Below are 41,104 nucleotides of genomic sequence, written 5' to 3'. Positions count from 1 at the left end.
GCGCGCAGGGGCACGTGATGATAAGCACAGCCACGGCAACATTCAATGCGTGGCGGATATCACCATCGAGGGTCAGCCAGCCGACAAATGCCGCCAGCGCCAGAATGTGAACGGCGGGCGCATAGACTGTTGCGGCGCGATCGGCGATGGCGGTGAAACGATTGCGCGCACCCTCGGCCACCTCGACCAGGGCTGCAAGACGGCGCAGCGTCGTGTCGTCGCCGACTTGCGTTGCCCTAAGCGTTATGGGCCCGGATAGCGATACGTCACCTGCAATCAGCTCGTCACCTTCTGCTGTCGACAAAGGCAGGCTTTCGCCGGTGATGAACGACCGGTCTATCGTCCCGTCGGGACTGATCTGAATGCCATCGACGGGGATGCGCCCGCCCGCCGCAACCTGCACGATGTCCCCGACGCGCAGATCTGCCACTGCCACGGAAACCGGGCCTTCGCGGGTCAATTGCATGGTGGTCGGGACTTCCAGCGCATTCAGTTCCTGCGCGGCCGATCGCGCCTCGTGCCGCATCCGGTGTTCCAGATAGCGCCCGCACAGCAGGAAGAATGTCAGCGACAGGGCGGCATCGAAATAGGCAGCGGCACCGCCGCTGGCGACTTCGTATGTGGACATGCCCAGCGCCAGCACGATGGCGACTGAGATCGGAACATCCATGTTCAGGCGCCCGACACGCAACGCCTGTACAGCCTTGCTGAAAAAGGGTTGTGCCGCATAGGTCGCAGCCGGGATCGCAATCGCGGCGGACAACCAGTGAAACACGTCGCGGGTGATGTCACCCGCCCCGAACCATACCGCGAACGAGAACATCATCACGTTCATCAGTGCGAAACCCGCAACCGCGATGCGCAGCAGCAGCGCCTTGCCGATGCTGTCGGATTGACCCACGGCGAGGGCCGCAGAATCCATCTCATGCGCTTCAAAACCAAGATCTTCCAGCGCGCCGATCAGCGGTTCACTTGCAAGCCCGGCCGCAGCCTCGATCGTCGCCCGCCTGCGTCCCAGGTTGACCCGCGCCGCGCGCACGCCTTTCACCTGCGCCAAGCCGCGTTCCACCTTGGCAATGCATCCGGCACAATGGATGCCCGGCAAAGACAGGGTGATTGAATCCGTTGGAGTGGGCGTTGCGTCCAGCATCGTCAATCGTCCTGTCGCACCAGAAATTCCAAGCGCTGGCGAAAGCCCGTGCCGTCATCTGCCATCGCGCTCAGCCGCAGGTTCCAGTACCCCGGCGCAACCTCGACCGGTGCGGCAAAGCCGCGCCCGTCGAAAGTGAACCGGGGCAAGATATCTGCACCGACATGCGTCGCCCGACCCAGAATCGCCTCTAACTCGGCAGGCTCGACCGGGCCCTCCGGCCCGGTGATGTCAAGGCGCAGGACACCGCGCGCATAGTTGACCGAGGTGGTCCAGCCCAGCGCCTCCTGCGCGTCGCGGGCGTCCTGAAACTGTTGGCTGGCGACGTAGGCGTTTCCGGTCTCCAGCCCGGGAAACGTCCCTACAGCCTGGAATGCCATGAACAGGTTGACGCCGATAATGACGCTGAACGCCACGATCATCCAGATCAGGACCATACGCCCGGTGATTTCCTGTTCCATCTGGCTCAGCCTCCGCGTCCGTTGAATGTGTTGTCCTGATACGCACGTTCGCCGGTATCGGCGTTTTCGACCCACAGGCGCACGTCGCTGCGATCCGCGCGCGCCGCCGCGCTGCTTGCCGGGGCCGTCAGATAGACGCGTGCGGCCAGTGTCTGATCCGCCGGAACCGTCAGCCGGGTCGCCTCGGCGCCCTCAACGCTCAGCTGGATCAAACCCGCATCGCTTAGGGACAAGTCGAAACTCTGCGCGGTGCCCTGCTTGTTGCGCAGCCGGATGTCGTAAACATTCCGGACAGAGCCATCGGAGAGCACGACGAAGGTCGGATTGCGCACGGCGGCGACGGTCATCTCGATCTCAGGGCGGATGAACAGCGCAAACAGCAGCCCCACGCCGACCGCCGCCCAAAGGCCGGTATAGATCATCGTACGCAACCGCAGTACATGTTGCCAGATCGGACGCGGAGCCGCGCCACCGCGTTCCAGCGGCTCGTCACTCAACGCGAGGTAGTCGATTAGACCGCGCGGCTTGCCGATCCTGTCCATCACGTCGTCACAGGCGTCGATGCACAGCGCGCAGGTAATGCACTCCATCTGTTGTCCGTCGCGGATGTCGATGCCCATGGGGCAGACGTTCACGCAGGCCATGCAGTCGATGCAGTCGCCGGTGGTGTTGTCATGTTTCTTGCCACGGGGTTCGCCGCGCCAGTCGCGATAGGCAACGGTCAGCGTATCGTCATCCATCATCGCGGCCTGAATGCGCGGCCAGGGGCACATATAGATGCAGACCTGTTCGCGCATGAAGCCGCCAAACACGAAGGTCGTCGCGGTCAGCACGGCGATGGTGGCGTAGGCAATCGGGTGCGCGGTGAATTGGACAAGATCGCGCGCCAGCGTTGGCGCATCGGTGAAATAGAACACCCAGGCCCCGCCCGTCGCCACGGCAATCGCCAGCCAGACAAGCCATTTGCTCACCCGAAGCCGCCATTTCTTCGCGTCCCATTTGGCTTTCCACAACCGTACGCGGGCGTTGCGGTCGCCCTCGATCCAACGCTCAACCAGGATGAACAGATCGGTCCAGACGGTCTGCGGGCAGGCATATCCGCACCAGACCCGGCCCAGCGCGCTGGTGAACAGAAACAGCCCCAGACCCGCCATGATCAGCAACCCGGCGACGAAATAGAATTCGTGCGGCCAGATCTCGATCCAGAAGAAATAGAAACGGCGGTTCGCCAGATCGACCAGAACCGCCTGATCAGGCAGGTTCGGGCCGCGATCCCAGCGGATCCAGGGCGTCAGATAATAGATCGCCAGCGTCACCCCCAAGATCCACCATTTCAAACGGCGGAATGGGCCGCTGACACGGCGCGGGAATATCGGCTCCTGCGGAGCGTATAGGGGCTGATCTGACGCGGGCATGCGTCTGCCTCCAAAAATGACCTGTTCGCAAGGGTCAGGTTATGGCGTGTCTGGTCCGGCGTTCTTGATCCAGATCAAAGAGGGGGCCTCTTGGAGGTGAGGCCCCCTCCCGCGGTGCAACGCAGCAGAGGTGTTGCGAACAGGCCCCTGCCTTGCACCACACCGGGCAGCGGGTGCCCGGATGGGTGTTTCATTCGCCGCCGCCAAGCTGATGAACATAGGTGGTCACGGCCTTCACATCCGCCTCGGACAGGCGCGTGCCCCAGGGCGGCATGACACCGAAACGGCTGTTGGTGACAATCTCCGTAATCGCCTCGGCATCGCCGCCAAAAAGCCAGATCGCATCGCTGAGCTTTGGCGCGCCAAGATCGCGCATCCCTTCACCCTGTTCGCCATGGCACGAGGCACAATGGTCGGCAAAAACCGCTTCACCCATCGCGGCCAGCCCAGCGTCGTGATCCTGCCCCGAGATGTTCAGGACATGCTGCACCACGGCTGTGATCTCCTCCGCTTCCAGCAGGTCGCCAAACGCAGGCATTTCCGAATATCGGCTGTCATCATCGTCGTCCGAACGCACGCCATGGCGCACCGTCAGCGCAATATCCTCTAGTGAGCCACCCCACAGCCAGTCATCGTCCAGCAGGTTCGGATACCCCTTGGCCCCCGCCGCCCCGGATCCGTGGCATTGCGAACAATTGGTGCGGAACACCGCTGCGCCGCCAGCAACGGCATACCGGTGCAGGGGGTCGTCGGCCGCAATCGCGCCGAGGTCGATCGCGGTCAGTTGCGCCTCCAGCCCCGCGTTCTGCGCATCAACTGCGGCAATATCGGCGGCGACTTCGGCGCGGGTTGAATAGCCAAGCAACCCGGCGGTCGCGCCATTGACCAGCGGCCACGCCGGATAGGCGATCACGTATCCGATGCCCCAGACAATCGTGGCATAGAAGGTCCAAAGCCACCAACGTGGAAGCGGGTTGTTCAGCTCTTTGATGCCATCCCATTCGTGGCCGGTGGTGTCGGTGCCGGTGACGTCGTCGCGATCTTCGCTCATCTCGACACCTCCGACTGATCGGGCGCATCTTCGTTGCGAAACGGGATGTTCGCGGTGTCACGGTGCTGGGCGCGACTTCCGGGGCGGAACGCCCACAAGACCACGCCCAGAAAGAACAGCGTCAACGCAAGCAGAACCCAGCTGTCGGCCAGTTCGCGCAGGAAAGAATAAGTGTCCATGGTCAGGCCTCCGTCAGCGGCTGGCGTCGGGCACGAAGGTCGAGAAATCGACCAGCGTCCCCAGCATTTGCAGATAAGCGATCATCGCATCCATTTCCGACACGCCCGGCGCGCCGTCGAAATTCCGCACCTGTGCACCGGGATAGCGTTCAAGCAGCGCGTCATAGTCGCTGTCGGGGTCCGCCTGATTGATGAAATCCGCAGCAGCCTGCGCAATCATCTCGTCACTGTAAGGAACTCCGACCATGCGATGCGCGTTCAGCAGATCACCGATGTGATCCGGCTCTAGCAACGTGTTGGCCAAAAACGCGTATTTCGGCATGATGCTTTCGGGCACGACCGATTGCGGATCAACCAGGTGATCCAGATGCCAGCCGTCCGAATACCGCCCGCCAACCCGCGCAAGATCCGGCCCGGTGCGCTTTGACCCCCATTGGAACGGATGATCGTACATCGATTCCGCTGCCAGCGAGTAATGGCCATAGCGCTCAACCTCGTCGCGCATCGGGCGGATCATTTGGCTATGGCAGGTATAACACCCCTCACGCACGTAGATCTCGCGCCCCGTCAGTTCCAGCGGGCTGTAGGGGCGCACGCCGTCCACCTTTTCGATGGTGTTTTCGAGGTAAAACAGCGGGGCGATCTGCACCGCGCCGCCGATGGTCACCACGATGAACGAGAAGACCAGAAGCAGCATCGCATTGCGTTCAAGCCGTTTGTGTTTGTCCAGAAATGCCATGTCCCGCGCCCCCTATTCCGCCGGAACCGCAGCAACAGACGTACGCGGCCCCCGGATCGTCATCCACATGTTCCAGACCATGATCAGCCCGCCTGACAGGAACAGCAGCCCGCCCAACCCGCGCACCACGTACATCGGGAATTTCGCAGCGACCGTGTCGGCGAAGCTGTTGACCAGGAAGCCCTGATCATCGACTTCGCGCCACATCAGCCCTTCCATGATGCCGGTCACCCACATCGAGGCCGCGTAAAGGACGATGCCGATCATCGCCAACCAGAAGTGCCAGTTGATTGCGGACATCGAATGCATCTGCGCCCGCCCCCAAAGCCGCGGCGTCAGGAAATAGAGCGCGCTGAACGTGATCATCCCGTTCCAGCCCAAAGCCCCGGAATGCACGTGACCAATCGTCCAGTCGGTGTAGTGGCTGAGGCTGTTGACAGCCCGGATCGACATCATCGGGCCTTCAAAAGTGCTCATCCCGTAAAACGCCAGGCTGACCACCATCATGCGGATGATCGGATCGGTCCTCAGCTTGTCCCACGCGCCTTGCAGGGTCATCAGACCGTTGATCATCCCACCCCACGACGGCATCCACAGGATGATCGAAAACACCATGCCCAGGGTCGAGGCCCAGTCAGGCAGCGCCGTATAGTGCAGGTGGTGCGGACCGGCCCAGATATAAAGGAAAATCAACGCCCAGAAGTGGATGATGGACAGTTTATAGCTGAACACCGGACGCTCGGCCTGTTTCGGGACGAAGTAGTACATCATCCCAAGGAACCCGGCGGTCAGGAAAAACCCGACCGCGTTGTGGCCGTACCACCACTGGGTCATGGCGTCCTGAACGCCCGCGAACAACTGCACGGATTTGGACCCGAAAATCGACACCGGCACGGCCATGTTGTTGACCAGATGCAGCATGGCGACGGTGACGATGAAGCTTAGGAAGAACCAGTTGGCGACATAGATATGCGGTTCGCGCCGTTTCACGATCGTCCCAAGGAAGACGACAAGATAAGCGACCCAGATGATGGTCAGCCAGATGTCGACGTACCACTCAGGCTCGGCGTATTCCTTTGATTGCGTCGCCCCCAGCAGATAGCCGCTGGCCGCCAGAACGATGAACAGTTGATAGCCCCAGAACACGAACCAATGCAGATTGCCGCCCCATAGGCGTGCAGCACAGGTGCGCTGGACAATATAGAATGACGTGCAAATCAACGCGTTGCCCCCGAACGCGAAAATCACGGCCGAGGTATGGATCGGCCGCAGCCGCCCGAAGTTCGCGAAGGGCTGTGCCCAGTCGAAGTTGAGTGCCGGAAACGCCAGTTGGAAGGCAATGATCACGCCGGCGCGGATCACGCCATCGGCGTAACCGGTGGCCGCAACAGGGGTTTCATCCGGATCATAGTTGCGCAGCGTCCATAGAAAAACGCCCCCCGCGACCAGCATGATCAGGATTGCATGAACCTGAAACGCAAGATCACGCGCGAAATTGGCCGATATGGCCGCCCAAAGGGTAATCATACCCAACACAATGAGCTTAAGGGCGATTGCCATGGGCACACCTCCGTATTGTGGCAAACCCGAATTTGCGGGTTGCCTGACCTGTTCACATGGATTGATTGGCACAGCTGAATCAGTGCGAATTGATCCAGATCAATGGGGCGGGAATTGATTGGCGCGCACCGTACCGTTCGCCGCAATCAATCCGTTCAGCGCTTCTTACCGCCCGGTGTGACCGCTTGCACATCCGTCTGAGCGATCAGGCGTGATCGCGCGCAGGTCCGGGCGATCAGGCAGGCATTGACGATTGTCTTACCAACATCCGGGTCCGCCCGGACGTATCGGATATGCGGGCCGGGCTTGTCGTCGTCATGGACCCGAATGCACCCTGAAGTCAGAAACAACAACGCCTCGCGACCAGATGCAAACGGATGAAATTGCGACCCCTGGCGGACAAACAACTGCCCGGCCAGCTGGTCCAATTGCGCCGCGACTGACGCCGGTAACCCCGGTACGTGCGCGAAATGGCGGCTCCAATTGTTACGCATCATCACCGCAGCTTTCTTTGTCAAACTACGGGGCAAACACTGCTTCCTTGCAGCGGTTGCGCCTTGATCCTGATCAATTGCCAAAATGCCCGTCTTCCGGGTGCAGCATGCGCCATTTGCTGTCCTGCAGTAGTTCGATAACAGCCCGGCCCCGGACCGCTCAGTCGATATGCGTAAACAATACACACCGCGCAGCGGGAAGAGTTGCGCCCGCACCCGGCAGAGGCAACCACGGCGCCCGGACGTTCCCCGACGAGGTCGCGGCGCGTCTAGCGGCGCCGATATTCAACCTGTCGCAGGCTGATCCACAGCCGACCATCGCTACGCGACGAAAACATGCCCCAGCCGCTCAGGCAGCTCTCTGACGGGCACTTGCGTCAGGTCCTTGTCGACTTCGCCGGCGATGAGGTCGACCAGTGCCTGCGGCATCGCTGCACGCAATTCTCCCAGCATGTGGGGCGCGGCGACCAGAATCAGCCGCGCGAACCGGCCTTTGGCATGATCGCGTTCCAGCGCCTCTGCCAACTGGCGCGCAAAAAGGGACTCGGCCAAGCGTTTCGGGCTGTTCTTGTCCATTGCCGACCGGGCCGAACCGGCTGGGGAATGGGTCACGCCGGGCTGGTCGGAATAGGACATCGGATCGGCGGCACGGAACGTGCGGCCCGGTATCGCCGCAAACCCACGCCCCGGCCCGGAATTCTCAACAACATGGGCCTGGGTCGAATTGGCCAGAATGGCCCAGGTAATGATCGGTTTCATTGTGCGCCTCCGGTCTTTCGATCCGGTTTTTTACGATACTCAACCCGGCTGTGACCTGATCAGGATCAATTCGTGACAGAGGATTCGCGATTTGATAGCGACCAGTAGGAGCACCGCCGCAATCCCGGACTGCCCATGACCGAACGTTCGCCAGATTCCAATTTGCTCAGCGCGATATTCGACGCCGCGGTTGATGCGATCATCGTCTCTGACAAAACCGGCATGATCACGCAGGCAAATACCGCCGCCGTCGGCTTGTTTGGCTATGACCTTGCCGAACTGACGACGCTCAACGTCCGGGCATTAATGCCGGGCCCGATGGCGGATCAGCATGACGACTTTATCGCCAGTCACATCGAAACCGGCGAAAAGAAGATCATCGACATAGGGCGCGAGGTTGAAGGGCTGCGCAGGGATGGCACTGTGTTTCCCCTGCATCTGTCGGTTGGACGGGCTGTGGTCGATGGGGAGTTGCTGTTCTTCGCAATCCTGCATGATCTGAGCTATCGCAAAACCACGGAAGAGGCTTTGGCACGCTCTCAACGCCTGGACGCCATCGGACAGATGACCGGGGGCATCGCCCATGATTTCAACAACCTGCTGACGGTTGTGATCGGCAACCTGGAACTGCTGGAGATGCGCCTGGGCGATACTTCCGACGCCGCTCTGCTGACCGATGCGCTTGAAGCGGCCGAACTTGGGGCCGATCTGACCTCGCAATTGATGGTGTTTGCCCGCAAGAGCATTCTGAAACCTGAACCGCTGAACCTGAACGATTTGTGCCAGAAGTCACTTGCCATCCTGCGCCGCACCCTTGGCGCGACCTATGATATCCAAACCCGGTTCAGTCAGAACCTCGCACTGGTCGAGGTTGATCCGACCCAGTTGCAATCGGCCATCGTCAACATGGCGATCAATGCCAAAGACGCGATGCCTGAAGGTGGTAAACTGGTGTTCGAAACAGCCTTGATGGAAATCGACGACCGGTATGTCGCACAAGAAACCGATGTTGAACCGGGGACATATGTGCGCCTGTCGATCAGCGATACCGGCGAGGGGATGACGCCCGAGGCACAGCAACGCGCGTTCGAACCGTTTTTTACCACAAAGGCGATTGGCAAGGGCACAGGGCTTGGCCTGTCCATGATCTATGGCTTTGTGCGCCAGTCAGGCGGACATATCACGATCTACAGCGAGCTTGGTCAGGGCACGACCTTCTCGCTCTACTTCCCGGCACATGGGTCTGACCCCTCTGCCGGGGCGCGGTCAGATCTTGCAAAACCGGACCTGCCGAGGGGCGATGGGCAACTGGTTCTGGTGGTCGAAGATAACGCCCGTGTGCGCCGCCTGTCAGTCGAAAGGATGCACGCCCTCGGCTATCGAACGATCGAGGCCGAAACCGGCGATGCAGCGCTGAGCATTCTGGAAACGACCCCCGGCATCGCACTGGTCTTCACCGATCTTGTCATGCCGGGGTCGCTGACCGGTCTCGATCTGGCGCTGCTGGTGCGTAGCAGATTGCCCGCCACGAAAGTCTTGCTGACGTCAGGCTATGCGGAAGAGATCGCCCAGCCAGAAGCCCGCAAGGCAAGCCAGTTCGAGTTGCTGCGCAAACCCTATCGCCAGTTTGATCTTGCACAGATGCTGCATCGCATCCTGTCAGGCGGCTAGTCGCGGAAGCGGCGCACATCACAGGCCAGCACATAGCCGACGCCGCGAACCGTCTTGATCAATTTCGGGTGGGCAGGGTCACGTTCGATCTTCTTGCGCAAACGTGCCACCTGGTTGTCGATGGTGCGGTCCAGCGGTGACCAGGCCGGGCCACCCAGCAGATCCATCAGCATTTCGCGCGATGTGACCCTTTTTGGCCGGCTGAGGAACAGCGTCAGCAGACGAAATTCACCGCTGGTCAACTCGGCCTGCTGCCCATCACGATCCCGCAGCTCGAACTGATCGGGAAGCGCGACCATCCCGTCGAATTCATAGCGCTCGGTATCATCACCAGCCGGGGCGGCTTTGTCCGCGCCGCGCGCCTCGGCACGGCGCAGAACCGTGTGCACGCGGGCCAGAACCTCGCGGACATGAAATGGCTTGGTGATATAGTCGTCGGCACCGATCTCAAGCCCGACGACCCTGTCGATCACATCGTTTTTCCCACTGACCATGATGATCGGAACGTCCGAGGTGCGCCGGACGACGCGCGCCACTTCCAGGCCATCAGTCTCACCCAGGGTGATGTCCAGCGTAATCAGGTTCGGTGCTTGTTAATCAATGGCTGCAAATGCCGCTTCGGCATCCGATGCCTCAACAACTTCATACCCATCGCTTTCAAGGCAGCGGCGCAAAAGCGTTCGTACCTTCTCATCGTCGTCAACGACAAGAATACGGGCGTTTTCCATCTGGCCTAAAGCGTTTCGACATTAACCTGAGACATATCCGGCGGCCTTAAAGTAGTTCCAGCATTCTACTGGGTCGTAGAGATCGCAGATTGCTCCGATTGCTTCGAAGACCTGGGTAAAGGACCTGGCCCCGATCCGTCGCAAATGGGCTTTCAGTTTAGAGAAGGCCTGCTCGATGGGATTCAGGTCGGGCGAGTACGGTGGCAGGTAAAGGAACCAGCAGCCGTGATTGCGTAAAGCCTGCGTCGCCTCCTTATTCCGGTGGGTTGCCAGGTTGTCGAGAATGACGACAGTGCCGGGGTTGATCTCGGGGACCAGCACTTCGCGGATGTAGGCCGCGAAGGCGGGGCCATCTATCGCTCCCTTGATGACCCAAGGTGCGATCAGCGCGCCTTGGGTCAGGCCCGCGATCAAGGTTTGGGTTCCCCAGCTTCCGAAGGGCGCATCCATCGTCAGGCGCTTACCGCGCTTGGCTCTGCCGCGTAGGCGCGTGAGGTTTGTCTTCACTGCGGTTTCGTCAATAAAGACAACGCGCTCAGGAAAGGTCGCAATGGCTGGCGAGCGGTATCTGAACCAGTCGGCCCGTTGCTGCCTTACCTTGGCGCGGCGGCGCTCGGTGGCGACCAGCGACTTTTTTTGTACGTGAAGCCGAGCCGGGACAGAAGGTTGGCGATGGAGGAGTGATGCACCCGCACACCCTCTGCATCGGCCAGCGCATTACGCAACTCAAAGAGCGTGATGTCAGGGTCTTGTGCGATCAACTCCTCAAAGAATTCCCGATGCGGAGCCAGCTTTCCCTTGCCGCGCGGCGGTCCCTGCCGGGCAGGTTCCGCATGACCCTTCATCCTCACCTGACGCGCCCACCGCGCGCCTGTGGCAGGCGACAGCTTCAACCGCAACGCCGCCGCGCGCCCGCTCAACCCTTCTTCAATGTATCTCTGAAACCGTATCCGAAGCGCAGATGGCAAAGGTGCTGACATGATCCATCCTCCCAAACAGGATGAATCACAGATCAGGTCTCAAGGGAATCCCTCGCGATTCAGGTTCAAGCCGAAACGCTTTAAGGCCCGAAAAATGCGGCGACGAACGGTAAAATAACCCTTGCACAGATGTAGCAACCGTACCGGCGTGATGCAATCTGATACAAATTGATACCTTGGCGTGCGTATGCCTGCGACACGCACCCCCCATGTTGCTTTCGAACAAGATCGGAGGCTGCCATGTATGTCACCATTCCCAGCGACCACGTCGAACAGAACCTGCCCCTGCCCAATGCTGATCCGATCGCACCGACACAATCGCGCGCGATCAAGGCTGGCGCATACCTGTTTCACGAAGGCGACGACGCAACCCGGATTTACCAGGTTGTCAGCGGTGTCCTGCGTCTGACGCGCGTGATGGAAGATGGGCGCCGGCAGGTCATCGCGTTCGGATACCCCGGCGACATCGTCGGCTTCCCCGCCTGCGGTCAGCATCACACCGATTGCAACGCGCTGACCCCTGCCACGGTCATCCCGTATCGTCGCGACATGCTGGAAACCGGCGAAGGCGATCCCGAATTGCACCGCACATTGTTGCAGGCCGCCCTGCGCGAGATCAGCAACATGCAGGATCATTTCATGATGCTGGGCCGCAAATCTGCCACTGAAAAAGTGTCTTCCTTCCTGTCGGTTCTGGCTGACCGCGTGGGCGCGCCCATGGGCAACTATACCCAGGTCGACCTTCCGATGAGCCGCTCAGACATCGCTGATTTCCTTGGATTGACCACCGAAACCATCAGCAGAACGCTGACCCAACTGCGCAAATCCCGGATTATCGCGCTGGAGAACATTCACACGGTCATCATCCTGAAGCCCGAAACACTGCGTGCGATGGCCCAGAACGACGACTGAGGCATCTGCGGGCTGGACCGCAATTGACGCCGATCAAAGTGGCGGTTCCGGCCTTTGATACTTCTGGATGAAACGCAACTGCGCCCGACTTTGTGGCGCACTCAGAAAAAAATGGGAGAGCACGATGCCCCTCAAGACAATCCTGGTCTGTCTGACCTCCGAGAACCACGCCGCCGCGTTGACCAAGGCGGCGGCAGGGCTGGCACGCAAACACAATGCCCACGTAATTGGCCTGCACGCAATCGAAGCGCTTGTCGTCTATCCGGGGGTCGCAATGCACATTCCCGGTTCTGTGTACGATCATTTCAACGAAAGCCAACGTGCGCAAAGCGAAGCGATCAAGGAAATCTTCGTTCGCCACACCGAAAACGAGGATTTCGTCGCCGAATGGCGTCTGCTGCGCAGCAATGCCACCTCGGCGGCGGCCCGCATCATCGAAAGTGCCAGGGCTGCTGATCTGGTGATCATGGCGCGCGATGATCCTGACACCGGACGTTTCGACCACTACGATGTCCAAAGTGAGGTGATCCGCACCTGCGGCCGCCCGGTTCTGGTCGTCCCGCCGGATTACGATGGGCCAGACGTCGGATCCTCGGTCCTGATCGGCTGGAGCGCGACGCGAGAGGCAACGCGCGCGGTGCACGACATGATCGAAGTTGCCGATGATGATGCAACGGCCACGGTCCTATGTGTTAACGGCGGTGACAAAGACGAATTGGCGGATCATGGATCCAACGATCTTGCCGTGATGCTGGACAGGCACGGGCTGAAGACCAGCATCATTCACCGCGACAAAGGGTCAGAAGGGATTGCCGATGTCCTGATGCATCAAGCCTTCGAAACCGGCGCGGACATGATTGTGACCGGGGATTGTGTTGAAAAACTCCGTTTTAGGGCCTGAACGATGATTTTTCTTTCCATGCAGCCCGATCCTAAATTTTTGGCGCGGGGGTCGGCCCAAATCGCCTACATGCGCTCACGCGCAGCCATGCGCTGTCTCGTGGTCAAAGCTTTCCGACTATTTCGCTTCATAGGTTTTCGCAAGAAATCCGCGACGCTCTGATTTCGGAGTTTTTCAACACAATCCGGGGCATTTGGACATTCGCGGGTTTACGATTTCGTCATCGGGGCGGTCACACGCGATCTGCTGCACAAGGCAACCGTGCCGGTGCTCTATTCGAAATAGCGGCGATGTCCGGGGCCAGAGTCACATCTGCCCATATCGGCAGGTGATCCGATGCCCGCCGCGCCAACGGACCATCCTCGACGCCTGTGGCGCGCACGTCCATGCCCTTGCTAACCGCGATCCGATCCAGGGCCGCCAGCGGCTGAGCCGCGTGATAAGTGCGTCCGGGGGCCTTCACGTCAAATCGGTCCCGGATCGGTTCCAGCCCCTTGCGCAGGGACCATTCGTTGAAATCACCAAGCAGGATCGCCTGCCCCGAACCTTGCAGGTTGTCGGCAAGGGCGCGCAGCTGATGGCGCCGGTGATAGCGCGTCAGCCCAAGATGCGTGCCAACAACGTCCAGCACTCCGGAATGCTCGATCCGCACACGTACTGCACCACGCGGTTCAAGACCCGGCAGGTCGATGCGCGCGATATTCGCAACGCAAATGCCCTTGCGTACCAGAATCGCATTGCCGTGCCAGCCAAGGCTGACGTCATTGGTTGCCAGATTCACGACCCGGTAATCCGTCTCACTCTGGATCAGGGTCCGGCACAGCGCCGAGGGCCTGTTCCCCAGCCGCCTGTCAGCTTCTTGCAGGGCAATGACATCGGCGTTCAGTTGATTGATAACACCCAGAATCCGCGCAGGATCGCGGCGCTGGTCCAATCCGCGCGTTTTCCTGATATTATAGCTGGCGACGCGCAAATGCGCCGGGTCAGGTAAATATGGCATACTGTCCAGATAGGAACGCACCACTGGATAGTTAAGAAGGCAAACGGGCTGATCTTATGCAATCTTTGAAAGGGCACAGCCGCCTCATGCTGGCGATCTGGGGATTGCTGGCGGTGACATTTCTGGCGTCGCTGGCGCTTGGCCGTTGGTCGCTGGCCTTCGTGGCGCTGGCGACCTTTGTTCTGTCACTGGCACCAGCCGTGCTTGCATCGCGCCTGCACATACGTCTGCCAATTGCGTTTCTTGCTGCCACTTCGCTGTTTGTCTTCGCCTCGATATTCATGGGCGAAGCCTTTGATTTCTACGAACGCTTCTGGTGGTGGGATCTGGCGCTTCATGCGTCATCCGCTGTCGGATTCGGGCTGATCGGCTTTCTGTTCGTCTTCATGCTGTTTGAGGGCGACCGCTTTGCCGCGCCGCCCAGCGCGATGGCCTTCATCGCCTTCTGCCTGGCCATCACGGTCGGGGCGATGTGGGAGGTTTTCGAGTATCTGATGGATCAGTCTTTTGGTCTGAACATGCAGAAATCGGGCCTGGACGACACCATGGGCGACATCATGGTTGATGCCGCCGGAGCCTCGGTCGCAGCGCTGTCCGGCTTCTTTTATCTGCGCGGGCAAAACTCTGGCATTCTGGGGCGCGCAATTGCGCAGTTCATCGCGTTGAACCGAAGGCTCTATGCCAAATCCAAAGATCGGTTGAAAAAATGAGCGTGCCTGCCGGGCATGCCCCGCAAGACCCCAGATCAGTCTGAAGGTGGCGGGAAGTCTATTTCTGTGACAGTTGCGCGGAAGAACGGGAAATAGGCATCGCTGTCGAAATGATTTCCCGCCTCGATACGCGTCGGCAGGGTAAACCCCTGGAAGTCACGATACTCGGTCAGATATCCGCCGAACCGTTGAAGTCGATAGGTTTTTTCCGGATTTGCGTCGCTCCAACGATCAAACGCAACCTGGGTCGCCGCGCCGTTTTCGTCGACGGTGACATCCACGGATTGCACCAGATCGCCATGGGTCAGGGTGACGCGCGTCTGGTTCTTGGCGATGTCGGTCCAGGTTGCGCCGGTACCGGGCAGCAAGGCTGCGGGGGTCCAGAACACGGCTTCGGCGACGGCGCGGCCAAAGGCGGCGCGTGCATGATCGACGTTGCCCCCGGCCCGCGCCACCGGAAGGGTGCCAAACAGCCAGAACCGGCTCCAGCTGTTGCCCTCAACATAGGCGTCAGAACCGGCAAGCCGCATCTCGTCAGACCTGAGGGCGACACGCCAGACAAACCCCGTTGGCGCAGCCAGCACCTGGTCTGCGGTCATTTGTTAATAGGGATCATTCGGGGACGTCCCAAGGCTGAAGTCCCCGACCATTGAAATGCGTGCGACCGTGCGAAGCTGGGTCCCCGGCGCGATGGCGTGCAGGAAATAGCGTTGCGCAACTTTGGGAAGATCCGCCACCATCGCCGGTGAAAACACCGCCGGTTGTGACGGCTGGGTCTTCAAAAGCGCTCGACGGGCTTTTGCATCGGCACGCAGGTCAATGCCCTGCATCACCACAAGCCCGGCAATCGCAACAATCAGAATTGCCGCCATCCAGCATGCAAACCTCAGCATTGGCCCCCCACATTGTGCACCGGTTGATCCGGTTCCTCGGCAGGAATCGGCACCCTTAGAAAGGCATGCTTTGCTGCGGGCTGCCTTGATCGAAATCAGGGCAGATTTGATTGACCCACCTCAATCGCGGGGCAGCCGCAGCCGGTAAATTCAGGACAGACATTCGCAAAGGACCAAAGAAATGGAAAATGCGACAGACCTGATTATCATCGACAGGGATTGCACAGAAAACGATCTGGGCCCGACGCTTGAACGCGTCAGCCGATCAAACGGACATCTGACGATACTGCTTGTGGCGGCAATCCCGCCGTTTCCGGTCTACTCGATGTCAGGCACGCCGTCCGGGGCCTTTTCGGTTCCGCAGCATTGGCAGGAATCCTGGAAATCCACCTGTGAAGAGCTTGAGGCCAAAGCAATCGAAATGCGTGAGATCCTGCAGCGAAACGGCGTCTCTGGTGACGTCAAAACCGCCTGCTGCGAATCCGCAATGCTCGATGAGGTCGTCGCGCGGCACGCGATGGTCTGTGACCGGGCCATCATTTCCAGCCGGCTGCGCGAAGACGAAGCGATCTTTCGCAACGTCCTTTATGGTCTGCTGTTCAAGTCGCCGGTCGGTGTGATGTTGAATTCGGCGCAAGGCCTGAGTGGCGCTGCGCCGCGCAAGATCTTTGTCGGTTGGAACACCGGCCTGCCCGCCGCGCGCGCTGCACCGCGCCTTGCCCATGTTGCGCACGGCGCAAGAGGTTGTAATCGCCATATTCGACCCGGTGATGACCGAGTATGCCGATGGCGAAGACCCCGGCGCGGATGTGGCCCGCTGGCTCAGCCATCACGGCTGCAAGGTTCTGGTTCAACAGCTGCCCAGCGGCGGCAAAGATATCGGTGAGGCGATGATATTGCGCGCCAGAGAGGTTGGAGCCGACCTGATCGTCATGGGTGCCTACGGGCGTTCGCGGCTGCGTCAGAATATCCTTGGCGGCACAACGACCCGCCTGATTGACCAGTCCGATCTGCCGGGGTTCATGGCGCATTAAGGTCCGCACCAGCGCGTCCGGAAACCGCGCGCACAGGCGCTGGCGGTTCCCTTGCAGATGCTTTGCACAGCTACAGGCACCTGTTCGGGGTCGGTGGCCATGCAATCTTTCTTGACGCCCAATCCGTGATTGCCTGCCTCTGCCCGGATTTGTTGCGCCAAGATCTGCGACAATCAACGACCGGCTGGCGTGGCGAACTGGCTGAATGCACTGCCCGTGCCATTGTCGGCAATCCACGATGATCCGCCAGTTGGCAACCGGCAGCCATCAGGTCTGGGCGATTCTGCGCGCGAATTCATCGCCATTGCCTGGAAAATTGACGCATAGAATCGGCTCAGATCGCTAGATTGCAAGAATGCGCGCAGGGATTCGGGACATGGATGATTTTCACACAAGGCTGATCGGGTTGCGGCACGCATTTCACCGTGACCCCGAACTCGGGTTTGCCGAACAGCACACCAAGGCCCGGATCGGCGCCCACTTGCGACAGCTTGGGCTGGAGGTTCACGAGGGCGCCGGCGTTGTCGGTATTCTGCGATCCGGCAAGGGCAACCGCGCCATCGGCCTGCGCGCTGACATGGATGCGCTTCCGATTGCCGAGGTTGGCACACACGACCATGCCTCGCAAAACCCCGGCGTGATGCATGCCTGTGGCCACGACGGGCATATGACAATGCTGCTTGGTGCGGCCGAGCTTCTTGCGGGCGCGACCGATTTTGACGGCACTGTGGTATTCATTTTCCAGCCGAACGAGGAACACGGGCTTGGCGCGCAGGCGATGATTGCCGAAGGCATGCTAGAGCGGTTCCCGATTGACGAGGTTTATGCGATCCACAACCTCCCCGGCGCGCCGCTTGGTCAGGTGTCCACCCGCGTCGGCCAGATCTGCAACAGCGAAAGCCTGTTCGAGATCGCGATAACCGGCAAAGGTGGCCATGCCTCGATGCCGCAGGTCGGTGTGGATGCGATCACAGTCGGCGCGGAACTGGTCCTTGCGCTTCAGACCATCGTGTCGCGCAAACTTGCGCCGGGTGCGGGGGCGGTTGTGTCGGTTACCGAATTCCTGACCGATGGCCAGCGCAACGTGCTGCCGGGCAATGCCACGCTGAAAGGTGATGTTCGCGCGCGCCTGCCAGAAGATCGGCTGGCTGTTGAGCGCTTCATGCGACAGATCGTTGATGGCGTGGCGGCGACCCACGGCATCACCGCAGACATGACCTTCGCGACCGAATTCATCGAAACCATCAACGCAGCGGATCCCACCGCCGCAGTAGTCCGCACCGCAATTGCCGCCGGGCTTGAGACCATCGCCGATCGTCCGCCGATGAGCTTTTCTGAAGACTTCGCCCATTTCTGTGCCGCCGTTCCGGGTTGCTTTATGCTGCTTGGCAACGGAGAGTCCGGCGCGCACGCACAACCGCTGCACGCCGCGGATTACGATTTCAACGACGCTTTGTTGCCTGTCGGGGCCGCCCTTTGGGCGGACTTGGTTCGTGACCGCCTTCCAGCCAGAAAGACCGCACCATGACTAAGCTGCTTCCAGACGTCGAAATTGGCCATGTCGCCGCCACGCGCAAATCGGGCGACGCCGCATTTCGTGTGTTGTCAGAAGGCGATTTTGAAACCGCCCGAGATGAGATCACCGAATGGCCGGGTTATCAGCCCACGCCGCTGGTTTCGCTTGCGCACCTCGCCAATGCGATCAACCTGTCCGAGCTGCGTTACAAAGACGAAGGGCCGCGTTTCGGGCTTGGCAGCTTCAAGGCATTGGGCGGGGCCTATGCGGCGCTGCGCGTACTGCAGCGTCAGATATCGGCGCGGGTGGGGCATGACGTAACCCTGGCAGACATCCGTGCGGGTCGATACGCCGATGATTGTGCGGCAATCACGCTGGTTTCGGCCACGGACGGCAACCACGGACGCTCCCTCGCCTGGGGATGTCAGCGCTTTGGATCACCCTGCCGGATCTACGTCCACGCCGAGGTGAGCGAGGGCCGCGCCCAGGCGATCCGCGATCAGGGTGCGACGGTGATTCGAACCAACGGCGATTATGATGCCTCGGTCGCGCAGGCCCGTGCCGAGGCCGAAGCAAACGGCTGGTTTGTCGTTTCGGATACATCCTGGCCCGGCTATTCCCTACCGCCGCGCGACGTGATGGCCGGATATGGCGTGATGACCACCGAGGTCTGCAAGGCCTACGCGACACCGCCAACGCATGTGTTTCTGCAAGGTGGTGTCGGCGGTCTGGCCGCTGCCGTCGCCGCGGGTTTGCGCCAGTATTGGGGCGATGCATCGCCCCGCGTTATCGTCGTCGAACCGGAACTTGCCGCCTGCCTGATCGAAAGCGCACGGACCGGCGCGGCAACGAAAGTGCCGATCGCCGAAGAAACCCTGATGGCGGGCCTGTCCTGCGGTGAACCATCGCCCTTGGCCTGGGAAATCCTGGCTGAAGAAGCAAGCGATTTCCTGACCATACCAGAGGAACTGGTCGCGCCGACGGTCCAGCTTCTGGCCCGGCCATTGGCAGGCGATCCGCCGATCGAGGCTGGGGAAAGCGCCATCGCCGGATTGGCCGCGCTGATCGCGGCGCGCCAGGACCCTGGATTGTCCGAACGGCTGGACCTTGACGCAAACTCCCGCGTTTTGCTGATCGGATCGGAAGGCGTAACCGACGCGGCAGTATTCGCGACAATCATGGCGGGGCAGGTCTGTGCCTGACGTTCTGACCTAAGAGGGGCCTACACGTCCCCAGGGATCATGCGATCCCTGATGGCCAGATCAGCCCTGGATCAGCGACTTAAATGGTCGAGCACTTCGGGTTTGAAATGCAACCAGCCGTGCTTGAGATCAGATTGGCGAACACTTTGGCCGTCGGCTTGATATAGGTCTTTTTCATATCCGATTTTCCCTTTTGCGCGGCGCCTTTATGGATCGACCGAAGCGTCCAGTCAAGCCAGCGGATTCCGGATGCGGCTGAATAACCGGAACTTGAGAACCTCTGCGGGGAGCCTCCCGCGTCCCGAACCCGGCCATTTGACCGGCCGTGTGGGTGGCAAACCCAAGTCCACCATCAAACGCTCGATGACGGAATGCTGATGCGCGGACCGGATCATCACCGGGATTCGCTTGAATTCCAAAGTGCCCCATCTGGATCGGACAAATACGGGATTGGCGGCCACATGATGCACCCTGCACATCCATCGGCGTGACCGTTCCGTGCAACCCATTGGTGCGATTTCACGGCGCTTTAGCCGATCCAAAGGATCGCCATCTTTGTTCAGGTGTTGGAGTGGTGGCGTGGGGGGGACTTGAACCCCCGACCTAACGATTATGAGTCGTTCGCTCTAACCAACTGAGCTACCGCGCCACGAGCGCTGCGGATACGGCAGCGCCGTTTTGGTGTCAACTGATGGATCGTGGAAGTTGTTGCACAGTCTGCGCATCGCTGAATTTCCCGGCAACCATCAGCGCTCATTCGCCCGCGCGCAGTACCCGGGCCGGGCTGGCCGACAGCGCGCGCCAGGCAAATGCCAGACCCGCCAGCGTTGTCACCAGCGCACCGCCGACAACGATCATTAGCGCAGATCCGGGCGCGAATCGAAACGTCACCTCCATCACGAACCGGCTGACCGCCCAGCCTGCAACGCCACCTGCCAGAACCGCCACAGCCCCGGCAACCAGCCCCAGCATGGCCGAGCGTAACGCGAAGTTCGCCAGAATGCGCGCCCGGCTGAATCCCAGCGTCTTGAGGATCGCCGCCTCATAGGTGCGCGAACGCTCTCCGGCGGCGGCGGCACCGATCAGCACCGCCACTCCGGTCAGCAGCGTCGCCAATGCACCGTATGTGATTGCGGCAGCGACGGTCCCCAGAACCTCGGTCACGCGGTCGATGGCGTCCCGCACCCGGATCGCCGTGACATTGGGATAGCCGCGCGACAGATCGCGCAGAATCGCCGCCTCGGCCTGGGGTTCTGCATAGACGGTCGCGATCGAGGTATGGGGCGCCCCGGCAAGGGCGGCGGGGTTCATTGCCATTACGAATCCAATGCCAGCGGTCGAAAAATCCACGACGCGCAGGCTGGTCAGGGTGGCGGTGATGTCGCGCCCCAGAATATTCACCGTCAGGCGATCCCCCAGTTCAAGGCCCATTTCACCGGCTTCTTCGGCAGCAAAGGAAACCTGTGGCGCGCCAGCGTAATCCTCGGGCCACCACTCGCCTGTGGTGATCTCGGTTCCGTCGGGTGGCGCGGCCGAATAGGTGACGCCCCGGTCGCCGCGCAAAACCCAGTGATCGCCGGCAACCTCGGCCGCCGGGCGATCATTGATCCGGGTGATGACCCCGCGCAGCATTGGCGCGGTCTGTATCCTGCTGACGCCAGTGTCCTCTTCCAGGCGGGCGAGGATCTGCGGCAGTTGGTCGGGTTGAATGTCGATCACAAAATAAGATGGCGCGACTTGTGGCAGATCGCGTGCAATTGCACCGCGAATATTGGTGTCGATCTGGCCCACTGCGGCAAGAACTGACAGGCCAAGCCCAAGGGACAGGATCACCGGCATCGCCTGCCCGCCCAGACCGACAGGCGCGGCAGGCCCGATAACCACGCCGCCGATGCGACCTGCGCCAAAAGGATCAGAACCGTCACGCCAACCCAGCGCAAACGCGGCCTCCCGCCCCCGTCCGACACTCGATAGAGCGCTGCCGGGCGAATACGCTCGGCCCGCGCCAGCGGCCAGAGTGTGAACATCAGGGCCGTCAGCACCCCATAAAGTGCGGCTTCTGCCAGCGGTCCGGGCGCCACGCGAAACGCGGCTGGCACGGGCAGGCGCGCCTCGATCATCGGGGCAGCCAGAAGCGGCAGAACAGCCCCCAGCACCAGCCCCGCGACAATCCCCAGCAAAGCCAGTACGCCGATCTGGATCATGTAGATCGCAAACAATGTTCGACCCGACGCGCCCAGCGTCTTCAGCGTCGCAATCACCGGCACCTTGGTGTCGAGGTAGGCCCGCACCGCGGCCGAAACCCCAACGCCGCCCACCGCCAGCCCCGCCAGCCCGACCAGCACCAGAAACGCCGACAGGCGATCCACAAAGCGCGCCAGACCCGGCGCGCCATTGCGCCGGTCGCGCCAACGCACGCCGCTGTCGGCAAACCGCGCCTCGGCAGACTGTTCCAGCGCCGCGAGGTCCGCGCCATCCGGCAAGGTCATGCGATAGCGCGATTCAAACAGGCTGCCGGGCGTGATCAGGCCCGACGCCGCCAGCGCCTCGGTCCGAACAATCGTCCGTGGGCCAAGGCTGAACCCCGACCCGGCGGCGTCCGGTTGCAGGGCAATGCGGGCGGCCAGCGTGAAAACCTGCTCTCCCAGACGGAACTGATCTCCGATGGCCAGCCCCAGCCTGTCGGCCAGCACCGGATCCATCACCGCGCCAGGCGCAGCGTCTGGCCCGGAAGCATCGCCCAGCGCCGTTTCAACCGGCATTGGCGGATCCAGTTCCAGCGCACCGGTCAGCGGATAGGCCCCGTCAACCGCCAGCACCTGCGTCAGCGCCTGATCCGGCACATCCCCATCGATGCGCACCAGTGAGCGGAAGTCGATCACCTCGGATAATGCAGCGGCCTGTGAACCCATCCAGGCGCGCTCGTCCTCGGTTGCGGTGCGATAGGTAAAGCGCAATTCGGCATCGCCGCCCAACAGAACGGCCCCTTCGCGCGCCAAACCGCCGCTGATGCCGTCGCGCACGGTGCCGACGGCGGCAATCGCCGCAACGCCCAGCATCAGGCAGATCAGGAATACCCAGAAACCTTGCAAGCCGGTCTTCAGCCCGCCGCGCAACTCTCGCGCAGCGAACCGCCCGGCGACGCGCCAATCAGCAGATCGGCTCACTCTGCCGCCGCGCGGGCTTGCGCCAGTTGCCCGTCTTCCAGCGCCAGCGTTGAACCATGGCGGTCACGCAGATCAAACAGCAGCTCCATAATCTCGGACCCCGTCGCGGAATCGAGGTTTCCTGTCGGTTCATCGGCCAGCAACACAGCCGGGCGCGGGGCCGAGGCACGCGCCAGCGCCGTGCGCTGTTGTTCCCCGCCGGAAAGCTCGGAAGGGTAATGCCCGCCCCGCGCGGCTAGACCCACGCTGGCCAATTCTGCCTCCGCACGCGGGAACGCATCGCTGACCCCGGCCAGTTCCAGCGGCACCGCGACGTTTTCCAATGCGGTCATTGTCGGAATCAGATGAAACGACTGGAACACCACGCCGATGTTGTCGCGCCGCAAACGGGCCAGCGCGTCCTCGCCCAGCGGTCCGATATCCTGGCCCAGCACCTTGACGGTGCCGCCGGTTGCACGCTCAAGTCCCCCCATGAGCATCAGCAGCGACGACTTGCCCGACCCCGACGGCCCGACCAGGCCCAAAGTCTCACCCTTTGCGACATCCAGAGAGATGCCGCGCAGGATATCAACGCGCCCGGCGTTGCCCTGCAACGACAGGTCCACGTCGCGCAGGGACAGGATCGGATCGGTCTTGGGCATGTTCGGCGGCCTTTTTCGGGGCGTGTGCTTGGCAAGATATGGGCTGCGTCGCGCGATACTCAATGGAGTCGTTGCCACAGGTCTGCTGGCAAGCCCTGTTTTGGCAGAACCCGTCACTGTCGCGGCACTGGGCGACAGCCTGACCCAAGGCTTTGGCCTGCCGCCCGAAGATGGGCTGGTGCCGCAACTGCAACGCTGGCTGGACGCGCGTGGGGTCGAGGTGACACTGATCAACGCTGGTGTTTCGGGCGACACCACCGCGGGGGGGCTGGCCCGCATCGACTGGACCCTGACAGAGGAGGTTGACGCGATCATCCTTGCCCTTGGTGGCAATGACGTGCTGCGCGGAATTGACCCGGCCGAGGTGCGCGGAAATCTCGACGGAATTCTTACGAAAGTCGTTCCGTCCGGTCGACCGGTCCTGCTGGTCGGGACCCAAGCGCCGCAGAATTACGGCCCCGCGTATAAGGCGGCGTTCGATATGCTGTTTTCCGACCTGGCCGAGGTGCACGACACACTGTTCCACCCCAACCTGCTGACCCCGCTGCTGGAGGTCGAAGACCGGGCCGCCGCGCGCCGTGACTTCATGCAGGCCGACGGGCTGCACCCGAATGCGGCGGGTGTTGCGCTGATCGTCGAGGCAATCGGGCCGGTGGTGGTGGACCTTGTGGCTGCGAGCAAAAGCAACTGAGTTGCTGAGCTCATTACATGCGCCTGGATGACCGGCAAATACTGGACGGAAGGGGACGTTGGCGATCATTCGCCAAGCCGGGCGGGCGCCTGACCGGGGGTAGGCGATGCAACCTGAGTGTGTGGCAATTTATGGTTCAGCGTTAACTCTGGACTATGAAGGTTTCGCGACCCCTCGAAATCGCCTGCCCGCGGGACGGTCAGGCGATCGCCCGGCGCCCTCGCGGGCTTGATTCCGGGCGAATAAACGCGCGCCGCCAACGCCCGCTTCAGGCCGATTGTGTTGAAAAACTCCGAAATCAGAGCGTCGCGGATTTCTTGCGAAAACCTATGAAGCGAAATAGTCGGAAAGCTTTGACCACGAGACAGCGCATGGCTGCGCGTGAGCGCATGTAGGCGATTTGGGCCGACCCCCGCGCCAAAAATTTAGGATCGGGCTGCATGGAAAGAAAAATCATCGTTCAGGCCCTAAAACGGAGTTTTTCAACACAATCGGCCAAAAACCCCGGCCCGGTCTGATCCAGCAGATCGCGCGCCAGCGCCTGACCAATTCTGGCCCCGTCGCTGACCGGACCGGACAGTGCGCCGGCAAACATTGCCGCCCCGTCCTGCGCAAGAATCTCCCCTCGCAACGTCAGCGTACCGCCTGAAACCTCTGCCAGCCCGGCAATTGGTGTCTGGCAAGACCCGTCGAGCGCGGTCAGAAACGCACGCTCGGCCGCCAGTTGATCCCCCGTCGGCGCGTCATGGATCAGGGTCAGCAGGGCAGCCACGCGATCATCATTGTCGCGCCGCTCGATCCCGATGGCGCCTTGCGCGACGGCTGGCAGCATCTCATCCGTGGCCAGCGGAACTGCGCCAACCTGCAACCCCAGCCGGTTCAGCCCGGCACAGGCCAGAAATGTCGCAGATGCCACGCCATCGGTCAGTTTTTTCAGGCGGGTCTGCACATTGCCCCGAAACTCGACAACTTGCAGATCGGGACGGCGGGCCAGCAGTTGCGCGCGCCGCCGGATCGAGGACGTGCCGACAACCGCGCCGTGGGCCAAGTCCGCAATCCGTGCGTTCGTTCCCAGCAACGCGTCGCGCGGATCCTCGCGCGGCAGATAGGCATCAAGCCGCAGGCCGCCCGGCTGGGCCACCGGCATGTCCTTCATCGAATGCACCGCAATGTCGATCTGCCCGGCGATCAGCGCCTGCTCGATCTCGCGCGTGAACAATCCCTTGCCGCCCAACTCTTTCAGCGGACGGTCCTGGACGCGATCGCCAGTCGTCGTGATCACCTCGATCCGGAATGCTGCCTCGGGCAGGTCATGCGCTGCCATCAGCCTGCTGCGCGTTTCAACCGCCTGCGCCAGCGCCAGCGGGGATCCGCGTGTGCCAATGCCAAGCGGACGTTCGGGTGTGGGAAGGTCTGTCATGGCGATCTGATAAGCGCGCGCCCGGCCCGTGGCAATGCACCCGCTTGACTTCACCGGCCCCGCGCGGGACGACCCTGCCCTGGAGGCATCAACATGACTAAACTTCTGCTGCGCGCCTTGGCGGGCGAGACATTGCCGACACCGCCGATCTGGATGATGCGTCAGGCCGGGCGTTATCTGCCGGAATACATGGCAACCCGGGCCGAGGCGGGCGACTTCCTGTCGCTGTGCTATAACCCAGACTTAGCGACCGAGGTGACGCTGCAACCGATCCGCCGTTTCGGCTTTGACGCCGCGATCCTGTTCGCCGACATCCTGCTGGTGCCGCAGGCACTGGGCGCCGATCTGTGGTTCGTTCAGGGCGAAGGCCCGCGGCTGAGCACGATCACCGACCAATCCGGGTTCGACGCCCTGAAACCGATCGAGGCGATCCACGACACGCTGTCCCCGATCTATGAAACCGTCGCGCGCCTGTCCCGCGCCTTGCCCCCGGAAACCACCCTGATCGGATTCGCGGGCGCGCCCTGGACCGTCGCCACCTATATGATCGCTGGCAGGGGCACCCTGGATCAGGCCCCCGCGCACGCGCTAAAGCGCGAAGCACCGCAGGTCTTCGACGCCCTGATCGAGCGGCTAACCGAGGCCACCATCGCCTACCTCTCTGCCCAGATCGAGGCCGGGGCCGAGGTCGTCAAACTGTTCGACAGTTGGGCGGGATCGCTGGAAGGCGGCGATTTCGACCGCTATTCGCTGACCCCGATGCGCCGGATCACATCGGCGTTGAAATCACAGCACCCAAGCATCCCGATCATCGCTTTCCCGCGTGGCGGCGGCGATCGTTACGCCGAGGCACATGCTGCAACCGGGGCCGACTGCATCGCGCTGGATCAATCCGTAGATGCCGACTGGGCCGCCGCGAATGTTCAGATCAATGGCTGCGTTCAGGGCAACCTTGCACCCGAACATATGGTCACTGGCGGCGATGCGCTGGTCGCCGAAACCCGGCGCATCGCGCGCGCCTTTTCCGGCGGGCCGCATATCTTCAACCTGGGCCACGGCATCACGCCCGATGCGAACCCGGAGAATGTGGCGCTGATGATCGAGGCGCTACGCAGAGATGACTCCAGCGCGCGGGGTTGAACGCCGACCGCCGTTTTTTTGGCCAGGCGCGGACATTGGCAGTTTGCCGCTGCGCCCGGTGCGCGCCGTAAGGCGCAGGGCGCGCGCCGGACCGGTCCCGCCGGTCAGGCGCTGGTCTGAGCTTGGCGCGTCCAGGCGAGTTGACGGTCAAACCAGAGCCATAAATCATGCAAACTCAAAGGCGCAGCGCCTGCCCACCGGTCCGGCGCGCGCCCTGCTTGCTATGCTCTGCCAAGCTCCACACCCGGCCCAGTTTGCTCACCTGCTCGCGAGTGCCTCAGCCAACCTGCGCAGAACCCAACCCGGCCCTCAAACCCACTTCGCCAGCGGTGGCAAGCTCATCAGCACTGCGTCGGGGTCGTGGCCCGTCTCCAACCCGAACTTTGTCCCCCGATCATAGACGAGATTATACTCAGCATAGAGGCCCCGGTGGATCAGTTGGGCGTCTCGATCAGCCTCGGAGAATGACATGTCTTTGCGGCGTTCGGCCAACGGCATAAAGGCAGGCAGGAATGCCCGGCCGACATCCTGCGTCAGGGCGAAATCCGCCCCCCAGTCACCACTGTTCAGATCGTCATAAAACACCCCACCAACGCCGCGCGCACGTTTGCGATGCGGGATAAAGAAATACGTATCCGCCCAGGCTTTGTAGCGTTCATAGACATCCGCCCCATGGGCCGCACAATGCGCCTGAAGAACGTCGTGAAAATGCGCTGTATCTTCCGCGTATTCTATCGCCGGATTCAGATCGGTCCCGCCGCCGAACCACCAGCCGTGCGGCGTCCAGAACATCCGGGTGTTCATATGCACCGCCGGCGCATGCGGGTTCACCATATGCGCCACCAGCGAGATGCCCGAGGCCCAGAACCGCGGGTCATCGGCCATTCCCGGCAGATCCTTGCGCGCCGCCATCGCCGCCACCGCGCGTTCGCCCAGGCTGCCGTGAACGGTCGAGATGTTCACCCCGACCTTTTCGAACACACGCCCGCCCCGCATCACCGACATCAGACCACCGCCTGCGTCCTCTCCTGCGTTGCCCGTGCGTTTGGTCTTGCTGACCTCAAACCGACCGCCACCCTCGCCTTCCAAAGCCTCAAAGGCGGCGACAATCTGATCGCGCAGCGTGCGAAACCACGCAGCCGCCTGCGCCTTGTGATCATCCATATCGCCTGCCCCGCTCAATGCGCCGACACATTCACCGGATCGACCAGCGTGCGCCCGCCATCCACGGTCAGAATCTGCCCTGTCATGAAGCCTGACCCGTCCGAGGCCAGGAACTGCGCCACCTCGGCAAGTTCCCCTGCCCCGGCGACCCGTGCCAACGGCGTATGATCGACAATCTCATCGCGGAAACTCGGGTGCTCCTTCAAGACGCCTTTCAGGCTTTCCGACATCACGCTGCCAAAGGCGATGGCATTCACCCGGATACGTTCCGGTGCCAGCGCAACCGCCAGCGACCGCGTCATCTGATCCAGCGCGGCCGAGCTGACCGAGAAGGCCATCAGATCAGTCTGTGCCCGCCGCGCCGCGATCGAGCTGAGGTTGATGATCGAGCCGACAGGCGCATCTTCGCGCCCGTCCTCGGCAGCCTGCGCGATCATCCGACGCGCGAAAACCTGGCTGAGGCGCAGGCTGGGGATCAGGTTCTGGTTCAGCGAATCCACCAGCGCGTCATCGTCCTGGTCCATCGGGTCCGAGGTCAGCACCTGCCGCGATGCGTTCACCAGAATATCGACCCCTTCGAAGGCATCGATGGTGGCGGACAACAGGTTGGCGACGTTCAGCTTTTCGCGAAGATCGCCCGCATAACCGCGCACCGATCCGGTGTCGTCGTCCACCTTGCCAGTGGCATCCGCCAGCGCCTTTTCATCCATATCAGCCATCATCACATTGGCCCCGGCTTCGACGAAATGGCGTGCGATGGCGCGCCCGACCCCGTTGGCGGCACCTGTGACAACAGCCGTCTTACCGGCGATGGAAAAGGACATCAGTATTCCCCAATGACGACCACCCCGGTGGCCAGACTATGCGCGTTTATCGCCGTTTGCGAACGGCTTTGCGCGCGACCTTGCGGTTTGCCGAAACCGGGCGCGATGCCCTGATGAGCTTGAATCCGGCGTCGCCGCCAACCTCTTCAACCTCGCCGAAACCCTCGGCCAGCGCTGCCTCGTAAGGCAGATGCCGGTTGGCAACCAGCCACAGCGCGCCCTGCGGGGCCAGCAAACGCGCCGCTGTGGCGATGAAAGCACGGCCAAGCGCCGGATCAGCGGCACGCGCGGTGTGAAATGGCGGATTTGTCACGATGTCATCAAACCGAATGTCGTCGCTGAGCCGGGTCACGTCGGCCCAATGGAACCGGGCGCGCGGGTTGGTCACATTCTGGCGCGCAGCTTCCAGCGCGTCATGCTCAGCCTCGATCAGGTGCACTTCGGCCACGCCGTCCCGGTCCAGCACCGCATGGCTGAGGTATCCCCAGCCCGCCCCAAGGTCGGCGACCAGCGGCCCCATTTTGCCAGGCAATGCCCCAGCCAACAACGCCGAGGCCCGATCCACGCCATCGGCGGAAAACGCCCCAGGGGTGGTCACGAACCCCTCAGGAGTGGTCTGCGGCGCGGGCTGCCAATCCGAAAGATCGGCCTCTTCGACCACCACCAGCTTGCCGTGCGCCATGGACACGACACCGGACACTGACGCGCGCTGTTTCAGCGCCTTCAGCATCGAATCGATCCCATCGGTTTTTTGCCCGTCCAGGACCAGCGGCCCGTCTGTTACCAAATGCGCCTGCGCCAGCAGCGCGCGCGCATGGTCCTTGCTGCGCGGCAAGCAGACAATCGCCAGCGCAAACTGGCCCGCGATCGTGGCGCTGGTCTCAAACCCTGCTGCGGAATAATAATCGTGGTCCGGGCGAAACCCCTGCACGATTTGCACACGGTCACTCGGCAGCGCCGACAGGTCCATACCTGCACTTGGCCGCAGCACCAGAATCCGCCCCACCTGGGGCAGCACGACTGTACCATCGGCGATGGCGGTGCTCAGGCGGGATCGGGCCATCGGGGCGGGCAGGCGCGGGTGCGCCTACTCTTTCTCCATGGTGCATTGCAGCGGGTGCTGATGGCGCTGCGCAAAATCCATCACCTGCGCGACCTTGGTCTCGGCAATTTCGTGACTAAACACGCCGACCACAGCCAGCCCCTTCTTATGAACGGTCAGCATCAGGTCGAACGCCTGTGCATGGCTGATGCCGAAGAAACGCTCCAACACCAAAACGACGAATTCCATCGGCGTATAGTCATCGTTCAACAGCATCACCTTATACAGCGGGGGTCGCTGCGTCCTGGTCCGGGTCTCAGGCAGGACAGTGGTGTCGCCGTCGTCATCACGGCGGTCTTCCTTGTCGGACATGCGAGGCATCGGGCGTTGCAAAATCTGCACTCTTGGATTCGGCTGCAATTTTCGGCTCTGATGGGCTTATATAAGACCATCGACGGCTTAGAGCGCCGTCCTTGAAATCTGAATCGATGGGATTCCCAGAGGTCTGATTTTGTGATTCACCGAATGTGGAGGTGGATCATGGGGAAATCACTGTCTTTGGACATTCGAGAGCGCGTCGTCGCGCTGGTAGATGAAGGACTTTCCTGCCATGAGGCGGCCCGGCGTTTGCGGATATCGGTCGCGAGCGCGGTGCGGATCATGCAGCGCAAAAGGCGAACCGGCGGCGTGAAAGCTGCGCCTCAAGGACGGCCTCGACGCAGCAAGTTGGACGCGGCGTCCGAGTGGTTGAAATTACGCGTGCAAGCTGAACCGGACATCACCATGCCGGAGCTGGCCGAAGCGTTGAAGCAGGAGCATGACCTAATCGCCACACCGGCGATGCTCTCGCGTCACTTGCTTCATCGCCTTGGGTTCACATATAAAAAAATAGCTGATCGCAACGGAAAGGCTGCGCAAACGGGTTCGCGCCGCGCGATACGAGTGGCGGCGTCGGATGCCGAGGATGCGCCGTGAGCCGCATAGGCTGGTGTTTATCGACGAAACCGCCGTCACCACCAAGATGACACGCCTGCGGGGCCGATCCCTCCGGGGGACTCGGCTTGAGGCGGACGCGCCCTTCGGCCACTGGCGCACGCAAACCTTCATCGCCGGGCTGCGGATGGATGAACTCAGCGCACCCTGGGTTCTGGACGGCCCCATGAACCGCGCCGCCTTCGACATATACATTGAAACCCAATTGGTTCCGACCTTGCAGCCAGGTGACGTCGTGATCGCTGACAACCTGTCGTCCCACAAATCCGCAAAGGCACAGGCCATCCTGAAAGCGCAGGGAAGCTGGCTCCTCTTCCTGCCGCCCTACAGCCCCGACCTGAACCCTATCGAAATGGCATACGCCAAGCTCAAAGCACATCTGCGACGGCTGAAAGCACGTACCTTCGACGCGCTGTTCCAATCCGTCGCACAAACCTGCGACCTCTTTCCACCAGAAGAATGCAGAAACCTCTTCAAGGCTGCCGGATATGTTGCAGATTAAATGGACCATGCTCTAGAAAAGGGTTCACGAAGCATTGGCAGGCGCAAAGATCACAACCGTTGGCTTCGATGCCGACGATACGCTGTGGCATAACGAGCGGTTTTACCGCGGTACACAGCAGGTGTTCACCGATCTGCTGCGCGATCATGCAGACGCCGAAACGCTGGATGCGCGTTTGCTGGCGGCGGAGAAACGCAACATCGGGCGCTATGGATTCGGCATTAAGGGATTTGTCCTGTCGATGATCGAAACCGCGATCGAGGTCACCGAAGATCGTGTGCCCGCACGTGTGATTCGCCAGATCATCGAGACCGGGCAGGACATGCTGGCGCATCCGGTCGAATTGTTGCCCCATGCACGCACCGCCGTTGACGCGCTGGCCGATGATTTCCGCCTGTTGCTGATCACCAAGGGCGATTTGTTGGATCAGGAGCGCAAACTGGCTCAATCGGGCCTGGGCGACATGTTTGATGGGGTCGAGATTATCTCGGACAAGACAAACACCCACTACGGTCGGATATTCGATCAGCATGGCGATGGGGCGACGCGCGGGCTTATGGTGGGAAATTCGATGCGTTCGGATGTGTTGCCGATGATTGCCGCAGGCGGTCAGGGCGTGTTCGTGCCCCATGATCTGTCATGGGACCTCGAACATGCCGAAGCGCCAAACGGCCACCCGCGATTTCACGAAATCACCGACCTTGGCGCGCTGGACGCCCTTGTTCGGCAGCTCAATCGCTGAATATTGTCGCCAGACAGTTTGAATTTGCCACATCTAAAGCGTTTCGTCTTGAACCTGAATCGCGAGGGATTCCCTTGAGACCTGATCTGTGATTCATCCTGTTTGGGAGGATGGATCATGTCAGCACCTTTGCCATCTGCGCTTCGGATACGGTTTCAGAGATACATTGAAGAAGGGTTGAGCGGGCGCGCGGCGGCGTTGCGGTTGAAGCTGTCGCCTGCCACAGGCGCGCGGTGGGCGCGTCAGGTGAGGATGAAGGGTCATGCGGAACCTGCCCGGCAGGGACCGCCGCGCGGCAAGGGAAAGCTGGCTCCGCATCGGGAATTCTTTGAGGAGTTGATCGCACAAGACCCTGACATCACGCTCTTTGAGTTGCGTAATGCGCTGGCCGATGCAGAGGGTGTGCGGGTGCATCACTCCTCCATCGCCAACCTTCTGTCCCGGCTCGGCTTCACGTACAAAAAAAGTCGCTGGTCGCAACCGAGCGCCGCCGCGCCAAGGTAAGGCAGCAACGGGCCGACTGGTTCAGATACCGCTCGCCAGCCATTGCGACCTTTCCTGAGCGCGTTGTCTTTATTGACGAAACCGCAGTGAAGACAAACCTCACGCGCCTACGCGGCAGAGCCAAGCGCGGTAAGCGCCTGACGATGGATGCGCCCTTCGGAAGCTGGGGAACCCAAACCTTGATCGCGGGCCTGACCCAAGGCGCGCTGATCGCACCTTGGGTCATCAAGGGAGCGATAGATGGCCCCGCCTTCGCGGCCTACATCCGCGAAGTGCTGGTCCCCGAGATCAACCCCGGCACTGTCGTCATTCTCGACAACCTGGCAACCCACCGGAATAAGGAGGCGACGCAGGCTTTACGCAATCACGGCTGCTGGTTCCTTTACCTGCCACCGTACTCGCCCGACCTGAATCCCATCGAGCAGGCCTTCTCTAAACTGAAAGCCCATTTGCGACGGATCGGGGCCAGGTCCTTTACCCAGGTCTTCGAAGCAATCGGAGCAATCTGCGATCTCTACGACCCAGTAGAATGCTGGAACTACTTTAAGGCCGCCGGATATGTCTCAGGTTAATGTCGAAACGCTTTAGGCGCTGGTGTTCGTCTCTGAGCATCGATCCAGATCAAGTGGACGATATTTTAGTTCGTTGCTCCGCCCAAAACCTCTCCGGACTCTGACGCTCCTGCGTCGTCCGCAGCCTCGTATACGTCGATTTCGATCTTAGCGGCGTTGGCTGCGATCAGGTCAGACAGGATAGGGGTTCCGTCGCGCCTGACCGATGAAGGCAATCTTCGCGGCAACGGCGCCCGCTTCGCTGTGCAGGAACACCCGTGTCGTAGTCATGTCCGCCGGATACAGGCGAATCGCGACGAACTTTCGACGGGCGGCTGTTCTTCCTAGCCGCGCACCAGCTTGGCGAAGGCATCGAACATGCCGCCGCTGGCGGCGATCATCTCTCCGCCGTGCAGCAGGTCGCCATTGCGCTCAATCGGTTCGACCAGCCCGCCAGCCTCGCGCACGATCAGCAGTCCGGCGGCGATGTCCCAGGCGTGCAGACCACGTTCCCAATAGCCGTCGTAACGTCCGGCAGCCACATAGGTCAGGTCCAACGCTGCCGCGCCCCAGCGGCGCACACCGGCGCAGCCGGGCAGAATGCGGGCCATGTCCTGCAATGTGTCGGGCAGGTCCGCGCGCCCACCAAACGGCAGGCCGGTGGCAAAGATACACTCGATCATCTTGGTGCGGCCGGACACGCGCAGGCGGCTTTCGTTCAGCCATGCGCCCTGCCCTTTTTCGGCCACGAACATTTCGTCCTTGGACGGGTCGAACACCACCCCGGCGACGATCTCTCCCTTGAATTCCAGTGCGACAGAGATTGCCCAATGGGGCAACCCATGCAGGAAGTTCGTGGTGCCATCCAGCGGGTCAACGATCCAGCGGCGGGTCGGATCCTTGCCGTCCTCGGCTTCGCTTTCCTCGGCCATCCAGCCGTAATTCGGGCGTGCCTCCATCAAGTCTTCGCGCAGGATCGCCTCGGCCGCGATATCGGCTTTGGAGACGAAATCCCCCGCCCCCTTGGCGGTGACCTGAAGGTTCTCAACCTCGCGGAAGTCCTTGGACAGCGACCGGCCCGCGCGGCGCGCCGCCTTGATCATGATGTTGAGGTTCGCACTGCCCTGCATGGGACGCTCCGCCGGTTTCCTGGATCAGGGGGCGCGTATAGGCGCGCCGGGCGGAATTGCCAATGGGGGTCAGGCGGGTGCGGTGGCGCGTTGGAGCTTCACCGGCTCGCTGCGCGCCAGTTTGAGAAGATGTGCCATGTATGGGCGGGCGGTTTCGTCACTGCGGGTCGCGGCGTACAGCCGCCGCGTTAGCCCGTTCTTGGTCAGCGGCCGGGTCACGTAATCCGAGTTATACCGCACCTCGCGCACCACCCAGTCCGGCAAGACCGCCACCCCCCTGTTCGAGGCAACGAGCAACAGGATCACCGCCGTCAGTTCCACCTGTCGCACCGTTTCGGGTTCTACTTTCGCCGGGATCAGCAACTGACTGAAAACATCCAGCCTTTGGCGATCCACCGGATAGGTGATCAGGGTCTCGCCGCGAAAATCCTCGGCCTCGACATAGTCCTTTTTCGCCAGTGGATGTGCGGCGGCGGCGACGAAGACCGGCTCATAATCAAACAGCGGCGTGAAATCGACGCCGTCCAGGTCTTCGGGGTCGGAGGAGACGACCAGATCCACCTCCTCACGCTGCAGGGCAGGCAGTGCGCCGAAGGCGAGGCCGGGGCGAATGTCGACATCGACGTCGGGCCATTTCTGGCGGAACAGCTCCAGCACCGGGAACAGCCATTCAAAACAGGCGTGGCATTCAATGGCGATGTGCAAGCGGCCCGATTTGCCGCTGACGATCCCGGCGAAATCGGCCTCAAGCGCGGCAACTTCGGGCAGGATACGTTCGGCGAGCCGCAACAGCTTGTGCCCCGCTGCCGACAGCTTCAGCGGTTTGGAACGGCGCACGAACAGCTCGACCCCGGCCTGATCCTCAAGCCCCTTCACCTGATGGGACAGCGCGCTTTGGGTGATGTGCAGCCGATCCGCCGCGCGGGCCATGCCCCCGGCCTGGTGAATTGCCTGAATGGTGCGCAGGTGGCGGAATTCGATGTTCATCGCAAACTCACATCTGACTCATAAAGGTGATGAGGATTATGAATTTGTCTCACGATCGTGGGCGTGGAACAAGGGGCCAATTGCAAAGGACACCGCATGACCACGATCAGTTTCGAGTTTTTTCCGCCCAAATCCATGGCCGCCTCTTTCCGGCTGTGGGATACGATCCACACGCTGGCCCCGCTAAACCCGGATTTCGTGTCGGTCACCTATGGCGCCGGGGGCACGACCCGTGCCCTGACCCATGAGGCGGTGCGCGAGATTGGCCGGATGACCGGGCTGAACGTGGCGGCACATCTGACTTGTGTTGATGCAACGCGCGAAGAAACGCTGGCAATTGCGCAGGATTACGCAAAATCCGGTGTCAAACGTATCGTCGCGCTGCGTGGCGATCCGGCTGACGGGCAATCGGCCTTCACCCCGCACCCGGATGGCTTCGCCAATTCTTGCGAGCTGATTTCGGCACTGCGCGATGCTGGCGATTTCGACATCACCGTCGGCGCCTACCCCGATCCGCACCCCGAAGCGGCCAGCGCGGATGCGGATATCGACTGGCTGAAACGCAAGGTGGACGCCGGCGCGACCAGCGCGATTACGCAGTTCTTTTTCGAGGCTGATACGTTTCTGCGGTTCCGCGACAGGGCCGTGGCGGCCGGCGTGGATATTCCCGTTCTCCCGGGTATCCTGCCGGTCGAAAACTGGACCTCGACCCGCGCCTTCGCAACCCGTTGCGGCGCGGCAGTTCCCAACCACATCGCCGAGGGGTTTGAGCGGGCCGAGCGTGACGACCGGCTGAACCTGTTCGCCACAGTCCACGCGACCGACCTGTGCACCGACCTGATCGAAGGCGGGGTTGAGCATCTGCACTTTTACACGCTGAACCGCCCCAGTCTGACCCGTGATGTTGTCCACGCGCTGGGGCTTGCCCCGCCGGTGCCGCTGGAATACGTGGCTTAGCGCGGCGGCGATTTTTCGTCGAAAAATCGAGCCTTCGGCGAGGATATTTTTAACGAGAAGATGACCCCGGAGTTTTCGTGACCGTCGGATGAATGCTTTCTGAGACATCTTTACCGACCGCACGATCCGCGCGTGCCAGGAATAGCCAGCCGAACCCCCGCCATGTTCCGACGGACGGGGCGTCCGGGTCCTGTTCGAAACGCGCCTGCCAGCCCGTCGGCAGTGTCAGGCCGCAGTTTTCCAGCCGTTCCAGCATCCAGACCAGCGGGATATTCGCCAGTGGTCGCGCCGCGTTGAAACCGCGCAGCTGTGCGCCCACATCGCCGTGGCTGCCGCGAAACCAGACCTGCTCCATATGCCCCGGCCAATCCATGTGACAGTGCCACATCACCGGCGCATAGGCGACGCGGGTTTCATCCAGCGCCAGCGCCTGAAACCCGTTCAGGGTCGCGTCCCCCAGAACATGATTGTGAAAGGCGTGGCGACGCTCGGCAATGCGCCAGATCAGCGGCAGGCGCATCCCCAGCGCCTTGACGGTATCCCAGACGGCCACAGCCTCGATCCGGGTGCCGGGGTGGCAATAGGCGTCCCGAAAGGCGCGGGCTGCATCGCTGCGCCCGCCCGCGCGATAGTGGTAATAGGCCGTGCGGATATTGCGAACGGTCGCATGTTCGGCGCGCAGCAGCCCGACCCGGTCGATCAGACCGGCCAGAGACCGCACCGCATAGGCCCCGCGCGAGTATCCGATCAGATAAATCCGGTCCCCCGGGCGATAACGGCTGGCGATAAAGCCGTAAGAACGCCGGATCTGCCGATTGATGCCGCGCCCTTCCAGCACGTCCCGCGTGGCGCGCCAGCTGGCCCACTGAATGCCCGGTTCATAGCGGATCACCGTATGGGCGTCGGCGGCTTCGCTTAGCAATTGATAAGTCAGTCCGGCGTTGGTTTCCCGCCCCGGTTCCAGTGACGACAGGGTACCATCAAGAATGACGATGATGTCGCGCCGCACACGCGGATCCGGCGCGGCGGTTTGTTCAACCGCTGGGCGACCGCGCCAGAGGCGGCGTATGAGATCACTGAGCCGCGACATCCGCGGTATTCAGCAGCGCCCACATCCGATGCGGCGTGTAAGGCATGTCGACGCGGGTAATCCCAAGCGCCCACGTTGCATCGGCGACCGCATTTGCAACGGCAGCGATGGCGCCAACTGTCCCAGCCTCTCCACAGCCTTTCATGCCCATGATGTTGGCGGTCGAGGGCACCGGTTCGGTCGAGAAATCAATCATCGGCATATCGTCGGCACGCGGCATCGCATAGTCCATGAACGTTGCCGTGAGCAGTTGGCCATCGCTGTCATGCACCACCCGTTCTGTGATCGCCTGTCCGATGCCCTGGGCAACCCCGCCGTGGATCTGCCCCTCGACCAGCAACGGGTTGATCATGTTGCCGAAATCATCGACGACCGTGTATTTCACGCAGGTCGTCACGCCGGTTTCGGGGTCAATCTCGACCTCGGCCACATGGGCGCCATTGGGGAAGGACCGGCCCGGAAGCTCGGCGAATTCGCGGAAACTCAGTAGGTCAGCGCGGCCCTTTTCGCGGGCCAGCGCGGCGACTTCCAGCATGGTCGGGGCCTCGTTCGATCCGGCGATGCGGAATTGCTGATCGTCGAAACTCACATCCTCGGGCGTGACGCCGTTTTCTTCGGCCAGGAAGGCACCGAAATCGCTGACAATCCGGCGCACTGTCGCCAGCGTTGCGTTGTTCTGGTTCACCGCAGACCGCGATCCGCCGGTGCCGCCGCCTTCGGGGATAAGGTCGCTGTCACCCTGCACGAAGCGGATTTTTTCATAGGGAATACCGGTCTGATCCGACAGGAAGCGGGGGAACACCGTTTCATGCCCCTGCCCGTTCGACTGCGTGCCGACATAGATTGTCGCGCCGCCATCCTCGTCAAAGGTCACCTTGGCGTGTTCTTCGGAATCGCCCAGAATGCTTTCGTTGTAATAGCACAGGCCCAGCCCGCGCAGCTTGCCCCGGCTGGCGCTGCCGGCCTTGCGCGCGGCAAAACCGGCGCGGTCGCAGGCAGCTTCGGCCGAGTCCAGAACCTTGTGGAAATCCCCGACGTCATATGTCTCACCCGTGGCGGAGTCATAGGGGAAGGCGTCGACGGGAATGAAGTTTCTGCGCCGAAGATCCCAGGGATCAACGCACAATTCCCGCGCCGCCTGATCAATCGCACGTTCGATGGCAAAAATCGCTTCGGGCCGACCCGCGCCGCGATAGGCGTCGACCTGGCAGGTGTTGGTATAGATGGCCTGCACGGACAGGAACGTGGTCTGCACGTCATAGGTGCCAATCAGAACCTTGGTGAACAGCTCGGACTGGATGAACTATGCATAGCCGGAGTTATAGGCCCCGAGATTACAAATGTTATGAACCCGGTAGGCGGTGATCTTTAGGTTTTTGTCGAAGGCAAGTTCGCAGGTCGACACCAGATCGCGCCCGTCATTGTCGGTCAGCATGCCTTCGGTGCGATCGGCGATCCAGCGCACCGGGCGGCCAAGGATCTTGGCGGCCAGCGCGACGGCGGTGTATTCAGGATAGATGAACCCCTTGGTCCCAAAGCCGCCGCCCACATCCGGGTTCATCGCCAGCACGTTTTCCGGCTCCAACCCAAGTTGGCGTACCATTTCGTCCTTCAGCGGCCAGACCCCCTGACCGTTCACCGTGATCGACAGGCGCGTGCCGTCCCAGTCGGCGAAACAGCCGCGCGGCTCCATCGGGTTCGAGATGACGCGGTTATCCACGACATCGACGCTGATCCGTTTGTCTGCCGCTGCGAACGCCGCCTCACAGGCGGCGCGGTCACCGAAATGCCAATCGAAGGCGATATTGTCGGGGATGTCGGGATAGAGCGCCTCTCCCCCAGGTTTTACATCAACATGTGCCGGCAAGTCATTGTAATCAAATTCAATCATCTCGGCAGCGTCCCGAGCCTGCGCCAGTGTATCAGCGACGATAAGGGCAATCGGTTCGCCAACAAACCGCACGCGGTCTTTGGCCAGAAACGGGCGCATCGGGGCGGTCGCCTCAGTCCCGTCGGGCAATTCCAGAACGTCGTAATCCATATCTAGGCGCACGCCCGCCGCCTCAACCTCTGCCGAGGTCAGGATCAGATGCACGCCGTCCGCGCCGCGCGCGTCATCGATGTTCAGCGTGGCAATCTCGGCATGGGCAACGGGCGAGCGAAAGGCGAACGCCCTAAGCGCATCTTTTGGCGCAATATCATCGACATAGCGGCCTAGCCCGGTCAGAAACCGATCATCCTCGCGCCGGCGAACCGGCTGAGATTTTCCGAATGCGTCCATCTTGCATGCCCTTTCGTTGCCCAGGTGACAGTATCGGGGATGCTGGCAGTGTCCAGTGGGTGTGGTGCGGCTGAGCGTCAGCCGTGCACCGGAGAATTTTGTCCGAAAGCGGCACTCCACCACGCAATCCCACCAATACCCAGGCCCGACACCTTCCCCTTCCCGACCCCATTCGCTAGATGAACCCGCAACTTCATGCGGGATACCTCAAGATGACGATGGACAAGAGTTTCGATGCGGCCACGGCCGAGGCGCGGATTTCGGCTGAGTGGCTGAAGGCAGAGGCCTTTGCGGCGGGCGCAAACGCCATGCCGGGGGCCGAGCCGTTCAGCATCATGATCCCGCCGCCCAACGTCACCGGCGTGCTGCACATGGGTCATGCGTTCAACAACACGTTGCAGGATATCCTGATCCGCTGGCACCGGATGCGTGGGTTCGACACGCTGTGGCAACCCGGCATGGACCACGCCGGGATCGCCACGCAGATGGTTGTGGAACGTGAACTCGCCAAGGACAAATCCAACGCCACCCGCCGCGACATGGGGCGTGAGGCGTTCACGGAAAAAGTGTGGGAGTGGAAGAAGCAATCCGGCGGCACGATCATCGAGCAGTTGCAGCGCATCGGTGCCAGTTGCGACTGGTCGCGCACCGCTTTCACCATGTCCGGCGCGCCCGGCGCCCCAGAGGGGGAAGAGGGGAATTTTCACGACGCGGTCATCAAGGTTTTCGTCGACATGTACGACAAGGGCCTGATTTATCGCGGAAAACGGCTGGTGAACTGGGATCCGAAGTTCGAAACCGCGATTTCCGATCTTGAGGTCGAGAATATCGAGACCCCGGGCCACATGTGGCACTTCAAATACCCGCTGGCCAGTGGCGCGAGTTATGAATACGTCGAGAAGGACGAAGACGGCAAGGTGACCCTGCGCGAAACGCGGGATTACATCTCGATCGCGACCACGCGGCCCGAAACGATGCTGGGCGACGGCGCTGTGGCGGTTCATCCGTCGGATGAACGGTACGCCTCAATTGTCGGGAAATTGTGTGAAATCCCGGTCGGACCGAAAGAATACCGCCGCCAGATTCCGATCATCACCGATGAATACCCGGACCCCGCGTTTGGCTCTGGCGCGGTGAAGATCACCGGCGCGCATGACTTCAACGACTACGCGGTGGCAGAACGCGGCGGCATCCCGAAATACCGTCTGATGGACACACAGGCCGCGATGCGGGCCGATGGCGCGCCCTATGCCGAGGCGGCGACGCGGGCGCAGGAAATCGCGGGCGGGGCTGAGGCGACGGGGGCTGAGATTGATACGCTGAACCTCGTCCCCGACGAGTTGCGCGGGTTGGATCGGTTCGAAGCGCGGGACGCGGTGGTTGAGCAGATTACCTCCGAAGGTTTGGCGGTGATGGTGCCGGAAAATGACCCCCGCCTCGGCAAGGCCGCGCGCACCCCGCTGCCCCCTGAGGAAGGCGGTGACACGCCCGAGGCCGAAATGGTCCCCCTGGTCGAGACCAAACCGATCATGCAGCCCTTCGGCGACCGATCAAAAGTCGTCATCGAGCCGATGCTGACCGACCAGTGGTTCGTCGCCACCGACAAAATCGTCGGCCCGGCCATCGACGCGGTGAAGAGTGGCGACGTGCGGATCATGCCGGAACAGCATGAGAAGGTGTATTTTCACTGGCTGGAGAATATCGAGCCCTGGTGCATCAGCCGCCAACTCTGGTGGGGGCATCAGATACCGGTTTGGTATGGGCCGCGGATTGTGGATAGCAGTGATGGAGCATACCCACTGTCGTATAATCCACCAATGTATTTTTGCGCGAATTCGGCGGATCAGGCTGCAAAAAAAGCCAACGAGTACTATGGCCACAATGTTCAAATCGAATTTAGCAAGTTCGAAAACCTCCCAGCGC

35 protein-coding genes, 1 tRNA gene and 5 pseudogenes (2 of these 41 only partly in view) are annotated in these 41,104 nt (G+C 61.6%); 15 read left to right on the top strand and 26 right to left on the bottom strand.

Annotation, left to right across the window (positions count from 1 at the left end; translation table 11 throughout):
- The 9 genes from GKR99_03455 to GKR99_03415 all read right to left on the bottom strand — a co-directional run.
- A protein-coding gene (locus tag GKR99_03455; GenBank protein NKB26659.1) for a heavy metal translocating P-type ATPase crosses the window boundary here: on the bottom strand, positions 1–1,150 show its 5' portion. The gene continues 941 nt to the left of window position 1, outside the view; the window shows 1,150 of its 2,091 coding nt (coding positions 1–1,150); its start codon is at positions 1,148–1,150; the stop codon falls past the left edge of the window.
- Positions 1,151–1,152: 2 nt separating this feature from the next.
- Complete coding sequence (locus GKR99_03450) at positions 1,153–1,611, bottom strand: nitrogen fixation protein FixH (protein ID NKB26658.1); 459 nt, start codon at positions 1,609–1,611, stop codon at positions 1,153–1,155.
- A 5-nt stretch (positions 1,612–1,616) separates the two neighbouring features.
- Positions 1,617–3,026, bottom strand: coding sequence for a cytochrome c oxidase accessory protein CcoG (gene ccoG / locus GKR99_03445; GenBank protein ID NKB26657.1), 1,410 nt, complete (start codon positions 3,024–3,026; stop codon positions 1,617–1,619).
- 190 nt (positions 3,027–3,216) lie between these two features.
- Positions 3,217–4,077 carry a cytochrome-c oxidase, cbb3-type subunit III gene (ccoP, locus tag GKR99_03440; protein NKB26656.1) on the bottom strand — a complete coding sequence of 287 codons (861 nt, stop codon included), beginning with the start codon at positions 4,075–4,077 and terminating at the stop codon, positions 3,217–3,219.
- Entirely contained in the window at positions 4,074–4,256 is a 183-nt protein-coding gene (locus tag GKR99_03435; protein ID NKB26655.1) for a CcoQ/FixQ family Cbb3-type cytochrome c oxidase assembly chaperone, read from the bottom strand. Before GKR99_03435 ends, ccoP begins: the two co-directional genes overlap by 4 nt.
- Before the next feature lie 13 nt (positions 4,257–4,269).
- Complete coding sequence (gene ccoO, locus GKR99_03430; protein ID NKB26654.1) at positions 4,270–4,995, bottom strand: cytochrome-c oxidase, cbb3-type subunit II; 726 nt, start codon at positions 4,993–4,995, stop codon at positions 4,270–4,272.
- A 12-nt stretch (positions 4,996–5,007) separates the two neighbouring features.
- Positions 5,008–6,555: a cytochrome-c oxidase, cbb3-type subunit I gene (gene ccoN, locus GKR99_03425; protein ID NKB26653.1), complete on the bottom strand. Its 1,548-nt coding sequence runs from the start codon at positions 6,553–6,555 to the stop codon at positions 5,008–5,010.
- Between the two features lie 155 nt (positions 6,556–6,710).
- Complete coding sequence (locus GKR99_03420; GenBank protein ID NKB26652.1) at positions 6,711–7,052, bottom strand: hypothetical protein; 342 nt, start codon at positions 7,050–7,052, stop codon at positions 6,711–6,713.
- A gap of 318 nt (positions 7,053–7,370) precedes the next feature.
- Positions 7,371–7,808 (bottom strand): hypothetical protein, encoded by a 438-nt coding sequence (locus tag GKR99_03415; GenBank protein NKB26651.1) that lies wholly within the window; start codon positions 7,806–7,808, stop codon positions 7,371–7,373.
- 135 nt (positions 7,809–7,943) lie between these two features.
- Between GKR99_03415 and GKR99_03410 the strand changes: the two genes are divergently transcribed.
- Positions 7,944–9,479: a PAS domain S-box protein gene (locus tag GKR99_03410; GenBank protein ID NKB26650.1), complete on the top strand. Its 1,536-nt coding sequence runs from the start codon at positions 7,944–7,946 to the stop codon at positions 9,477–9,479.
- Here the strand turns inward: GKR99_03410 and GKR99_03405 are convergent.
- Both GKR99_03405 and GKR99_03400 read right to left on the bottom strand, forming a co-directional pair.
- Positions 9,476–10,207: pseudogene (locus GKR99_03405) on the bottom strand (response regulator). The gene GKR99_03410 and the pseudogene GKR99_03405 overlap by 4 nt on opposite strands.
- A 21-nt stretch (positions 10,208–10,228) precedes the next feature.
- Positions 10,229–11,187 (bottom strand): IS630 family transposase gene (locus tag GKR99_03400; GenBank protein ID NKB26649.1). Its coding sequence is split into 2 segments (ribosomal slippage): positions 10,229–10,843 and positions 10,846–11,187, totalling 957 coding nucleotides; the frame shifts between segments, so codons are not numbered across the junction.
- 240 nt (positions 11,188–11,427) lie between these two features.
- On the opposite strand from GKR99_03400, the gene GKR99_03395 reads away from it, so the two are divergent.
- Positions 11,428–12,099 (top strand): helix-turn-helix domain-containing protein, encoded by a 672-nt coding sequence (locus GKR99_03395; protein ID NKB26648.1) that lies wholly within the window; start codon positions 11,428–11,430, stop codon positions 12,097–12,099.
- Positions 12,100–12,166: 67 nt separating this feature from the next.
- A complete protein-coding gene (locus GKR99_03390; protein NKB26647.1) occupies positions 12,167–13,000 on the top strand; it encodes a hypothetical protein in 834 nt (277 codons plus the stop codon).
- Positions 13,001–13,232: 232 nt separating this feature from the next.
- Here GKR99_03390 and GKR99_03385 read toward each other — a convergent pair whose 3' ends face one another.
- On the bottom strand, positions 13,233–14,000 hold the full coding sequence (locus tag GKR99_03385; GenBank protein NKB26646.1) for a metal-dependent hydrolase: 768 nt from the start codon (positions 13,998–14,000) through the stop codon (positions 13,233–13,235).
- 56 nt (positions 14,001–14,056) lie between these two features.
- Here GKR99_03385 and GKR99_03380 point away from each other — a divergent pair, with 56 nt between their 5' ends.
- Positions 14,057–14,710, top strand: coding sequence for a hypothetical protein (locus GKR99_03380; GenBank protein ID NKB26645.1), 654 nt, complete (start codon positions 14,057–14,059; stop codon positions 14,708–14,710).
- A gap of 35 nt (positions 14,711–14,745) precedes the next feature.
- Here GKR99_03380 and GKR99_03375 read toward each other — a convergent pair.
- Positions 14,746–15,582: pseudogene (locus tag GKR99_03375) on the bottom strand (hypothetical protein).
- A 349-nt stretch (positions 15,583–15,931) separates the two neighbouring features.
- A complete protein-coding gene (locus tag GKR99_03370; GenBank protein ID NKB26644.1) occupies positions 15,932–16,327 on the bottom strand; it encodes a hypothetical protein in 396 nt (131 codons plus the stop codon).
- Here GKR99_03370 and GKR99_03365 point away from each other — a divergent pair.
- From GKR99_03365 to GKR99_03355, 3 genes are all read left to right on the top strand, one after another.
- Positions 16,326–16,637: a hypothetical protein gene (locus GKR99_03365; GenBank protein NKB26643.1), complete on the top strand. Its 312-nt coding sequence runs from the start codon at positions 16,326–16,328 to the stop codon at positions 16,635–16,637. The genes GKR99_03370 and GKR99_03365 overlap by 2 nt on opposite strands.
- A 376-nt stretch (positions 16,638–17,013) precedes the next feature.
- Positions 17,014–18,165 (top strand): amidohydrolase, encoded by a 1,152-nt coding sequence (locus tag GKR99_03360; GenBank protein ID NKB26642.1) that lies wholly within the window; start codon positions 17,014–17,016, stop codon positions 18,163–18,165.
- Positions 18,162–19,355: a diaminopropionate ammonia-lyase gene (locus GKR99_03355; protein ID NKB26641.1), complete on the top strand. Its 1,194-nt coding sequence runs from the start codon at positions 18,162–18,164 to the stop codon at positions 19,353–19,355. Before GKR99_03360 ends, GKR99_03355 begins: the two co-directional genes overlap by 4 nt.
- A 572-nt stretch (positions 19,356–19,927) precedes the next feature.
- Here the strand turns inward: GKR99_03355 and GKR99_03350 are convergent.
- From GKR99_03350 to GKR99_03340, 3 genes and pseudogenes are all read right to left on the bottom strand, one after another.
- A tRNA-Met gene (locus GKR99_03350) sits at positions 19,928–20,004 on the bottom strand.
- Positions 20,005–20,108: 104 nt separating this feature from the next.
- Positions 20,109–22,414 (bottom strand): annotated as a pseudogene (locus tag GKR99_03345) (FtsX-like permease family protein).
- A gap of 104 nt (positions 22,415–22,518) precedes the next feature.
- Positions 22,519–23,163, bottom strand: a complete 645-nt coding sequence (locus GKR99_03340) for an ATP-binding cassette domain-containing protein (protein ID NKB26640.1) — start codon at positions 23,161–23,163, stop codon at positions 22,519–22,521.
- Between GKR99_03340 and GKR99_03335 the strand changes: the two genes are divergently transcribed.
- Together GKR99_03335 and GKR99_03330 are read left to right on the top strand one after the other, a co-directional pair.
- Positions 23,162–23,854, top strand: coding sequence for an arylesterase (locus GKR99_03335; protein ID NKB26639.1), 693 nt, complete (start codon positions 23,162–23,164; stop codon positions 23,852–23,854). The genes GKR99_03340 and GKR99_03335 overlap by 2 nt on opposite strands.
- Before the next feature lie 155 nt (positions 23,855–24,009).
- Positions 24,010–24,249, top strand: coding sequence for a hypothetical protein (locus GKR99_03330; protein NKB26638.1), 240 nt, complete (start codon positions 24,010–24,012; stop codon positions 24,247–24,249).
- Between the two features lie 65 nt (positions 24,250–24,314).
- Here GKR99_03330 and hemC read toward each other — a convergent pair whose 3' ends face one another.
- Entirely contained in the window at positions 24,315–25,274 is a 960-nt protein-coding gene (gene hemC / locus GKR99_03325) for a hydroxymethylbilane synthase (protein NKB26637.1), read from the bottom strand.
- Between the two features lie 93 nt (positions 25,275–25,367).
- On the opposite strand from hemC, the gene GKR99_03320 reads away from it, so the two are divergent.
- On the top strand, positions 25,368–26,414 hold the full coding sequence (locus GKR99_03320; GenBank protein ID NKB26636.1) for a uroporphyrinogen decarboxylase: 1,047 nt from the start codon (positions 25,368–25,370) through the stop codon (positions 26,412–26,414).
- A 309-nt stretch (positions 26,415–26,723) separates the two neighbouring features.
- Here the strand turns inward: GKR99_03320 and hemF are convergent, their stop codons facing one another.
- From hemF to clpS, 4 genes are read right to left on the bottom strand one after another with little or no spacing between them, the layout of a single operon-like run.
- Positions 26,724–27,578 carry an oxygen-dependent coproporphyrinogen oxidase gene (gene hemF, locus GKR99_03315; GenBank protein NKB26635.1) on the bottom strand — a complete coding sequence of 285 codons (855 nt, stop codon included), beginning with the start codon at positions 27,576–27,578 and terminating at the stop codon, positions 26,724–26,726.
- 14 nt (positions 27,579–27,592) lie between these two features.
- The gene (locus GKR99_03310) at positions 27,593–28,402 is read right to left on the bottom strand and encodes an SDR family oxidoreductase (GenBank protein NKB26634.1); all 810 of its coding nucleotides are present in this window, start codon (positions 28,400–28,402) and stop codon (positions 27,593–27,595) included.
- Between the two features lie 46 nt (positions 28,403–28,448).
- Complete coding sequence (locus GKR99_03305; protein ID NKB26633.1) at positions 28,449–29,465, bottom strand: methyltransferase; 1,017 nt, start codon at positions 29,463–29,465, stop codon at positions 28,449–28,451.
- Between the two features lie 24 nt (positions 29,466–29,489).
- The gene (gene clpS, locus GKR99_03300; GenBank protein ID NKB26632.1) at positions 29,490–29,825 is read right to left on the bottom strand and encodes an ATP-dependent Clp protease adapter ClpS; all 336 of its coding nucleotides are present in this window, start codon (positions 29,823–29,825) and stop codon (positions 29,490–29,492) included.
- Positions 29,826–29,984: 159 nt separating this feature from the next.
- Between clpS and GKR99_03295 the strand changes: the two genes are divergently transcribed.
- From GKR99_03295 to GKR99_03285, 3 genes and pseudogenes are all read left to right on the top strand, one after another.
- Positions 29,985–30,939 (top strand): IS630 family transposase gene (locus GKR99_03295; protein NKB26631.1). Its coding sequence is split into 2 segments (ribosomal slippage): positions 29,985–30,335 and positions 30,337–30,939, totalling 954 coding nucleotides; the frame shifts between segments, so codons are not numbered across the junction.
- Positions 30,940–30,973: 34 nt separating this feature from the next.
- Positions 30,974–31,681, top strand: a complete 708-nt coding sequence (locus GKR99_03290; GenBank protein NKB26630.1) for an HAD family hydrolase — start codon at positions 30,974–30,976, stop codon at positions 31,679–31,681.
- A gap of 117 nt (positions 31,682–31,798) precedes the next feature.
- A pseudogene (locus GKR99_03285) lies at positions 31,799–32,757 on the top strand (IS630 family transposase).
- 323 nt (positions 32,758–33,080) lie between these two features.
- Here the strand turns inward: GKR99_03285 and GKR99_03280 are convergent.
- Both GKR99_03280 and GKR99_03275 read right to left on the bottom strand, forming a co-directional pair.
- A complete protein-coding gene (locus GKR99_03280) occupies positions 33,081–33,866 on the bottom strand; it encodes an inositol monophosphatase (protein ID NKB26629.1) in 786 nt (261 codons plus the stop codon).
- Between the two features lie 69 nt (positions 33,867–33,935).
- Positions 33,936–34,853 carry a LysR family transcriptional regulator gene (locus tag GKR99_03275; protein ID NKB26628.1) on the bottom strand — a complete coding sequence of 306 codons (918 nt, stop codon included), beginning with the start codon at positions 34,851–34,853 and terminating at the stop codon, positions 33,936–33,938.
- 96 nt (positions 34,854–34,949) lie between these two features.
- Between GKR99_03275 and metF the strand changes: the two genes are divergently transcribed.
- Positions 34,950–35,810, top strand: a complete 861-nt coding sequence (gene metF, locus GKR99_03270) for a methylenetetrahydrofolate reductase [NAD(P)H] (GenBank protein ID NKB26627.1) — start codon at positions 34,950–34,952, stop codon at positions 35,808–35,810.
- A gap of 49 nt (positions 35,811–35,859) precedes the next feature.
- Here metF and GKR99_03265 read toward each other — a convergent pair whose 3' ends face one another.
- Positions 35,860–36,900 (bottom strand): DUF2235 domain-containing protein, encoded by a 1,041-nt coding sequence (locus GKR99_03265; protein NKB26626.1) that lies wholly within the window; start codon positions 36,898–36,900, stop codon positions 35,860–35,862.
- Positions 36,884–39,181 (bottom strand): annotated as a pseudogene (locus GKR99_03260) (molybdopterin-dependent oxidoreductase). Before GKR99_03260 ends, GKR99_03265 begins: the two are co-directional and overlap by 17 nt.
- Positions 39,182–39,393: 212 nt before the next feature.
- Between GKR99_03260 and GKR99_03255 the strand changes: the two are divergent.
- On the top strand, positions 39,394–41,104 hold the 5' portion of the coding sequence (locus GKR99_03255; protein NKB26625.1) for a valine--tRNA ligase. It continues 1,373 nt past the right edge of the window; only the first 1,711 of its 3,084 coding nucleotides appear in the window; the start codon lies at positions 39,394–39,396; its stop codon lies beyond the right edge, outside the window.

It is taken from the genome of Paracoccaceae bacterium (assembly GCA_012103375.1).
Lineage (GTDB): Bacteria > Pseudomonadota > Alphaproteobacteria > Rhodobacterales > Rhodobacteraceae > WLWX01.
Note: the sequence above shows the minus strand (reverse complement) of the source record. Positions and strands in the feature narration are given on the sequence as shown.

Excerpts from the sequence above, each read along its gene's own strand:
- GKR99_03450 (NKB26658.1), bottom strand. The coding sequence starts at position 1,611 with ATGGAACAGGAAATCACCGGGCGTATGGTCCTGATCTGGATGATCGTG.
- ccoG (NKB26657.1), bottom strand. The coding sequence starts at position 3,026 with ATGCCCGCGTCAGATCAGCCCCTATACGCTCCGCAGGAGCCGATATTC.
- ccoP (NKB26656.1), bottom strand. The coding sequence starts at position 4,077 with ATGAGCGAAGATCGCGACGACGTCACCGGCACCGACACCACCGGCCAC.
- GKR99_03435 (NKB26655.1), bottom strand. The coding sequence starts at position 4,256 with ATGGACACTTATTCTTTCCTGCGCGAACTGGCCGACAGCTGGGTTCTG.
- ccoO (NKB26654.1), bottom strand. The coding sequence starts at position 4,995 with ATGGCATTTCTGGACAAACACAAACGGCTTGAACGCAATGCGATGCTG.
- ccoN (NKB26653.1), bottom strand. The coding sequence starts at position 6,555 with ATGGCAATCGCCCTTAAGCTCATTGTGTTGGGTATGATTACCCTTTGG.
- GKR99_03420 (NKB26652.1), bottom strand. The coding sequence starts at position 7,052 with ATGATGCGTAACAATTGGAGCCGCCATTTCGCGCACGTACCGGGGTTA.
- GKR99_03415 (NKB26651.1), bottom strand. The coding sequence starts at position 7,808 with ATGAAACCGATCATTACCTGGGCCATTCTGGCCAATTCGACCCAGGCC.
- GKR99_03410 (NKB26650.1), top strand. The coding sequence starts at position 7,944 with ATGACCGAACGTTCGCCAGATTCCAATTTGCTCAGCGCGATATTCGAC.
- GKR99_03395 (NKB26648.1), top strand. The coding sequence starts at position 11,428 with ATGTATGTCACCATTCCCAGCGACCACGTCGAACAGAACCTGCCCCTG.
- GKR99_03390 (NKB26647.1), top strand. The coding sequence starts at position 12,167 with ATGAAACGCAACTGCGCCCGACTTTGTGGCGCACTCAGAAAAAAATGG.
- GKR99_03385 (NKB26646.1), bottom strand. The coding sequence starts at position 14,000 with ATGCCATATTTACCTGACCCGGCGCATTTGCGCGTCGCCAGCTATAAT.
- GKR99_03380 (NKB26645.1), top strand. The coding sequence starts at position 14,057 with ATGCAATCTTTGAAAGGGCACAGCCGCCTCATGCTGGCGATCTGGGGA.
- GKR99_03365 (NKB26643.1), top strand. The coding sequence starts at position 16,326 with ATGTTGCGCACGGCGCAAGAGGTTGTAATCGCCATATTCGACCCGGTG.
- GKR99_03370 (NKB26644.1), bottom strand. The coding sequence starts at position 16,327 with ATGGGCAAGGCGCGGTGCAGCGCGCGCGGCGGGCAGGCCGGTGTTCCA.
- GKR99_03360 (NKB26642.1), top strand. The coding sequence starts at position 17,014 with ATGGATGATTTTCACACAAGGCTGATCGGGTTGCGGCACGCATTTCAC.
- GKR99_03355 (NKB26641.1), top strand. The coding sequence starts at position 18,162 with ATGACTAAGCTGCTTCCAGACGTCGAAATTGGCCATGTCGCCGCCACG.
- GKR99_03335 (NKB26639.1), top strand. The coding sequence starts at position 23,162 with ATGTTCGGCGGCCTTTTTCGGGGCGTGTGCTTGGCAAGATATGGGCTG.
- GKR99_03340 (NKB26640.1), bottom strand. The coding sequence starts at position 23,163 with ATGCCCAAGACCGATCCGATCCTGTCCCTGCGCGACGTGGACCTGTCG.
- GKR99_03330 (NKB26638.1), top strand. The coding sequence starts at position 24,010 with ATGAAGGTTTCGCGACCCCTCGAAATCGCCTGCCCGCGGGACGGTCAG.
- hemC (NKB26637.1), bottom strand. The coding sequence starts at position 25,274 with ATGACAGACCTTCCCACACCCGAACGTCCGCTTGGCATTGGCACACGC.
- GKR99_03320 (NKB26636.1), top strand. The coding sequence starts at position 25,368 with ATGACTAAACTTCTGCTGCGCGCCTTGGCGGGCGAGACATTGCCGACA.
- hemF (NKB26635.1), bottom strand. The coding sequence starts at position 27,578 with ATGGATGATCACAAGGCGCAGGCGGCTGCGTGGTTTCGCACGCTGCGC.
- GKR99_03310 (NKB26634.1), bottom strand. The coding sequence starts at position 28,402 with ATGTCCTTTTCCATCGCCGGTAAGACGGCTGTTGTCACAGGTGCCGCC.
- GKR99_03305 (NKB26633.1), bottom strand. The coding sequence starts at position 29,465 with ATGGCCCGATCCCGCCTGAGCACCGCCATCGCCGATGGTACAGTCGTG.
- clpS (NKB26632.1), bottom strand. The coding sequence starts at position 29,825 with ATGCCTCGCATGTCCGACAAGGAAGACCGCCGTGATGACGACGGCGAC.
- GKR99_03280 (NKB26629.1), bottom strand. The coding sequence starts at position 33,866 with ATGCAGGGCAGTGCGAACCTCAACATCATGATCAAGGCGGCGCGCCGC.
- GKR99_03275 (NKB26628.1), bottom strand. The coding sequence starts at position 34,853 with ATGAACATCGAATTCCGCCACCTGCGCACCATTCAGGCAATTCACCAG.
- metF (NKB26627.1), top strand. The coding sequence starts at position 34,950 with ATGACCACGATCAGTTTCGAGTTTTTTCCGCCCAAATCCATGGCCGCC.
- GKR99_03265 (NKB26626.1), bottom strand. The coding sequence starts at position 36,900 with ATGTCGCGGCTCAGTGATCTCATACGCCGCCTCTGGCGCGGTCGCCCA.